The organism is Ruegeria sp. BHSB196 (assembly GCF_059613135.1).
In genome coordinates this window covers 1-57001 of record NZ_JBXWRY010000025.1, presented here as the reverse complement: position 1 = coordinate 57001, position 57001 = coordinate 1, and the positions used below count along the sequence as shown (strand labels likewise).

Genomic DNA, 57001 nt, shown 5'->3' with positions numbered 1-57001 from the left:
TTCCCGCAACTGCCCCAGAAACACCGTCTGGCGCGCCAGCAACTCCTGCGTGACCGGAACGCGCGGGGTTGCGAACAACAGGTTCTCGGCCACCGGCAACGCGGGGTTGTAGGTGTCACGGTCAAAGATATACGCCTGTTGCTCCAGCCCGGCCTTCCTGACCGCCTCGCGCACCGATGGCCGCAAGGCGACAAGCTTTTCGGCCAGAACCGGATGGCTGCCGGGATCGAACACCTGATCGGCCCCGCGCCGGAACAGCGTGGCGCCAGACCCCATGCCCTCGATCAGTCGCAGCCACCAGTCGCGCAGCGCCTTGCGGTCCTCGAACCCGGCCAGGGCCGGGTCGAGCCACTCGGTTTGGAAGGGATCGGCGCTGTTGCCCGCCCTGAGGGTCTCGGCGAATTCCGGGGTGTCCGGCGCCGCACCCAGCGGCCGGAACCGCATCGGCATCATGACATTGTCGCCGAACGTGCCCTGGAACATGACCGGCCGCGAACTTGCATAGCCGATGCGCGCGGCGACATCCACCTGATGCACGCCTGACAGATCGCGGCCGCCGATCGTGACCTTGCCCGAACTCGGCAGCACCTCGCGGGTGAGCAGCTCGCTGAGCGCGCGCCGGTCTTCCTCGCTGGGCGCGGAGATGCCGATGACACCGCCGCCGGGCAAGGTGATGTCGAGGTCGTCCAGAACATGATTGCCGTCCGCGTCGCGAACCGAAACGTGATCCAGAACGATGTCGCCGGTCAGGCGCACCCGCTCCTCGGGCTCGCCTTCGAACAGCGCCTCGTCGATCATGCCGGGCGGCGCGAACCGCTCGACCACCACATCCCAGCGCACGGCCATGTCCTGGGTCTGGTTGTAATAGGCCAATAGCTCTTTCCACGGCGAACTCAGATCCTTGTACGCCGCCAGCGCCGCAACCAGCGCGCCCAGCGACACGCTGCCTTGCAGAACCAGGTAGCCGCCCACCGAATAGAACAGGAACGGTGTCAGCTGGGAGATGAAGTTGTTGAGGAACTTCATGAAGAATTTTTTCTGGTAGATCTGGAACCGGATGCCGAACAGACGCCCGAGCTGGTCCGAGATCATCGCCCGCCGATACCGCCACCCCGCATTGCCGCGCAGCGTCGAGGCGCCGGCCGCGCTTTCCCCGATCTGGGCGGCCAGAACGCGCACCTCCTGAATGCGCTTCTTGTTGAGCTGGTTGATCTGGCGCTGAAGCATCGGGATCAGCCACGCCTGCAGCGGGATAAGGGCGACGGCGGCCAGCCCGAACCACACGTTCTGCAGGAACAGGAAGGACAGGATGGTCAGCATCTGCCCCGCCTGCAGCACCGGCTGGCTGATGGCATCGCCCATCAGCCCCCCCATCGGCTCGCTTTCCGCCGTGACCATCGACACCAGTTCGCCCTGGCTGACGCGCTCGAAATAGGGTTGCGGGAACCGCAGGATGCTGCTGATGAGCTGATAGCGGAACCGGCGCAACATGCGTTCGCTCAACACGCCCTTCATCGTGTTGATGCGCATCTTCATCAGCCCGTGCGCCAGCACCGCCAGCAGAAAGGCCAAACAGAGGATCATCAGGAACGTGGTCTGGCCAACCGTGTATCCCCAGATTTCGACGGTTTCGCTGGCCGCGCCGATGGCGTCGTTGATGATCCGCTTGGGCAGTTCCAGCGTCAGATAGAGCAGCGGGAAAAGCGTCGAGGTCACGGCCAGCAGGATCAGCTGGTCGCGTTTCGAATACTTCCAGATGAAACGGAAAAGCGTGCGTTCGATGGGATCCGCCCCTGTTGACAATTCCTGCGACATCAAACTGCGAAGCGGTTATCGGCCGATCACGAATTCAGGCTATCGCATCCGAAGCTTTTGAAGCAAATGGATTCCCGGTCAAGGAATATGCGCCCCGACCCGGACAAGTTTGTTTGCGCGGCGCGGTTTATCATCCTAAGCTTGCATCCAGTTTGGATTTGGGAGGACAACCTTGCCTGCAACCTTTGGCACGGTGTTTTTGTTACTCTGCCTATTGCAGATCAAGCACATGTTTGCCGACTATTACCTGCAAACCCCCAAGATGCTGGAGGGGCGCGGCGAGTATTTCCATGTCGGGCGCGCCCAGCATGCCGGCGTGCACGTCATCGGCTCCGCCGCGATCTTTCTGCTCCTCGGGTCTCCCATTCCCTTCGTGATCGTGATGATGGCCCTAGAATGGGTCATCCATTTCAACATCGACTTCGGCAAGGCCTATTATTCCGACAAGAAGGCGCTCCGCCCCAATCAGGCCGCCTATTGGCGCGCGGCGGGTCTGGATCAGTGCCTGCACAACCTGACCTATGTCGCGATGACCTGGGCCTGGGTCGAATTCGCCCACTGACCGCAACCCGTTCAGAACACCACCGGTTCGTTGCGCTTGATCGTCCGCAACACCACGTTCGTCTGGGCGCTCGCCACCGCCGGCAGGCGGAACAGGAAGCCTTCCAGAAAGGTGTTGTAGGCGGACAGGTCCGCGCACAGGACGCGCAGGTGGTAATCCGCCTGCCCCGTCGTCGCATAGCATTCCTGCACCTCGCTGCTACGCTCGATCGCGCGGATGAACTCGACGATCTTGTCGGGGTCGTGGCGCGTCAGATGCACATGCACGATCGCCTCGAACCCCAGCCCCATCTCGGCCGGGTTGACGACCGCGCCATATCTTTCGATCACGCCGGCCTCTTCCAGGCTGCGCACCCGCCGCCACAGGGCCGAGGCCGACATGCCCACCGCCTCGGCCAGGTCGGCATTCGAGATTCGGCTGTCTTTCTGAAGCAGGGTCAGAATGCGGCGATCCCGGTCATCCAGTTGCATCGATTTGGAAATCCTTTTCCGTCAGCGTCACAATTTTGGCAAAACATACCACACACGACCCGGAAGGCGACACAATTTGGATCATATTTCCAGATTTGTCGGCCTAGGATACCAGAAAAGGCGCGCAACAGATCAGGACTCAGGACATGACCCGTCATTCCACGGATTTCCGAACCTATCAGCTCGAAGATCGCTATGCCCTCACAGAAGGCCGAGTCTTTCTCACCGGCACGCAGGCGCTGGCACGGATCCTGATGGATCAGGCCCGGCGCGACCGCGCCGCAGGCCTGAACACGGCGGGCTTCGTTTCGGGCTACCGGGGGTCGCCGTTGGGCGGCCTGGATCTGGAATTGTGGCGGGCGCGCGAGCGGTTGACCCGGGACCGGATCACCTTCATGCCCGCCGTCAACGAGGATCTGGGCGCGACGGCCGTCCTGGGCGCGCAGCAGGCCACCCTGGACCCGCATTGCGAGGTCGAAGGCGTGTTTTCCATGTGGTACGGCAAGGGGCCGGGCGTGGACCGGTCCGGCGATGCGTTGAAGCACGGCAATGCCTACGGCTCATCCCCGAAAGGCGGCGTTCTGGTGGTCGCGGGCGATGACCACGGCTGCGTCAGTTCCTCGATGCCGCACCAGTCCGACGTGGCCTTCATGGCGTGGTTCATGCCCACGCTGAACCCGGCGTCGGTCGAGGAATATCTGGAATACGGCGAATACGGCTTTGCGCTGTCGCGCTTCTCGGGCACCTGGGTCGGGTTCAAGGCGATCTCGGAAACCGTCGAAAGCGCCCGTTCGGTCGAGTTGAGCCCCGACCGGGAATTCAACCTGCCCGAGATCGAGCTTCCGCCCGGCGGGCTGCATGTGCGCGCCGCCGACCTGCCCTCGCCCGAGATCGAAACCCGCATCCGGCACAAGCTGCGGGCCGTGCGCGCCTTTGCCGAGGCCAACCCGATCGACCGCCGTATCTACGGCATCGACAAGGCCCGGTTCGGCTTCGTCACCACCGGCAAGGCGCATCTGGACCTGATGGAGGCGCTGCGCCTGCTGGGTCTGGACGAGGCCGCCTGCCGCCGGCTGGGCATCGACATCTACAAGGTCGGCATGGTCTGGCCGCTGGCCCGCCGCAACGCGCTGCGCTTCGTGAAGGGCAAGGCCGAGGTTCTGGTGGTCGAGGAAAAACGCGGCATCATCGAAAGCCAGTTCAAGGAATATTTCTACGACTGGCCGGGCGACAAGCCGCACAAGATGGTGGGCAAATACGACAGCCACGGCGAACCGCTGATCCCCTGGACAGGTGAGCTCAGCCCGCTGATGCTGGCCCCCATCGTCGCGGCGCGGCTCGACAAGTTCTTTCCCGAAGAGGGCCTGCCCGCCAAGGCGCGGGCGCTGACCGACCATCCGCCGCAGCTGATCAACGTGCCGGGCGCAACCCGCACGCCCTATTTCTGCTCCGGCTGCCCGCACAACACTTCCACCAAGGTGCCCGACGGCTCGACCGCGGCCAGCGGCATCGGCTGCCACGTGATGGCGTCCTGGATGGACCGGCAGACGGTCGGCTATGCCCAGATGGGCGGCGAGGGTGTGCCGCATGTGGTCGCCTCCAAATACAATGGCGGCAAGCACATCTTCCAGAATCTGGGCGAAGGGACGTGGTACCATTCCGGCTCTCTGGCGATCCGCCAGGCGGTCGCGGCCGGGACCAACATCACCTACAAGATCCTCTACAACGACGCCGTGGCGATGACCGGCGGCCAGCCGGTGGACGGCCCGATCAGCGTGTCCGGCATCGCCCAGACCTGCCGCGCCGAGGGGGTCGAGCGGATCGCCGTCGTCTCGGACGACATCTCGAAGTTCCACCACGCGGATTTCCCCTCGGAAACCACGTTCCACGACCGGGCGGAACTGGACACCCTGCAACGCGAGCTACGCGAGACGCCGGGCGTTACGGTTCTGATCTATGAACAGACCTGCGCCACGGAAAAACGCCGCCGCCGCAAGCGCGGCACGATGGAGGACCCCAAGCGGTTCGTCTGGATCAACGATCTGGTCTGCGAGGGCTGCGGCGACTGCTCGATCGAGTCCAACTGCCTGAGCGTCGAGCCGCGCGAAACTCCGCTGGGGCGCAAGCGCAAGATCAACCTCTCGACCTGCAACAAGGACTATTCCTGCCTCGGCGGCTTCTGCCCCAGCTTCGTCACCGTCGAGGGCGCCACGCGGCGCAAGCGCGCGGTCAAGCTGGAGCTGAATGCGCTCGAGGCCGACCTGCCCACCCCGGAAATGCCACCACTCACCGAGCCGTTCGACCTGCTCGTCACCGGGGTGGGCGGCACCGGCGTCGTCACCGTCGGCGCCCTGATCACCATGGCGGCGCATCTCGAAGGCAAGGGCGCGTCGGTGCTGGACTTCACGGGCTTCGCGCAGAAATTCGGCACCGTTCTCAGCTACATCCGGCTCGGCACCGCCCCCGAGGCGCTCAACCAGGTGCGCATCGACCAGGGCGCCGCGGATGCGGTCATCGGCTGCGACATCGTCGTCAGCTCGGCGCCCAAGGCGTCCGTCCACTACCACGAGGGCACGCAGGTGGTGCTGAACCGCGCCGAAATGCCGACCGGCGATCTGGTGCTGCGCCGGGACGCCCAGTTAAAGACCGACGCCCGCGAAGAGGCGATTGCCCGGACGGTCGGTGGAGACAACGTGACCGGTTTCGACGCCAATGCCGCCGCCGAGGCGCTGCTGGGCGACGCGGTCTTCGCCAATGTCATGATGCTGGGCTTTGCCTGGCAAAAGGGGCTGGTGCCGGTGTCGGACACCGCTCTGGGCCAGGCGATCCTGCTCAACGGCGTCGCGGTCGAAAAGAACCGGCTGGCCTTCGCCATCGGCCGCTGCATGGCGGTCGCGCCCGACCGGCTGCAGGGCTATGCCGACCCGCAGCCCGAGGCGGAAACGCTCGCGCAGATGATCGCGCGCCGCGCGGCCTTCCTGACCGACTATCAGGACGCGGCCTATGCCAAGCGGTATACCGACCGGATCGAGAGCTTCCGCGCCGCCCTGCCCGACGCGCCCGAAGACCTGATCCGCACCGCCGCGCGCAACCTGTTCAAGCTGATGGCCTACAAGGACGAGTACGAGGTGGCGCGGCTGATGACCGATCAACGCTTTGCCGATGAGCTTGCGGACAAGTTCGAGGGCGATTTCCGGGTCAAGTACCACATGGCGCCGCCCTTGCTGAGCCTGAAGCGGGATGCGCGGGGACGGCCCGCAAAACGAGCCTTCGGGCCATGGTTGCGCCCGGTTCTGGCCCGGCTTGCCCGGTTCAGATCGTTGCGCGGCTCGGCCTTCAATCCGTTCGGATATCACGCCGAGGCGCGGATGCACCGCGAAACGCTGGCCTGGTACGAGGCGCTGCTGGACCGGGCGCAACGCGAATTCTCCGCCAATCGTGCGGATCAATGGCACACCGCGTTGTCAGCGGCGGACGAAATCCGCGGCTATGGCCCGGTGCGGGAAGGTGCCGTGCGCGCGGCGCGGACGGCGGTGGAACAGGCCCTCGCCTAACCCAGGACCGAAAAGCTGCTCTCTTCGTTGATCGGCCGCTTGCGGGAATAGAACCCGACATCGATGGTGCGGCCGACATGGGGCAGGTCGAATTGCAGGGGCTGGGCGTCGTGATCCGCCCCGCCCTCGCAATACGCCACCAGCGCGGCCATCATCTTGCCGGCGATCGGCGCGTTCTTGTACTGGTTCCCGCTGGTCCCGCAGGCCATGTAGAATCCCGGCAGGCTGGACTTGTCATAGATCGGAATCCAGTCGGTCGAGGCATCGTACAGATCCACCACACCCCGCGTTCTGGACGGGATGCCCAGCGACGGCACCCGCTGGGCATAGCGCATCGCCTGCGTCGTCCACTGGTCGGTGAAGTCGCGGTTGTAATGGGTATCGTCCTCGCACCACTGATGCGGATCGCATTCCGGATCCTCCGAGCCGATCAGGATATGGTTGCCGTGTTCCGGCCGGCAGTAGCAGGCGATGTCGCTGTCCGAAACGATGGTGCCCTGGGTCTCGAAATCGAATCCTTCCGGCGCCGGGACATGCACCACCTCCTGCCGCAGGGGGCGGGTTTCGATGGTCATGTCCTCCAGCACCCCGGCCATGCGGTTGACGATGGACGATCCCGGCCCGGCCACGTTGATCACGACGGGCGCCCGGATCTCCTCGCCCGAGGCCAGCCGGACGCCGCCGGCCCGCCCGTTGTCGCGCAGGATCTCGACCACCTCCGCCCCGGTCCGCACCTCGGCCCCGTGCGCCCGCGCCGCCGCCATCAGGTTCTGGGCCGACAGCGCGGGGTCGGTGACGTAACCGGCCTTCGGCCAGAACACCGCGCCCTGCATCCGGCGGCCGTTCGGCTTGCCGAAATCCGGGTCGTCCATGCGCCGGGCCGGCGCGAAGCTGTCCAGCGAATAGATCGGCAGGCGCTCCTGTATCTGCTCCGCCGTCCATTCCTCGAACGGGCAACCCAGTTCGGCGCTGTATTTCATGTGCTTCTCGAGAAACCCGTTCGCTTCGGTCTTCATCACCAGACACCCGGTCTCGCGGAACTGCGCCAGGGTCTCGCCCTCGGGCAAGCCCAGATACGCCGCCCAGTCGCGCCAGTAGTGGTACCCCTCCCAGGCAAAGGCGGTGCCGTCGAAGGTCGAATAGTGCATTCGGATGATGGCACAGGATCCGGCGGTCGAGCCATGGCCCACCTGCGCATTGCGGTCCAGCGACAGGGTCTTCCATCCTGCCTTGGCCAGTTCGAAAGCGGTGGCCGCGCCGATCACGCCGGTTCCGATGATGATTGCGTCCGGGTTGCTCATGGCGAATCTCCCTCCCAGAATGTCCTGGCATAGGCCGAAAATTCCTCGATCTCTTCGGGCTGGCCCTCGACGCCCGTGAAGACCAGCAAGTAATGGGGCAGCAGCTTCAGGCGGAACGCCACCGGTTCGTTCAGCTGCGCCAGATCGTATCCGATCTGCATGTAATACAGTACGCGGGCGCGGGTGATCGCCTCGAACTCCTCATAGCCATAGCGCATGAACATGGCCTGAAGCGCCTCGAGCCTGCGCGCATCGGATTGGTCCAGCATCCGCCGCACCTTGCCCGACCGCCGCGCCCAGTCCCGCACCGCGAAATCCAGCGCGGTGTCGAACAGCCCCTGATTGACCACGCAGCGATGCACGTTGCAGACCGCCGCGGTAACGGTGGGCGCGGGCGTTTCCGCCTGCCGGATCAGCGCGGCGGTGTTGGTTGCCTGCCAGCGCGCCAAAAGCGCGTCCAGCAGATCCTGCCGGGATTTGAAATACCAGTAGAAGGACGAACGCGACACCGCCATGCGTTCGGCCAGGTTCATCACCTTGACCTGTTCCACCCCGTCGGAAACCAGCACGTCCATGGCCACGTTCAGCCAGTCGTCGCGGGTGACCTTGACATTGCCGACCAGCGGTTCGGCATCCGGGTCGTCCCGGTGGAGGATGGGCTTGGTGTTCATTCAGCTCTCCGGTGGCGCGCCGCCTTCCCGGGTGCGGCGCGCGATGAACTCCTGCAACGCGGCGATCCGGTTGGCATCGTGGGCGGGCGGCTCGAAATTCTCGACGATGCCCTGCCAGATCCCGGTCGCGCGACGGTTGGCATCGACCGAACCGCGCTCGGTCCAGGTGCCGAAGTTCGACCAGTCTCTGACCAGCGGTTCATAGAACTGGGTCTGGTACCGCTCCATCGTATGCGCCGCACCAAAGAAATGGCCCGAAGGCATCACTTCGCGCAGGGCGTCGAGCGCGATATCGGCATCCGTCGCGGGGGTACCCGCGCACAGCTCGGCCACCATCTGCAGGACTTCCAGATCGGTGACGATCTTTTCGAAGGACACGGTCAGCCCGCCCTCCAGCCAGCCGGCCGAATGGATGATCACCGTGGCCCCGGCCATCAGACAGCCCCACAGCGCGAACTGACTTTCATTGGCCGCCTGCGCGTCGTTGACATTGGCGGCGCTGCCGCCCGCGCAGCGCCAGGGCAGCCCGACCTTGCGGGCCAGTTGCCCCGCCACCAGTGAGGCGGTGAAATGTTCCGGCGTGCCAAAGGCGGGCGCGCCCGACTTCATGTCCACATTGCTGGTGAAGGTGCCATAGCAGACCGGCGCGCCGGATCTGGCCAGCTGGGCCAGGGTGATCGCCGCCAGCGCCTCGGCATGGCTGAGCGTCATCGCCCCGGCCACGGTGATCGGGGCCATCGCCCCCATCAGCGTGAACGGCGTCACGATCGACATCTGGCCGCCGCGGGCAAAATCGATCAACCCCTGCGCCATGGGCGTGTCGATCACACGCGGCGAGTTGGTGTTGATGATGGTATAGCACCAGGGCCGGGCCAGAAACGCCTCGTCCGACAACCCGCGAAAATCCCGGATCATCTCGAACCCGTCCATCACCTGCGGAGTGCCGCGGGAATAGATGAACGGCACCTTGTCGCTGAGCGTGAGCTCGGCCTCCGTCATCGCATAGTGGCGCAGGTGGATGGGTATGTCCTGCGCCTCGACCAGCGGAGGCACCATGTGCAACACGTCGAAGGACTGGGTGATCTTCACCATCTCGCGAAAATCCTCCAGCGTACCGGGCCGCCGGCCACGCACCAGATCGGTGGCGTGCGGCGCACCGGCGCCGGGCTGAAACACCAGCCGCCCGAGTTCCAGCGTGATGTCCTTTTCCGGCCTCGCCCCCTTGACGGAGAACGACCGTGGCGCGGTGGCCAGCGCCGCCTCGACGACATCACGGCCCAGATAGACCATCTCGTCCTCGACCCGCGCCCCACCCTGCCTATACAGATTGCGCGCCTCGGGTAGCAGAACCTTGATCCCGATCTCTTCCAGCACCGTGAGCGAGGCCCGATGCAGCGCCTCGATCCGATCCTCGGTAAAGGCGTTCATGGTCGGAAACGGGTTGCGCAGATTGTGATAATCCACCTGACGCTTCGGGGCTTCGGCCCCGGGGCCGCGCCCCCGTCGCCCGCGCCGTTCGGCCCGCGTCATGATCGCATCGCCCTTCCCTCGGGGTCGTAGGGCGACGGCGGGATCACCCGCGCCGGGCGCTCGACCCCGACGACGTGAACCGACAGCTCGGTTCCCACGTCGGACTGGTCCCGGTCCACCAGCGCCATGGCCAGAGACTTTTGGGTATGGTGCCCGTACCCGCCCGAGGTGACGAACCCGACCCGCGCGCCGTTCGACCAGATCGGCTCGAACCCGCTGGCATCCGCATCCTCCGCGTCGATTTCCAGCGTGACCTGAACCTGCGCCGGCCCGTTTCCGTCCCGTTCGGCCAGAGCGGCCGCTTTGCCGGTGAAGTCCTTGGACCAGTCGATCCAGCGGTCCATCCCGGTCATGCCGGGCGTATAGCCCTGCGTGAATTCCGCCGACCATATGCCGAAACTCTTTTCCAGCCGCGTGGACAGCATCGCGTTGAAGCCGCATTCGCGGATGCCCTGATCCGCGCCGGCCTCAAGCAACTGGCGGCGCAGCGCGACATGATCGCCATAGCGGCAATTGATCTCGAAGCCCTTCTCGCCGGTCACGGACATGCGGGCCACCCTTGCCCGCACCAGGCCGATGTCAAAATCGCCGCAGCCCATGAAGCCCAGCGCCGAGATGTCCTGTTCCGCCAGCTTCTCGACCACCGCCTGCGACTTGGGGCCGACCACGGCGAACCCGCACATTTCCTCGCCCAGATCGCGCACCGATACGCCGTCGATCATGTGTTGGTCGAACCACCGCAGGTGCCAGGCCCGCAGATAGTAGCTGCCCATGATCCACCAGGTGCCGTCGCCCCAGTTCAGAACCGTCAGATCGCCCTTGAGCTTGCCCGTTTCGCTCAGCATCGGGGCCAGTTTCGCCCGCCCCGGCACGGGCAGTTTCGAGGCCATGACGGTGTTCAGCCACGCCTCGGCGTTGGGACCGCGCACCTCGAACCGGGAAAACCCAGTGATGTCGAGCAACCCCACGCCTTCGCGGATCACCCGGCACTCCTCGGCCACGATGTCGAACGCGTTGGAGCGTTTCAGGGTCGGGTTTTCCTCGAACCCCTGCGGTGCGAAATACAGCGGCACCTCCAGATCCCAGCTCACGCCCCATTTGCACCCGGCCGCGGTCATGGCGTCATGGGCCGGCGCCATCTTCAGCGGACGGCCCGCCGGAAGCTGCTCATTCGGATAGGTCATCACGAAACGCCGGGAATAGAACTGGCCCGTGGTTTCGCGGATATAGCGTTTGTTCTCGGCGAATTTGCCATAGCGGGCGACATCCATGCCGTAGACATCCGCTTCGGGTTCGCCGTGGATCATCCATTCGGCCAGCGACTTGCCCACGCCGCCGCCCTGCAGGAATCCGGCCATCACCGCGCAGGCGGTCCAGTAGCCGCGCTTGCCCGGAACCGGCCCGACCAGCGGATTGCCGTCGGGCGAAAAGGTGAACGCGCCGTTGACCCAGGTCTTGATGCCGACGTCGTTGAGGCATGGGTACCGCTTGAATCCCAGCATCAGCTCGTTCTCGATGCGCCCCAGATCCTCCTGTTGCAGCTCGAACCCGTAGTCCCAGGGCGCCCCGTCCTCCATCCAGTGGTCGTGATCGATCTCGTAGATGCCGACCAGCATCCCCTTCTGGTCCTGCCGCATGTAGGTGAAGCCTTCCAGATCCACGGTCATCGGCAATTCGTGATCCAGCGCCGCGACTTCGGGGATCGCGTCGGTGATGAGGTAGTGGTGGTTCAGCGGGCTGACCGGCAGTTCGATCCCCGCCATCCGGCCCACCTGCTTGGCCCAGAGACCGGCGGCGTTGACCACGTGCTCGCAGGTGATCGTGCCCTTTTCGGTCACAACCCGCCAGCCGTCGGGCGTCTGGTTCAATTCCATCACGCGGTTGTTCTCGACCACGGTGGCGCCATATTTCCTGGCCGCCCCGGCATAGGCCTTAACCGTGCCGGTCGTATCGATATACCCTTCGCGATCGGCCCAGAGCCCGCCCAGAATTCCCTCGCCCGACATGACCGGGTTCAGCGCCACCGCCTCTTCGGGCGTGACCAGCCGGCAATCCTCGATCCCGATGGTCTGGAAGATGCGGTAGGCCGATTGCAGCCATTCCCACCGCTCGGGCGTGCCCGCCAGCGTCAGACCCCCGGTCATGTGCATGCCGACCGACTGCCCGCTTTCGCGTTCGATTTCCGTCAGCAGATCGATCGTATAGGCCTGCAGCGCCGCAATGTTCGGGTCCGCATTCAGGGCATGAAACCCGCCCGCCGCGTGCCATGACGAGCCGGCGGTCAGGATCTTGCGCTCGATCAGGCAAACGTCGGCCCAGCCGAACTTGGCCAGGTGATAGAGAACCGAGGCGCCCACGACGCCTCCTCCGATGACCACGACGCGATAATGCGACTGCATGCGCTCCTCCCCAGATCCGCTCGGGCGGAACCGTATGCGTACTGTTCATATCTGTCTAGACATTTCTGTACAGTCCGGGTCGCCAGCCATTGCCACTCAAAGTCCGTCCGCAGAGGTTTCAGAGTTTGGCGCTGGGCCTGCTCTGGACGTTCTCGAACCAGGTGCGCGTCGCGGTGTTCTCCTCGGGAATCCGCAGCTTCACCACACGGGCGAAATCCACGAACACAAAGGTCGATATGTCGGCCAGCGTGAAGTGATCGCAGGCGACAAAGGGGCTGTCCCGCAACCTGTCCTCCAGCAGCCCGAAGAACCGCCTGGCACGGTCCAGACCGCGCTCTGCCAGTTCCGGCAGCTGCGCATAGTTCACCGGGCCGGGAATGGCGCGGTCCACAAAGGCCGGATGGGCGTTGCGCAGGGCCTCGGCAATCGGCAGACCGCCCTGCTGCTCGACGATGGCGTTCCACATGAGCACAAGGCCCTTTTCGTCGGGGGTGCGCCCCATCAGCGGCGGCTCGGGAAACTGCGCCTCAAGGTAGGCCGCGATGCCGAGATTCTCGGTCAGAACGGTCCCCTCGTCCGTCACCAGCACGGGGACTGTCGCCCGCGCGTTCACGGCCTTGAACGCATCGCTCAATTGCTCGTTCTTCGCGATCGAGATGTCTCGGGTTTCGACCTGCACCCCCTTTTCGGCAATGAACATCCGGGCGCGGCGCGGATTGGGGGCCGTCGAGCAATCGTAGAAGATCATGGCACATACTCTCGTTGGTCGCCCGACGCACCCTAGGCGCGCGGTCCAGCGTTTTCCACACCAACGGAAAATGACCCTGCGGAACGCCCGGCCTTCACCGCGCGTCCAGGCCGCTAGTCCTCTCGCCGATAGACGAAGCAGCGCCCTTTGACCGCTCCGGCAGGAAGCGGCACCTCGGTCAGGCCGTCGAAATACATCCGGTCGCTGGACACCATCATGCCGCCGGGCGCCAGCAGCGGTTCGATCAACGGCGAGACGAAACGGGCAAACGCATCGTTCTTTTCCAGATTGTGCCCACCCAGATCGGCATGGATCAGACTGGCCACCGGCCCGAACCGCTCCAGCGAGGCCGGCAGGGTGTCGCGCACATCCCCGAGAATCAGCATCTCGTCGGGCGGCGTCGAGTCCGGATGCGAGGCGACCTTGCGCTCGAACACATAGACCGGCCGCGTGCCGATCCGCCGCCGCATGTGGTGATAGGTCCGGCCGTTTCCCAGGCCCAGTTCGAACACCGGCCCGGCCAGGTGGTCGGTTTCGGCAATGGCGAAATCGAGGCACGCGCGCTGCGAAACCATGCGGTCGATGAACACGTCCAGGCGGCTTTGGTCGTTGGGCACGTGCGGGCTCTCCTATGGGCAAATCTCGGCCGGATTTCGCCCGGCACGGCCCCTGATGCCAAATCTTCAAGAATTTGTGTAGTCATTGGGGACGGTTTTCACCCTTTTCCCCTGCGTTCCGGACAAAGATCGGGTTTGACTAGTCAGGGAAGGGCGGGCGAAACTGCAGCAAAAATCAGGGAGTTCCAGAAGTTCATGCGGACACGCGGCCAATCGGGCGGAAACACCGAATGACCCCATTGTTGTCGGTCAGCGATCTGAGTATCGGATTTGGTACGGCCGACCCGGTCGTTCAAGGGGTGAATTTCGACGTGATGCCCGGCCAGACCCTGGCGCTGGTCGGCGAATCCGGGTCCGGCAAGACCATCACCTGCCGCGCGGTCCTTCGGATCCTCCCGCGCACGGCGCAGTTGCGGACCGGCGCGATCACCCTGAACGGCGACAGCGGCCCGGTCGTGCTCTCGGAACTCAGCGAGCGCCGGATGCGGGACATCCGCGGCGACCGGATCTCGATGATCTTCCAGGAACCGATGCGGTCGCTGTCGCCGCTGCACAAGATCGGCAACCAGGTCTCCGAGGTGCTGTGGCTGCACCGGGGCGCTTCGGAGCGTCAGGCCAGGCGCACCGTTCTGGAACAGTTCGACCGCGTCGGCTTTCCCGATCCCGAGCGGGCCTACGACTCCTACCCGTTCGAATTGTCGGGCGGCATGCGCCAGCGGGCGATGATCGCGATGGCGATGGTGTCCAAACCCGATCTGCTGATCGCCGACGAGCCGACCACGGCGCTGGACGTGACGACGCAGGCGCAGGTGCTGGGACTGATCAAGGAGTTGCAGCAGGAAATCGGCATGGCCCTGATCCTCGTCACCCACGATCTGGGCGTGGTGGCGAACATGGCCGAACAGGTCGTGGTGATGCACAAGGGTCGGGTGATGGAATCCGGCCCCGCCGAACTGATCCTGCGCGAACCCGCCCATCCCTATACCCAGCAGCTTTTCAACGCGGCCCCTGAAATTCCGGATCAGGAGGCGGTCGGCCTGCCCATGCCGCACGAGGATCTGATCCTTGAAATGAAGGAGATTTCAAAGACCTACTCGATGCGGTCCGGCAAGGGGTGGAAGTCCGACAAGTTCATCTATGCCTGCCGCGGCGTCGATCTGAAACTGGCGCGCGGCAAGACACTCGCGATCGTCGGCGAAAGCGGCTCGGGCAAGACCACCGCCGCCCGGATCGCCTTGGGCGCGGAACTGCCCGACCCGGGCGGCGAGGTTCTGTTCCGGCCCATGCCGGGGGCCGAGCCGATCACCGTCCACAAGATGACCCGCGCCGAGCGCACCGCGTTCCAGCGGCAGGCGCAGATGGTGTTCCAGGATCCCTACAGCTCGCTCAGCCCACGGATGCGGATCCAGGACGCGATGACTGAGCCGCTGGAAATCCACGGCATCGGCACCCCGGCCGAGCAGCGCGACAAAGCCGCCGAGGCGCTGCAGCGCGTCGGGCTGAACGCCGACATGCTCAAACGCTACCCGCACGCGTTTTCCGGCGGCCAGCGCCAGCGCCTGTCGGTGGCGCGCGCGCTGATGCTGGACCCTTCGTTCATCGTCTGCGACGAACCGACCTCGGCACTGGATGTCTCGGTCCAGGAACAGATCCTGACCCTGCTGGAAGACCTGCAGGACAGCCTGAACCTGTCCTATCTGTTCATCTCCCACGACCTCGCGGTGGTGGCGCGGATCGCCGACGAGGTGGCCGTGATGCGTCAGGGCCTGGTGGTCGAGCAGGCGCCGCCGGAAACCCTGTTCTACAACCCCCGACACCCCTACACCAAGGCTTTGATCGCCGCCCAGCCGGAACCCGACATCAATCGCCCGATCGACCTGAAACTCGTTGCGCTCGGGGCGGGTTCGCCCGACAGTTGGGAGGAAGCCTTTCGTTTCTCGAACTCCGTGATACCTTCATTGGTGGAGTTGGAGCCCGGCCACAAGGTACGTTGCCATGTTTAGAACCACACGCAGAACCCTGATCCTCGGCATTTCGCTGGCATTCGCCGCCACCGGCGCCTTCGCCACGCAATCCCTGCCGCCCTTGCAGGAAAGCACGTTCTGGAAGCAGGAAGTCGATTTGGGCCACCTGCCACCGGTGGCCGAGCGCATCCCCGAAGAGCCGCTGATCGTCGATCTAGAGGCCAAGGGCCGCGCATTCGGCGAACAGGGCGGCACGCTGCGGACGATGATCACCCGCTCCAAGGACATCCGGCAGATGGTGGTCTACGGCTACGCGCGCCTGGTGGGGTATGACGAGAATTACGAACTCGTGCCCGACCTGCTCGCCGCGTTCGAGAACGAGGACAACAAGAAATTCACTCTGCGCCTGCGCAAGGGGCACAAATGGTCCGACGGGACGCCGTTCACCTCCGACGACTTCCGATACTGGTGGGAGGACGTGGCCAACAACGACCTGCTCAGCCCGTCCGGGCCGCCGGACTTTCTGCGCGTCAACGGCAAGCTGCCGACGGTGAGCTTTCCCGACGAAACCACCGTGATCTTCGAATGGGACGACCCCAACCCCAATTTCCTGCAAAGCCTGGCGCAGGCGCGGCCGCCCTTCATCTACCGGCCGTCGCATTTCCTGAAGCAGTATCACGCCGATTATGCCGATGAGGCGGACCTCGCCGCCGCGGTCGATGATGCGCGGGTCAAGAGCTGGGCGGCGCTGCACAACAAGCTCGACAACATGTACAAGTACGACAACCACGAACTGCCGACGCTGCAGCCGTGGCTGAACGCCAGCTCGGGCAAGAAGATCCGCCACAATTTCGTCCGCAACCCCTATTACCACCGCATCGACTCGAAAGGCGTCCAACTGCCCTATATCGATGTGGTCGAGATGGAGATCGTGGCCCCCGGCCTCGTCGCCGCCAAGTCGAATGCCGGCGAGTCCGACCTGCAGGGGCGCGGGCTGGATTTCCGCGATGCCTCGATCCTCAAGAAAGGCGAGGCCGAAGGCAACTACAAGACCTATCTCTGGGATACCGGCGTCGCGTCGCAGATCGCCATCTACCCCAACCTGAACGTGGCCGACGATGTCTGGCGCGACATCCTGCGCGATGTGCGCGTGCGCCGGGCGCTGTCGCTGGGCATCGACCGGAACACCATCAACCAGGCGCTCTATTTCAAGCTCGGCAAACCGGGCGCCATGTCGGTCCTGCCGGCCTCGCCGTTCTACGACGAAAAGAACCTCAAGGCGTGGGCCGAGTTCGATCCGGAGCAGGCCAACAAACTGCTGGACGAGGCCGGGCTGGACAAGCGCGGCAAGGATGGCATCCGCCTGTTGCCCGATGGGCGTCCGATGGAATTCGTGATCGAAACCGCCGGCGAACGGCAGGAAGTGGAAAACGCCCTGCAGATCGTCACCGACAACTGGCGCGACATCGGCGTCAAGCTGATCATGCGTCCGCTGGACCGCGACATCCTGCGCAACCGGGTGTTTTCCGGCAACGCGATGGCCTCGGTCTGGTTCGGATGGGACAACGGCATTCCGCAGGTCTACACCTCGCCCGCCTATCTGGCGCCGACGGATCAGGTCTTTCTCGCCTGGCCGAGATGGGGGCAGCATTACCAGACCGGCGGCGATGCCGGCGAGGAACCGGACCTGCCCGAGGCACAGCGCCTGATGGAACTGGCCCATATCTGGGAAACCGCCACCACCGACGAACAGCGCGCCGCCGCCTGGAAGGAGATGCTCGAAATCCACGCCGATCAGGTCTATGGCATCGGCATCCTCGCCGGCGCCCCGCAGCCGATCGTCGTTTCGAACCGCCTGCGCAACGTCCCGGAAAAGGGCATGTGGGCGTGGGAACCGGGCGCGCATTTCGGCGTGCACCGCATGGACGAGTTCTTTCTCGTCGAGTGAATAGGGGCTGCTGAATGCTGTTGCTGCGTTACGCAGTCTACCGGTTCTTCACAATGCTGCTGACGCTGCTCGTGGTGTCCGTTCTGATCTTCGTGATCATCAACCTTCCGCCCGGAGACTACCTGAGCAACCAGATCGCCGAACTGCAGGCGTCGGGCCAGAGCGCCGGAGTGGCCAAGGCCGAGTTTCTGCGCAAGGAATACGCGCTCGACCGGCCCTTGTGGGAACAGTACATGATCTGGATGGGCTTCATGCCCGGCCCGCACGGCTTTTCCGGCCTGATCCAGGGCAATTACGGCTGGTCCTTCGAATTCGACCGCCCGGTTTCGGAAATCGTCGGCGAAAGCCTGTGGCTGACGGTGGTGGTCAACCTCGCCGCGGTCCTGTTCGTCTATGCCGTGGCCCTGCCGCTGGGCGTTCTGGCCGCCGCCCGGTCGCGCACCTGGGTGGACTATACCTCGGCCTTCATCGGCTATCTCGGGCTCGCCACGCCGAACTTCCTGCTCGCCCTCATTCTCTTCTACTACGGCCACAGGTATTTCGACCTGCCCATCGGCGGCCTGATGGACCCGAGCTTCGAGGGCCTGCCGATGAGCTGGGAAAAGATGAAGTCGATCCTGATTCACCTGATCGTGCCGACCTTCGTCATCGGCACGTCAGGCGCGTCGGCGATGATGCAGCGGCTGCGCGCCAACATGCTGGACGAATTGGGCAAGCCCTATGTGGAAACCGCCATCGCCAAGGGCATGTCGCCGTCGCGGATGCTGACCAAATACCCCCTGCGCGTCGCCTTCAACCCGTTCGTGGCCGATATCGGCAACCTGCTGCCCTCGATGGTCTCGGGTTCGGTCCTGGTGTCGGTGGTGCTGGGCCTGCAGACCATCGGGCCCACCCTGCTGACCGCGCTGAAGACGCAGGACCAGTTCCTTTCGGGTTTCGTGCTGATGTTCGTGGCCCTGCTGACCCTGATCGGCACCATGATTTCCGACATCCTGCTGGTCATGCTCGACCCGCGCATCCGGTACGAGGGGCGCGAGGCATGACCAAACTCCCCGACGGCCGCTATGTCGATGACGAACCCTATGACCCGCAGGTGTCGATCCAGCAGCTCGAACGCCGCGATCTGGACGCGCCCAACTGGGTACTGGTCTGGCGCAAGTTCAAGACCCACAAGCTGGGCCTGGTTTCGGGCATCTTCCTGCTGATCTCGTATCTGATGCTGCCCTTCGCCGGCTTCATCGCGCCCTACACGCCCAACGAACGCAACGGCGAGCACCTCTATGCCCCGCCGCAGGCCGTGCACTGGTTCCACGAGGGCGAGTTCATAGGCCCGTTCATCTATCCCATCGTGGCCGAGGCCGATCTCGAAACCTTCCAGTGGAAATTCGTGCCGGACCTGGAAAATCCCAGCCCGGTCCGGTTCTTCTGCAAGGGCGGGGAATACAAGCTCGCCGGTCTCATTCCGTCCGACACCCACCTGTTCTGCCCGCCCGAGGGCGCGACCCTGTTCCTGTGGGGGTCCGACCGGCTGGGCCGCGACGTGTTCAGCCGCATCCTCTATGGCGCGCAACTGTCGCTGACCGTGGGCCTGATCGGCATTTCGGTCTCGTTCTTCCTGGGCATTCTGTTCGGGTCGATGGCCGGCTATTTCGGCGGCAAGACCGACTGGGTCATCAACCGCGTGATCGAAATCCTGCGCTCCCTGCCGGAACTGCCGCTGTGGCTGGCCCTGTCCGCGGCGGTGCCGTCGAACTGGGGGCCGGTGGCGGTCTTCTTCATCATCTCGGTCATCCTCGGCATCCTCGACTGGCCGGGCCTCGCCCGATCCGTGCGCGCCAAGTTCCTGTCGTTGCGGGAAGAGGAATACGTGCGCGCGGCGGAAATGATGGGTGCAAGCTCGGGCCGGGTCATCCGCAAGCACCTGCTGCCCAATTTCATGTCGCACCTGATCGCCTCCGCCACGTTGTCGATCCCGGCCATGATCCTGGGGGAAACCGCGCTCAGCTTTCTCGGCCTCGGCCTGCGGGCGCCGGCGGTCAGCTGGGGCGTGATGCTGAACGACGCGCAGAACCTCGCCTCGATCGAGATCTACCCCTGGACCGCGATCCCGATGCTGCCGATCATCGTGGTGGTGCTGGCCTTCAACTTCCTCGGCGACGGGCTGCGCGACAGTCTGGACCCCTACCAGCAATGAGCCCCATTTCCACACTTCCGGCGCCCGGCACGTACCGGGTCACCGGCGACGGCGCCCGGCCCAGCGCGTTTGCGGTGTCCGAACTGGCGACCGCCTCTTTCGCGGCCGTGGGTCAGGAGATGGCCCGGCTGATGGCCGCGCTGAACCTGACCGCCGAGTGGCCCCCGGTGACGGTGGACCATCGGCTTGCCTCGCTCTGGTACGGCTGGTCCTTCCGACCCCAGGGCTGGGACATGCCCGACCTCTGGGATCCGATCGCGGGCGACTACCCGACCGCGGACGGGTGGATCCGTCTGCACACCAACCTGCCCCACCATCGCGCCGCCGCGCTGCGGGTGCTGGGCACGCCGGGCGAACGGGCCGCGGTCGCCAGGGCGGTCGCGGACTGGCAGGCCGACGCGCTGGAGGGCGCGGTGGTGGGCGAAGGCGGAGTCGCCGCGGCCATGCGCAGCCGCGAGGACTGGCTGGCGCATCCGCAGGGCAAGGCGATCGCGTCGGAGCCGCTGATCGCCTGGCTCGCGCCAAGGCGGACGGCGCAGCGCGACCGCCCGGAGGCCTCGGCCGTACGCCCGCTGGCCGGGCTGCGCGTGCTCGACCTGACGCGGGTGCTGGCCGGGCCGGTCTCGACCCGCACGCTGGCCGGGTTCGGCGCTGACGTGCTGCGAATCGACCCGCCCGGATGGGACGAGCCCGGCGTCATTCCCGACATCTCGCTGGGCAAACGCTGCGCCTATCTGGACCTGAAGTCGCCGCCCGGCCTCGACCGCCTCAAGGACTTGCTGGCGCAGGCCGACGTGTTCGTGCACGGCTACCGCCCCGGCGCTCTGGACGCGCTCGGGCTCGGGCGCGACACCCGCGACCGGATCGCCCCCAACCGGATCGAAGTGACGCTCGACGCCTATGGCTGGCACGGCCCCTGGGCCAAACGGCGCGGCTTCGACAGCCTGGTGCAGATGAGCGCCGGAATCGCCGAGGCCGGGCGGATCTGGGCCGGGGCCGAGAACCCCACCCCCTTGCCGGTGCAGGCGCTGGACCACGCCACCGGCTATCTCATGGCCGCGGCGGTCCTTTCGGCGCTGGCCGAGGCGGCGGGCGGCAACCCTGTCACCGACGCGCATCTGTCGCTGGCGCGCACCGCCGACCTGCTTGCCAGCCTCCGCAAGACGGCAGCGGGCAACGAGATTGCGGCGCCGCAGGATGCCGACTTTTCCGACCGACCCGAAAACTCCGGCTGGGGGCCGGGACGGCGCCTGTCCCCGGCGCTCCGGATCGGCGCGGCCCACATGGCCTGGGATCGCCCCGCAACGGCGCTTGGCACCGGCAAGGCCGAGTGGCCTTGAGGCGCCCGCGCGGTCGCGGCTTCAGCGGTCGTCGTCGCCGGGACCGATATCGTCCAGATAGTCCTCGTCGATGGCGGCCTGCACCGCGCCGGTGACCGCCTCGCGCTGTTTCGGGGTCAGGTCTTCGGCGTTCTTCTCGTCCGCCAGCCGCACCGTGACCTCGCGATGCGCGAACTTGACGCCCTCGCGGGCGAACAGCTCGCGGATTTCCTGATAGACCTTCTTGCGCACCAGCCATTGATCGCCCGGCTTGGTCATGAACTTGACCCGGATGATCATCGCCGAATCCTGCATCTCGATCACGCCCTGCGACTTCAGCGGCTGGATGAAATTGTCGCCAATCACCGGATCGCTCAGCAACTCCTGTCCCAGCTTCTTGATCAGCTTGCGCACCTTTTCCACGTCCGTGTCATAGGTCACGCGCAGCGGCAGCTTCATGATCACCCAGTCGCGGGAATAGTTGGTCAGCACCTTGATCTCGCCGAACGGAATGGTGTTGAGCGCCCCGAGGTGATGCCGCAGCTGCATGGACCTGACCGAGATCTTCTCGACCGTGCCCTTCACGTCGCCGATGTCGATGTATTCGCCCTTGCGGAACGCATCGTCGATCAGAAAGAACGCGCCCGAGAAGATGTCGCGCACCAGCGTCTGCGCCCCGAAACCGACGGCCAGGCCGACGACGCCGGCACCGGCAAACAGCGGGCTGACATTGATGCCGATCTCCATCAACGCGATCAGCGCGATGGTGACGACCACCACAGCCAGGATGGCGCCCCGGAACAGCGGCAGCAGCGTGGCCAAACGGCTCTGGCCGCTCTCGCCGCCCTCGTCGCCAAGCTCCGCCTCGTCCCCGCCATCCTCGACCTCTTCCGCGATCTTGCTGTCGATCCAGATCCGGAAGAAATGATAGAGGATGTAGCCGATGAACAGGACGACCATCACGTCCAGCGCCCGGCCCACCGGCAGATCCGTGGTCCAGTGTTCCTCGGGCAGCCAGATCACGACAAGCGCGTAGATCCCGACGACAAAGGCAAGGATGCCCGAGACCCGCCGGGCGAGATCCTCATAGGTGGCCATGGCGTGGCGCGGCCGTTCGACGGCCTCCGCCTCTTCCGGCTCGTCCCTGTCGTCCTCGTCGGCCGATTCGGCGTTGATTTCCTCGATCTGCCGCGAGCGGTCGAAATACCGCTCAAGCAAGTAGTTCATCGCGCCATAGGCCACCACCACCGACATGAAAACGGCATAGGTGCCCGCCACCAGCGGGATCGAAACCGGCTGCTCCAGCACCAGATCCAGCGCCAGATCGAACCAGCTGAAAATGACGTACACGATCGCGAACGGCGCCCAGCCGAACGAGACGAACCGCAGCAGCCACGACACCTGATCGGGCGCCCGCCCGCCCCGGATCGCATTCGAGATCGCCCGCGCGTTGAACAGCACCATCAGGATGTTGCCGAGCGCGCCGACCAGCGTCAGGCAGCCATAGACCATGGCATAGACGTTGTAGTTCAGACCGAAATCCGCCACCCAGGTCGAAAACAGAACGGCGGAAATGTCATAGGTCGCCAGCACCGACGCCCAGATGTACAGCCGCTTGGCGTCGCGATCGGAAAACGGCGGCAGGCGGTACTGGCTGAGATAGGGCGACAGCACCATCCGCCACAGGTCCGACACCGTGCGGGCCAGGAAGAACGCGGTGAAGATGGCCGTCACGGTGAACTGCACCGAGATGTCCTCGGCCCGGCCGAACACCAGATAACCGACGATCAGCGCCATCACCATCGCGAACACCGTCGCCCCGACCCCCATCAGGAAGCGGAACACCAAAAAAGGCATCTTTTCCCGGTATCCGACCGGGTGTTCCTTGACCCGCGACATGACGAAGCGCCGGGCGATCCGCTTGCCGTAGATTTCGATCGACAACCAGCGCCCGATCAGCAGGAACAGCAGGTTCCAGAACAGGACTTTGACATAGGTGAAGATTTCGCCATCGGGGCTGGTTTCGCGCAGGATGTACTGAACCTCGAAGATCGAATACGGCAGCGCCTCGAGCCGCGATTCCAGCGAAGACCGGAACTCCGAGAACCGCTCCTGCGCCTTCATCAGCTGCGATCCACTGCCCATCGGATCGGCGCCGTCGGCATTCGCGGCTGCCGTTTCGGCCGCCGACGACACCACCTTGCCGTCGGTGTCGATCACGATGACGGTCGCGCCGGCTTCGGTCGCGGCCCGGATCGCGGCGGCAACATCGCCGTCGCCGGCGGATTGCGCGCTTTGCTCTTCTCCGCCCCCATATCCGGGCAGCAGCGAGGTCTGGGCCAGGGCCGCCGCGGTCAGGGCTATCCAGATGCCCCACATCGTCAGCACCAGCCGAAGGAGAAACTTTAGCCTCATCGGGATTTGGTCCAATTCTCAGTCTAAACGGCACGGTACAGGACAGGACCGCGGTCTTCAAACGCCCGTGCGGCCTTATCGCAGGATCGTGTCGTTGCGTGCACAGGAAAACCGGTATCTGACAATCGTGTTTTCAAACCGGCATCTTTGAAATATGAGCACTGATGAGTTATCCCAAAAGCGGAATGCATTGGGGGAAACGTGGCCGCGAACCGTGCTGCTTGGGTAGGGACCGGTCTGCAGCAGGGGTGCGAAAGTGTCGAAGGCCGCAGGAATGACGACTCCCGGCAGAGCAGTGCGGATGGCCATGCGATCCGCGTCAAAGGCAGGTATGCGGAGTAGCGGGGCCGTTGCCGGCCGGCGCGGCCCGGTTTCATCGACGGGATTCGGACGACGGTTGAGGGCATGAGCGACACGGGCCAGACATATTCGACCGGCCGTGCGCCGCGCATTCTGTTCTACAGCCACGACACCTTCGGTCTGGGCCATCTCAGGCGATCGCGGGCGCTGGCCTCGGCTCTTACCCAGGCCGACCCGACCGCCTCCGCCCTGATCCTCACCGGGTCGCCGGTGGCCGGGCGTTTCACCTTTCCGCGCCGGGTCGATCACGTGCGCCTGCCGGGCGTGACCAAACGGGCCGACGGCTCCTACGTGGCCCAGACCATCGGCATGGGCATCGACGAAGTGACCGAGCTCCGCTCCAGCCTGATCCGCACCGCGGTCGAACAATACCAGCCCGATGTGCTGGTCGTGGACAAGGAGCCGACCGGGTTCCGCGGCGAGTTGCTGCCGACGCTCGAAATGCTGCAGCGCAGGGGAACCGCCAGGCTGGTCCTGGGCCTGCGCGACGTTCTGGACGAACCCAAGGTTCTGGCGGCCGAATGGGACCGCAAGCACGCGGTCGAGGCGACCGAGCGGTTCTATGACGAAATCTGGGTCTATGGGCTGCGGTCGATCTACGACCCGACGGCCGGATTGCCGCTGAGCGCGCAGGCGCAGTCCAGGATGCATTGGACCGGCTATCTGCGCCGCGATCTCGGGCCGATCGGCCCGCCGCCGCCGCAACCCTACATCCTGATCACGCCCGGCGGCGGCGGCGACGGCAAGGCCCTGGTCAACCTGGTCCTCGCTGCCTACGAGCAGGATCCGACGCTGCAACCGCGCGCGATGCTGGTCTACGGCCCGTTCCTGTCGGGCGATCTCAGGGCCGAGTTCGAATCGCGCGTCGCCGCGCTGGGCGGCCGCGTGACCGCCGTCGGCTTCGAATCCCAGATCGAAACCCTGTTTGCCGGCGCGGCGGGCGTGGTCTGCATGGGCGGGTACAACACCTTCTGCGAAGTTCTCTCCTTCGACAAACGCGCGGTGATCGTGCCCCGCACGGTGCCCCGGCTGGAACAGTGGATTCGCGCCTCGCGTGCCGAAGATCTCGGTCTCGTGCGGATGCTGGACGAATACCGCGACGGTCTGACCGTCGATTCGATGATCGACGCCATCCGCGCCCTACCGGCCCAGCCGCTGCCGTCCCAGGCTTTCGGGCAGGGTCTGCTGGACGGGCTGGACTACGTCACCCATCGCGTCGGCGTTCTGCTGGGACAGACGAAGGAACGGGCGACCGGATGAACCGCCCCGCACCCAAGCTCGCGGTGCTGGTCAAGGGATGGCCGCGCCTGTCGGAAACGTTCATCGCTCAGGAACTCGTCGCCCTGGAACAGGCGGGCCACGGATTCGACATCTGGTCGCTGCGCCATCCCACCGATACCAAGCGCCATCCCCTGCATGACCGGCTTTCGGCCAGGGTCCACTACCTGCCCGAATATCTCTGCGACGAACCCAAACGCATCTGGCGCGCCCGCGACATCGCCCGGACGCTGCCGGGCTATGCACGGGCCTACGACATCTGGCGCGCGGATCTGCTGCGTGACCCGACCCACAACCGCATCCGGCGTTTCGGTCAGGCCTGCGTGCTGGCGGCGGAACTGCCCGCCGAAACCGCCGGGCTCTACGCGCATTTCCTGCACACCCCCTCTTCGGTCGCGCGCTATGCCGCCATCATGCGGGACTTGCCGTGGAGTTTTTCGGCGCATGCCAAGGATATCTGGACGTCGCCCGACTGGGAAAAGCGCGAAAAGCTGACCGGGCGCACCCATGGCGCGGTGTTCGGCGCCACCTGCACCGGAATCGGCGCCCGGCATCTGCGCGCCCTTGCCGACGATCCCGCCCGGATCGACCTGATCTATCACGGGCTCGACCTGACGCGGTTTCCGGCACCGCCCGACCGCGCGCCCCGCAAACCCGGCCAACCCCTTCGGATGCTGTCGGTCGGGCGGCTGGTGGAAAAGAAGGGGTTCGACCGGCTGATCGCGGCCTTCGCGCTGCTGCCCGACGACCTCGACTGGCACTGGACGCATATCGGCGGCGGCGACCTGCGCGAAGACCTGCAAGGCCGGGCCGAAAACCTGGGCCTGACCGGGCGGATCACGTGGCGCGGCCCCTGCGACCAGCCCGAAGTGGTCGCGGCCATGCGCCGCGCCGACCTGTTCGTCCTGCCCAGTCGGATCGCCGCGGACGGCGACCGCGACGGCCTGCCGAACGTGCTGATGGAAGCCGCCTCGCAACTGCTCCCGATCCTGTCCACGCCGGTCTCGGCAATCCCCGAATTCATCGACAACGGCACGACCGGCACCCTCACCGAGGATACGCCCGAGGCGCTGGCGGCCGCCATGTCCGCGCTCGCCGCCGACCCGTGCCGCGCCGCCGGGATGGCCCGGGCCGCGCGCGAACGCCTGATCTCCGATTTCCGGATGGAACCGGGCATCGCCCGGCTGTCGGACCGCCTGACCGCACTCTGCGGGGGCCGGCGGCCATGACCCGCGTCGCCTTCTACGCCCCGATGAAATCGCCCAACAGCCCGGTGCCGTCGGGCGACCGGGAAATGGCGCGCAACCTGATGGCCGCCATCAAGGCCGGCGGATCACAGGTCGAGCTGGTCTCCGAGTTGCGGATCTACGACAAGCGCGGTGACGCCCGGATGCAGCGCGAACTTCGGCAGGCCGCCGAAACCGAAGTGCTGCGGCTGGTCCAGACCCTGCCCGCGGATTTCGCCCTCTGGGTCACCTATCACAACTACTACAAGGCGCCCGACCTGGTGGGCCCCGAGGTCTGCCGCCGCCGCGGCATCCCTTACGTCCAACTGGAAAGCACCCGCGCCACCAGCCGCCTGACCGGCCCCTGGGCGGATTTCGCGCGCGCCGCGCATGACGCCTGCGATGCGGCGCGGATCATCTTCTATCACACCGCCAACGATCTGATCACGCTGGAACGCGAACGGTTCGGGGATCAGGCGCTGGTGCATCTGGCGCCGTTCCTGCCTTTGGCCGGGCTGCCGGCGGCGTCCGATTGCACCGGGCCGATGCTCGCCGCCGGAATGATGCGGGACGGCGACAAGCTGCGGTCCTACCGGATCATCGCCGAAACGCTGGCCCTGCTCGACGGCGACTGGTCGCTGCATATCGCGGGCGACGGCCCTGCGCGGCAGGATGTCGAACGGCTGATGGCCCCGTTCGGCACCCGGGTCCGGTTTCTGGGCCAACTGGACAAGGACGCCCTGCGCGAGGCTTACGCGGCCGCTTCGCTGTTGTTCTGGCCCGGGGTGAACGAAGCGTTCGGCATGGTCTACCTGGAAGCCCAGGCGGCGGGCCTGCCCGTCGTCGCCCAGGATCGGCCGGGGGTGCGGGATGTGCTGGCTCCGGGGGCCTATCCGGCGGTCCGGGACGGCCCGGCCGCCCTGGCCCAGGCCCTCGCCGCCCTGCGCGCCGATGCCGGGCTGCGCCGCAGACTCGGCGGCAGGGCGCGCGAGCACGTCCGCGACCGGCACCTGATCGCCTCGGCCAGCCAGACCTTCTGGCAGGCGGTCGCGCCCATGCTCGAGGGCGCGTCATGACCCGCCTCGCGCTCCTGCGTCACGGCCATACCGACTGGAACCGCGCCGGGCGCATCCAGGGCCGCAGCGACATCCCGCTGGACCGGGAGGCGCGCGCGACCGTCGCCCGATACCGCCTGCCCGACGATTGGGCCGAGGCCGAGCTGTGGTCCAGCCCCCTGCTGCGCGCGGCTGAGACCGCCAGCCTCGTGGCCGGGCGCGCGCCGCGCCATGCGCCCGAACTGATCGAGATGAACTGGGGCGACTGGGAAGGTCAGCGCGGCGTTGACCTGATCGCCGACCCGACAAGCGGCTACCGGCACATCGAGGACTGGGGCTGGGATTTCCGGCCACCCGGCGGCGAAAGCCCCGCCGACGTCAAGACCCGGCTGCACCCGTGGATGGCCCGGCTGGATCGCGATGCGGTGGCCGTCTGCCATATCGGCATCATGCGCGTCATCCTGGCCCTGGCCTGGGGCTGGGATTTCCGGGGCCCCGCCCCGTTCCGGATCAAGCGGAACAGGCTCTACGTCATTGACCTGTCCACCATGCGGCCCGACCCGGACCCGGTGCGCCTGATCCAGAGGGACGCCGCGCCATGAAGGTGATGATCGTCGTCACGCATCTTCTCGGCACCGGGCATCTCAGCCGCGCGATCACGCTCGGCCAGGCGTTTCGCGCGGCCGGGCACGCGGTCGCGCTGGTGTCGGGCGGCATGCCCGCGCCGCAACTGGACGCCACCGGCCTGACGCTTCTGCCGCTGCCGCCGCTGCGTTCGGACGGTACCGATTTCAGCCGCCTCCTGACCGAACGCGGCGAGACGGCGACCCCGGCCTATCTGGCCAACCGGATCTCGGCCCTGGAAACCGCGCTCCTGCAGGTCGAACCGGACGTTCTGATCACCGAGCTTTACCCCTTTGGCCGCCGTTCGTTGACGGAAGAGTTCCAGGCCCTGCTGCGCGCCGCGCGGCACCTGGAACCGCGCCCGGTCGTGCTCAGCTCGGTCCGCGACATCCTGGCCCCGCCCTCGAAACCCTCCAAGGCCGCGCGGACCGATGAGGTCATAGCCCGCGCCTATGACGGCGTGCTGGTGCATTCCGATCCGAAAACCACGCGGCTCGAAGCCAGCTGGCCGGTCTCCGACGCCCTGTCCGCCCGTCTGCATTACACCGGCTACGTCGCGCCGCCCCCGGCCGCGCCGCATCCCGACGCGCTGGGAACCGGCGAGATCCTCGTCAGCGCCGGCGGCGGTTCGGTGGGCCAGCCGATCTTTCGCGCGGCCATCGAGGCCGCCCGAAAGATCACCAACCGGCGCTGGCGCCTGTTGGTAGGCGGGCGTGACGCCCCGGCGCGCATTTCCGAACTCGAGTCTCTGGTTGGCGATGCCCCCGTGGTGATCGAACCCACCCGCCCGGATTTCCGCCAGATGCTGCGCCACGCCGCGGCCTCGGTCAGCATGTGCGGCTACAACACCGCGCTCGACATCCTGCAATGCGGTGTCCCGGCGGTTCTCGTGCCCTTCGATGACGGCAAGGAGGTCGAGCAGACCCTGCGCGCGCAGAGCCTGTCGCGCCTGCCGGCAATTTCCGTGGTGGCCAGCGCCGACCTGTCCGGCGATACCCTGATCCCCGCCCTTGACCGGGTCATGCAATCCGGCCCGCGCACCGGTCTGGACCTTGCGTTCGACGGCGCGGCACGGTCGGTCGCGATTGCCGAAAACCTGGCGAGGGCGCGGCGATGAGGGTGGACTGGTCTCCGCTGGAGCGCGAACTGGCGCGGTGGGACAAGGCGGGGCTTTCGCTGCCGCTCTGGTGGCGCGATGACGACGCCATCGAACCGACCGCCCGGTTGGACCGGCTTTCGGACCTCTCCGAGCGGTTCGCCCTGCCGGTGCATCTGGCCATCATCCCCGAGCCGGCGAAGGAGTCCCTGTCGGACTACGTGTCGGACCGGCCGCATCTGATCCCGGTCGTCCATGGCTGGGCGCACCGCAACCATGCCCCGCCGCAGGAGAAGAAAGCCGAGTTCCGCCTGCACCGACCGATGCCGGACATCTCAGGCGACCTGCGGGCAGGGCTGCAGCGCCTGCATGCGCTCTTCGGACCGGCGCTGCGCCCGGTCTTCGTGCCACCGTGGAACCGCATCGCCCCCGAGGTGGTCGCGGAACTGCCCGCATCAGGCTACCGCGTGCTGTCCACCGCCACCCCCCGCAAGACCCGCTTTGCCGCACCGGGGCTCGAACAGGTCAACACCCATCTCGACCCGATCGACTGGCGCGGCGCCCGCGGGCTCCTCGATCCGGAGCAGCTGGTCGCCCGGACCACCCGCCTGCTGCAGGACCGGCGGAGCGGCCGCGCGGACAATGCCGAACCCTTCGGCCTGTTGACCCATCACCTCGTCCATGATGAAGACGTCTGGAGCTTCGTCGCCGACCTGATCCGGCGCCTGCGATCCGGGCCGACGACCCTCTGGACCGCCGACACCGGCCCAACCGCCACGGAGACCAAATGAGCCGACTGGATTCCATGCTGCGCCGCCTGACCGCCCAGCGCGACGGGCTGAACTGGGCCGCCGATCAGGTCGCGGGGCTCGACGGCGACGTTCTGGACATGGGCCTCGGCAACGGCCGCACCTACGACCACCTGCGCGAAGTGCTGCCGCAGCGCCGGATCTGGGTGATGGACCGGGTGCTGCAATGCCACCCGTCCTGCATCCCCCCGGCCGAGGATTTCCTGCAGGGCGAGGCCGAGGACATGCTGCACCGGCTTGCCGAGAACGGCCGCAGCATCGCACTGGCGCATTACGATTTCGGCATGGGCATCAAGGCCGACGACGTGGCCGAGGCCGCCCGCCTCAGCCCGCTGATCGCCAGGGTCATGGTGCCGGGCGGCCTGCTGATCTCGGGCCAGCCGCTGGTCGGGTTCCGGCAGATCACCGGCCCGGACACCATCGCCCCCGAACGCTATCTGTTCTATCGGGCGTGATTCGGCAGGGGGCAAGGTCATGCGCTTCAATCGTTACGCGGTGTACCATGTCCCGCCCCCGCACGAGCCCTGGGCCGAATTCTGCACCGCCTGGCTGGGCTGGGACTTGCAGACGGGGGCCGAGGTGGCGCAGCCGCCGATTGCCGGGCTCGACCTTGCCGCGATCACCGAAACGCCGCGCCGCTACGGGCTGCACGCCACGCTCAAGGCGCCGTTCCGGCTGGCGCCGGGCCAGAGCGTCGAGGGCCTCAACGCAGCCATCGCCCGGCTGGCATCCTCGGTGCCGCCCGCGCGCGCGCCGGGGCTGGCCCTCGCGCGGATGGGCCGGTTTCTGGCCCTGTGCCCGGTCGGAGCCCCCGACGCAATCAACGCGCTCGCCGCGACCTGCGTGCGCGACCTGGACGCCTACCGCGCCCCGATGCCGGATGCCGCCCGCGCCCGACGCCGCCACGACAGGCTCAGCCCGACCCAGGCCGCGAATCTCGACACTTGGGGATACCCCTTCGTGTTCGACGACTTCCGGTACCACATCACCCTGACCGGCAAGCTCGACCCGGACACCAGGGCACGCGCCGAGGCGGCGTTGCGACGGCACCTCGCGCCGCTCCTGCCCGCGCCCTTCGCCCTGCGCCAGATCGCGCTGGTCGGCGAGGCGGAGGACGGACGCTTTCACCTGCTCGAACGCCACGACCTGACCGGATGACCAGGGCTCTGGCTCAGGGCCGCCCCACCCGCAGCAGAATTGCCCCCGCAAGGGTGAGCGCGGTGGACAGCACCTTTTTCAGATCGAGCCGCTCGTTCAGAACCCCCACGCCCAGAAGCAGCGCAAAGACGATGGAGGTCTCGCGCAGCGCCGTGACCAGCGCGATCGGCGCCTGGGTAAAGGCCCAGACCACCAGCACATAGGCGGCGAAGGACAGCGCACCGCCGACCAGACCCAGCCGCCAGACCGCCAGCGCCCGCCGCAGAAGACCCGGCCGCGCGACACGGGCGACCAGGCAAAGCGCCGCCGCGTTGACCACGGTGAGCGCGCCGAAAAACCCCAGCGCGGTGCCGGCGATGCGCGCGCCCTGCCCGTCCACGATGGAATAGGCGGCGATGAACACACCAGTCACCAGCGCCAGGCCCGCCGCCGGCAGGCTGAACAGCCCGTCCTGTTTCCGCACCAGCGCGATCGAGGCGATGCCGACCGAGATCATGAGCATGGCCGTCAGCTCGATCCGGTCGAAGGTGACGCCGAAAAACACCGCGGAGCCGAGCGCGACCAGCAGGGGCGAGGCGCCGCGGGCAATCGGATAGACCTGCGTCAGATCGCCGATCTTGTAGGCGCGCACCAGAAACAGCTGATAGCCCAGATGCAGCGCCACGCCACCGGCAAGATAGGGCCAGCACGCCCAGTCGATCCGCGGCGCGAACGGCAGGGCGACCAGCCCGGCCGCGCCCTGTCCCAGAACCACCGCCGCCATGCCCGCCGACTTGTCCGCGCCGCCCTTGACCAGCGCGTTCCAGGTCGCGTGCAGGGCCGCCGCCAGAAGAACGACCAGAAAGACCGTCCCGCTCATGGCGCGCCGGTTCCCGCGCGGGCGTATCGTTCCAGCCGCTCGGCCAGCGTTCCGGTATGCAATTCGAACAGGTGATTGTCCGGACCGTAGAAATACAGCGACCGCCCCTCGCCCTCGACGCGCGGGCGCGGCGGCCGCATCTCCAGGCCCAGCGCCTCCACCCGTCTGCGGCATTCGTCGAACTCGGCCTCGGATATCCTGAACGCGACGTGGTTGTAGCTCCGCGCGGGCAGCGGGTCGCCCTTCATGATCGCGACCCAGACATCGCCGATCAGAAAGAACCGCTCCTCCGACAGCGAAAACTGCGCCGCGCCGCTGCGATAGACGCAGCGCGCCGCGAACACGGTTTCCAGGATCGTCTGCATCCGGTCGAGATCGGACACCACGAAGGTGATATGGGACAGCCCGTCGCTCATGCCGTGGCCAGCATCGCCGCAATCGCGGCCCGTGTACAGGCGCCCTGTGCGGGTGGCGCGCGGGATCGCACCCGGCCACCCCGCTGGCGCATCATTCGGCGCGACACCCTACCCTTCGGCCCGCAACCCGGCTATATGGCGCAGCAACGCTTACCATTCACGAGGCTGCCATGAGCTTTGACCGCAGAATCAGGATCGCCCCGTCGATCCTGTCGGCCGATTTCGCCAATTTCGGACAGGAGATTCAGGCCATCGAGGCGCAGGGCGCCGACTGGGTCCATGTGGACGTGATGGACGGGCATTTCGTGCCGAACCTCACCTTCGGCCCGCCGGCGGTCAAGGCGTTCCGCCCGCATGTGACGACGGTGATGGACGTGCACCTGATGATCGCGCCGGTCGATCCCTATATCGACGCCTTCGCCGACGCCGGCGCCGACATCCTGACCGCCCATGTCGAGGCGGGGCCGCATATCCACCGCACCCTTCAGGCCATCCGCGGCGCGGGGATGAAGGCGGGCGTCGCCCTGAATCCAGGCACCCCGGCCGAGGCGGTCGAGCACCTGCTGGACCTGACCGATCTGGTCTGCGTGATGACCGTCAACCCCGGCTTCGGCGGTCAGAAATTCATCGACATGACCCCCAAGATCCGCCGCCTGCGCGACATGATCGGGGACCGCCCGGTGCATATCGAGATCGACGGCGGCGTCGATCCGAACACCGCTTCTCTGGTCGCCCGCGCCGGCGCCGACGTGCTGGTGGCCGGCTCCGCCGTGTTCAAGGGCGGGTCGGTGCGCAATCCGGGCGTCTATGGCGACAACATCCGCGAGATCCGCAACGCCGCCGCGGGCGTCTGGGCCTGACGCACCGGCCGACCGGCGCGCTCCCGCCCGTCGTCGGCGCCGCTGGCGCGGCACCTCCTCCCGTTGGGCCGGGCACCGCGCGTCCGCGCGGTGCTAGGCCAAGCGATCCGCAAAGTGATCCAGCAACCTGTGTTTCAGGATCTTGCCGGTCGGCGCGGCCGGCAATTCGGTCGCCACGACGATCTGCGCCGGGCGCTTGTAGCCCGCCAGACGCCCGGCGGCATGGGCGTGCAATTCCTCCGCCGCGGGCTCGTCCCCCGGCGCCACCTGCACAAAGGCCACCACCTTTTCGTCGCCCTCCACCATGCGTCCGACCACCGCCGCCTGGATGACCTTGGGATGGTCGTTCAGCGCCGCCTCCACTTCGGGCGGATAGACATTGAACCCGCCGTGGATGATCAGCTCCTTGCACCGGCCCACGATATGCAGATGCCCCCGGTCGTCGAAGTGCCCCAGATCACCGGTGCGCAGCCAGCCACCCCGCAGCGCCGCCGCCGTGTCGTCCGGATTGCGGAAATAACCCTTCATCACATGCGGCCCGCGCGTCAGCACCTCGCCGACGCCGGCGCCGCCGCCAGCCACGTCCTGATCGATCCGGACCTCCACGCCCGGCAGAGGCGGGCCCACCGAAACATCCGGATCGCCCGGCGCGCAGGTCGAGGCGCAGACCCCCGCCGTGCTTTCCGTCAACCCATAGCCGTTCTGGATGGCGACCCCGTAGAACGCCTCGGCCTTGCGCTTCCACGCCGGGTCCAGCGGCGCCGCACCCGACGAGACATAGCGCAGCGTGTCGGTCGGCAGGCGCTCGTACCCCTGTTCCCTGGTGTATTGCATCAGCAGCGCGTGCATCTGCGGCACCCCGGAAAACAGCGTGACGCCGGAATTCAGCGCCGCATAGGTCCGCGCCGCCGAAAACCGCGCCTCAAGCCGGACCGGCGCGCCGATCCAGGTCGCCGCCGTCACCACCGAGGCCAGGCCAAATACATGGGTGATGGGCAACACGCCATAGATCACGTCCGCCTCGGTCATGCCCCGCAGCTCGGCCGAGGTGCGCCCGGCGAACAGCACGTTCTCATGGGTCAGCATCACCCCCTTGGGCGTGCCGGTGGTGCCGGTGGTAAAGAGCATCACGGCCACGTCCGACAGTGCCGGATCCGGATCGCTTGGCCAGGGCGTCGCCAGGTGCATCTGTCCGAACGCCCCCTCCACCGCACGCGCGCCCGCCGCCGCGGCATGGCGCGCGGCATCCGGTGATGCCGCGGAGGTATAGAGCGCGGCCGCGGGCCGGGCATGATCCGCGATGCGCCGCAACTCCGCCTCGGTCAGGCGGGCATTGACGGGAATGGCGCAGGCCCCGATCCGCGAACAGGCGAACAGCGACGCCACCGCCGCGCAGCAGTTCTCGGCCAGGATCAGCACCCGGTCGCCAGCCCGCAGGCCGGACTCCTCCAGCAGACCCGCCATCGCCCCAACCGCATCGTCCAACTGCCGATAGGTCCAGCGCGCGCCCCCGGCCTCCGAAAACGCCGGCGCATCGGGACGCCGGGCGATCTGCGCGCCGGGATAGTCGTGCCACTTCACCCTGTTTCCCCCTCCTGTTTCAGCCGCCCGGCCCGGGCGCGCCTCACCTGACCAGCCTGTGCCGCTTGAACACGCCCGTTGCCGTCGCGATCAGCGTTCCGTCCTCATGCCGCAATTCGCCGTTCACATGCACCAGCTTGCGCCCCCCGCCCGCAGGCCGCCCCGTGGCCGTGACCCGCCCCCGGTCCACGGCGGCCACGTAACTGGTGCTGAGCGAGACGGTCAGCACCATCGGATGCGCGGCGCGGTCGAACCAGGCCGAGGCGGTGTTGCCGCAGGCCACGTCCAGCAGCATGGCGATGATGCCGCCATGCAGAACCTCCTGACTGTTCAGATGCTCCGGGCGAATGTCCAGATGGCAGCGGGCCTGCCCCTCGGGGTCGGTCAGGTCGATCTCGAACCCCACCGCCCTCTGGCAGCCCGACGGCTTCAGGTTCGGCCGCCCGCCGTCAGGCCGCGCCGAGGGCAATGAACCGCTCCAGATGATGGTCCGCGTCCCCGAACCGGTGATCGGCCATGACGATCCGCTTGGCGATATGGGCCAGTTCGTATTCCTGGGTCATCGCGATGCCGCCATGCATCTGGATCGTCTCTTCCGCGACCAGCCGGCCCACCCGTGCGATGAGGTTGCGCGCGGCGGCGATCTGACGGTCGCGATCCGGAGCCTCCAGATGCCCCGCCGCATTGATCACCGCCGACCGCGCCTGTTCCAGCTCGATCAGCATGTCCGCAAACCGGTGCTGCAGCGCCTGGAACGTGCCGATCGGGCGGCCGAACTGCTTGCGCGTCAGCAGGTATTGCCGGGTCAGTTCGACCGCGGTTTCCATCGCGCCCAGCGTTTCCGCCGCCAGCGCGACATTGGCGGCGGCGATGGCGTCCAGCAGGGCCTGCAGCCCCTGCCCCGGCGCGCCCATCCGGGCGCTGTCCGGCAGGCGCACCTCGTCCAGCACCACCTCGGCGGCGCGGCCGCCGGCCAGCATCGGATAGCCCCGCAGGGTCAGCCCGCGGGTGCCTGCGGGCACCAGAAACAGCGAGATTCCCTCCAGATCGAACGGCCCGCCGCTCTCGCGGGCGGACACGATCAGGTATCCGGCGGCCTCGGCATTGACGACCACCGCCTTGCGGCCGGACAGCACGATCTCGCCGCCGTCAGCCCGCGCCGTGGTCTCCACCCGGCTCAGGTCATAGCGGCTCGCCGGCTCGCCATGCGCCAGCGCCAGATGCAGCTGGCCGCCGATCGCCTGCTCCAACAGGGCGCGCTGTTCCGGCGTGCCCTGCGCCGCCAGCAGCCGCCCGCCCAGAACCGCGGTGTCGAGGAACGGCTCGACCACGCCCGCACGGCCCAGTTCCTCGAACACCGTGGCGATGTCGAACCCGGCCCCGCCGAACCCGCCCTCGGCCTCGGAAAACACCGCGCCGATCACGCCCAGCTCGGCCAGTTCGGCCCAGATTTCGCCGCTCATCCCGGTATCGCCGTCCAGAATGCGGTTGCGTTCCGCCGTGGTATAGCGGTCTGCCAGATACCGGCGCAGCGTGTCCTGCAGCATCTGGCGTTCTTCGGTCAGGTTGAAATCCATCTCAGCCCCCCATCTTCACCTTGGCGATGATTCCGCGCTGGATCTCGTTCGACCCGCCAAAGATCGACAGTTTGCGGTTGTTGAAATACTGCGCTGCCACCGGCCCGGCATAGTCCGGCCCGATCGGGTCATTGTCGCCTTCCACCCCCTCCGAGGCAAAGGGCATCGCATAGGGGCCGACGGCGCGGCGGGCCAGGTCGTTGATCTCCTGCCGGATGATCGTGCCCTTGACCTTCAGCATCGAGCTTTCCACCCCAGGCGCCTGCCCGGCCGCCGCCTGGCTGACGATGCGCATGTTGGTCGTGGCCATCGCCATCAGGTCGATCTCGACCTGCGCCAGCCGCGCCGCGAAATGCGGGTTCTCGATCAGCGGCCGGCCATTTGCGCATTCGACCCGCGCGATCCGCTTGACCGCGTCCAGACCGGCGCGGCTGAACCCCACGCCCGCGATGTTGGTGCGCTCATGGGTCAGCAGATACTTGGCATAGGTCCAGCCCTTGTTCTCCTCGCCCACCAGGTTTTCCACCGGCACCCGCACGTCGTCAAAGAACACCTCGTTCACTTCCGGCGTTCCATCCAGCAGGATGATGGGCCGCACCTCGATCCCCGGCGTGTTCATGTCGATCAGCAGGAACGAAATCCCCTCCTGCTGCTTGGCCTCCGGATCGGTCCGCACCAGGCAGAAGATCCAGTTGGCATATTGCCCCAACGTGGTCCAGGTCTTCTGGCCGTTGACCACGTAGTGGTCGCCGTCGCGCACCGCGCGGGTCTTGAGCGAGGCCAGATCCGACCCCGCCCCCGGCTCGGAATAGCCCTGGCACCACCAATGCTCGCCGTTCAGGATGCGCGGCAGGAAATAGTCCTGCTGCGCCTTCGAGCCGAACTTCTGCAGAACCGGTCCCAGCATCGACAGGCCGAACGGCACGATGCGCGGCGCACGGGCCATGGCGCATTCTTCCTCGAAGATGTGGCGCTGCACAGCGTTCCACTCCGCCCCGCCGAATTCCCTGGGCCAGTTGAAGTTCAGCCACCCCTTTTCGTTGAGGGTCGCGTGCCACCACTCATGCCCCTCCTTGCCAAGGCTCTGCCCGGCGCGCACCTTGTCCGAGATTTCGCTCGGCAGCTTTTCGGCCAGAAAGGCGCGCACCTCGTCGCGAAACGCGATTTCGTCGTCGGTGTAATTCAGATCCATCCCTGCTCTCCTCCCCGGAACTGCGGCCTGGCCCTTGCGGGTCCGGCGCCCTGCGCCGGACGGCGACCGGCCCGCCCTCGACGGGCGGGCCGGTCGCTCCCTGCGGTCAATAGATCTCGAACAGCCCGGCCGCGCCCATGCCGCCGCCGATGCACATCGTCACCACACCCAGCCTGGCGCCCCGCCGCCTGCCCTCGCGCAGCAGGTGGCCGACCATGCGCGCGCCGGTCATGCCGAACGGATGGCCGATGGCGATCGAGCCGCCGTTGACGTTGCAGATCTCGTCCTCGATCCCCAGCCGGTTGCGGCAGTACAGCGCCTGGCTGGCAAAGGCTTCGTTCAATTCCCACAGGTCGATGTCATCCACCTTGAGCCCGTGCCGTTCCAGCAGCCGCGGCACCGCAAAGACCGGGCCGATCCCCATCTCGTCCGGCTCGCAGCCGGCAACGCAGAAGCCCTTGAAGGCGCCCATCGGGTCCAGCCCGCGCTTCTCGGCCTTGGCGCTGTCCATCAGAACCACCGCCGCCGCGCCGTCCGACAGCTGGCTGGCGTTGCCGGCAGTGATATAGTTGCCCGCGCCGCGCACCGGCTCCAGCCCGGCCAGACCTTCCAGCGTGGTGTTCGGGCGGTTGCATTCGTCGCGATCCACCGTCACCTCGCGCTGCGACACCGCGCCGGTCTCCTTGTCCTTGACCGCCATCGTGGCCTGCATCGGCACGATCTCGTCGTCGAACTTGCCCGATTGCTGCGCCGCCGCGATCCGCTGCTGCGACCGCAGGCCATAGGCGTCCTGCTCCTCGCGGGTGACGCCATAGCGTTCCGCCACGATGTCGGCGGTTTCGATCATGGTCATGTAGATCGCCGGCTTGTGTTCCTGAATCCAGGATTCTGGCGACGGGCGCGTATGCGGCTGCACCATCGAGATGCTTTCGACTCCGCCCGCGACCATCGGCCCCGAACCGCCCTCGGTGATCGCCTGCGCCGCCAGCGCCACGGTCTGCAGCCCCGAGGAACAGAACCGGTTCACCGTCATCCCCGAGGCGGTCACGGGCAACCCGGCGCGGATCGCGATCTGGCGGCCGATATTGCCTCCGGTCTCGCCTTCGGGGAAACCGCATCCGATGATGCAATCCTCGATCTCGGACCCGTCCAGACCGGCGCGCTCCACCGCCGCGCTCACGGCGTGACCGCCCATGGTGGCGCCGTGGGTCTGGTTGAACGAGCCCCGGAACGACTTGGCAAGCCCGGTACGGGCGGCGGATACGATGACGGCTTGTTTCATCACGAGGCTTCCTTGTTCAGATCGTCGAATGTGCGGCCCTCGGCCACCAGTTGCTCCAGAAGGGGGGCGGGCTGCCAGAAATAGTCGTCTTCCTTGGCCCATTCCTTGATGTCCGCCAGAAGCTCTGGCAGACCCTCCAGATCGGCCCATTTCAGCGGCCCGCCGCGATAGCGCGGAAAGCCGTAGCCGTAAAGCAGGGTGACATCCACATCCAGCGGCCGGCGCGCGATCCCCTCGCCCACCACCCTGGCCGCCTCGTTGACCATCGCGGCCATGTAGCGGCGCACGATTTCCCCGTCCGAGAAGTCCCGCGGCGTGATCCCCTGTTCGGCGCGTTCCGCCTCGATCAGAGGCATCACGTCGGGGTTGGGCACGCCGCCGCGCTTGCCGGCCTCGTAGACATAATATCCCTTGCCCGTCTTCTGCCCGAAATGCCCCGCCTCGCACAGCTTGTCGGCATAGGTGCTGTCGCGGGCGCGCGGGTCCAGCCCCTCGGCCCGCTTGCGCTTGCGCACCGCCCAGCCGATATCCAGCCCCGCCAGGTCGGCCACCGCGAACGGCCCCATGGCAAACCCGAAATCGGTCAGCGCCTTGTCGATCTGATAGGGGCTGGCGCCGTCGAGGATCATGTGATCGGCGCAGGTCCGGTAGGTGCTGAGAATCCGGTTGCCGATGAACCCGTCGCAGACACCTGCGCGGACGCAGACCTTTTTCAGCCGGTGGCCCAGCGCGAATCCGGTCGCCACCACCTCGGGCGCGGTCTTGTCGGCCACCACCACTTCCAGCAGCTTCATCACATGGGCCGGCGAAAAGAAATGCAGCCCGATCACGTCCTCGGGCCGCGTGGTGGCGGCCGCGATTTCGTTGATGTCGAGATACGAGGTGTTCGAGGCGAGCACCGCGCCGGGCTTGCACACCGCGTCAAGCTGGCCAAAGACCTGTTTCTTGACCTCCATATCCTCGAACACCGCCTCGATCACCAGATCGACGGTGCTCAGCGCGCCGTATCCGGTCGCCAGCGTCAGTTCGCTGTCCAGAATCTCGTCATGCCGCGCCTGGCTGATCTTGCCGCGCTTGAGCGCGCCAGCCAGGTTGCCCGCGATCCGTTCCTTGGCGGCATGGGCCGCCTCGGGCGACATCTCCAGCATCACCACCGGCAGGCCCGACAACAGCGCCGCCGTGGCGATACCCGCACCCATCGTGCCGCCGCCGATCACCCCGATCTGGTGCAGCATCCGCGGCTCGACACCCTTGAGTTCCGGCAGCTTGCCAACGGCGCGTTCGGCGAAAAACGCATGGATCAGCCCCTTGCGCTGATCCGTCGCCATCAGCTCCATGAACAGCTCCCGCTCGCGCTGCATCCCGGCCTCGAAACTGTCGGCCTCGCACGCCGCCTGCACCGCGCGCACCGCCGTGGCGGGCGACAGCTGCCCGCGCCCCTTCTGCAGCACCTGCGCATGAACCGCGTCGAAATCCACCGGCTTCGGGGCGGGCATGTCGCTGACCGGCCGACGCGCGGCACCCGACTCCAGCAATTCGCGGACATAGGCCAGCCCGACCTCGCGCGGCTCGCCCTCGGCCACCTTGTCTACCACGCCCAGCTTCAGCGCCTCGTCGGCGCGCACATGCCGGCCGCTGGTGATCATGTCGAGCGCCGCCTCGACACCGGCCACGCGCGGCAGGCGCTGGGTGCCGCCCGCGCCGGGCAGAATACCCAGATGCACTTCGGGCAGGCCGACCCGGGCCGAGGGCACCGCGACCCGGTAGTGGGTGGCCAGCGCCACCTCCAGCCCGCCGCCCAGCGCGGTGCCGTGAATGGCGGACACCACCAGCAGCGGCGAGGCTTCGATCCGCGCGCACAGCTCCGGCAGCCACGGATCCTGCGGCGGCTTGCCGAACTCGCGGATGTCGGCCCCGGCGAAATAGGTCCGGCCCTTGCCATAGATCAGCACCGCCTTGGCGCCCTCGGCCTCGGCCCGTTCGATCCCGGCCTGCAATCCCCGGCGCACATCCACGCCCAGCGCGTTCACCGGCGGATTGTTGGCGGCCAATACTGCGATATCCCCGTCACGTTCGTATTCCACGGCCTCAGACATTCGGCCCATCCTCCCTTGCCTGACCCGCACCTGCGAGTCGCCCGTACTTGCTGCGCCGACCTTAGACGCCCCGCGCCCGATCGGATGCGGAACCTTGCGTCACCCGCGCGGCATCCTTCAACCCATGTTCCGCATTGCGAAACGACGTTTTGCCAATGAAACTGCCGTGCATCACGCCCCGGATCAAGCCGATTCCGGCCAGCCGACGCAGCGTTGCCAGCCCGCCCCGCGATCATACTGCGAGACCGCCGCGCATTTCCACTGGCGCGGTCCGCACACAGGCGGCATAGACTCCATGGCACCCAGGACGAGACCGGCCATGCATCTTGCAATCCTGATGACCAACACCGACGAAAGCGCCTTTGCCCAGGCGCACCCGAAGGACGGCGAGACCTTCGGGCGGCTGATCCACATCGCCCGCCCGCACTGGACGGTCGAGGTGTACTCGGTCAAGGACGGTGTGTTTCCCGCCGACATCACCCGGTTTGACGGGGCGCTCATCACCGGCAGCCCGGCCTCGGTCCGCAGCGGCGCCGATTGGGTCGCCCGCCTGTTCGACCTGATCCGGGACATGGCCGAACGGCGCCAGCCGGTGTTCGGCGCCTGTTTCGGGCATCAGGCCATCGCCGCGGCGCTCGGCGGCGACGTGGACTGGAACCCGGACGGATGGGTTTTCGGCGTCACCCGCAACCAGGTTCTGGAACGGCCCGGCTGGGCGCGGGATCTGCCCGACGTGATCCGGCTTTACGGCTGTCACAGCGAACAGGTGACGCGCCTGCCCGACGGGGCCGTGAACCTCACCCGCTCCGACGCCTGCGAAACCTCGGGATTCGCGATCGGCACTCACGTCTATACCACCCAGCAACACCCCGAGATGGACAAGGCGTTCGTGGTCGCCCTCGCGGACGAGATGCGCCCCCAGATCGGCGACGCGCTGCGCCGGGCGGCGCTCGACTCGCTGCGCGAACCGGCCGATCAGGCGGCCTATGCCGAAAGCCTCGCGCGGTTCTTCGAACAGGCCCGAAAACTCAAGCGGTTGCCATAAGACGCACCCGTTGATTTCGGAAAATCTGTGCTAGGCTCGGACCGAGGCAGGCTCATCGGACCGATCGCGGCAGTCCAGAACCACAACAGGGAGCAACAGAGATGTGCGATATTTGTGTGATGAATGCCGTAAAGGACCGGATGCTGTCGCGGCGGTCCTTCTTCAAGGCCGGGGCAGCGATGGCCGCCGGCACCGCGCTGGGCGCCGCCGCGGCGCCGCCGGCGCTGGCGCAGGGCCACGGCGAAGTGGTGGACATGACGCATGTGTACGACGCCGATTTCCCGACCTATTTCGGTGAGCCCGGGATCGAGGCGACCCAGGCCTTCAACTTTCAGGACAACGGGTTCAACCTGTTCACCCTCGCCCTGAACGAACATACCGGAACCCATATCGACGCGCCGCTGCACTTTTCCGCCGACGGCCAGTCGATCGACGAGATCCCGGTCTCGAATCTGGTCTGCCCGCTCTGCGTGGTGGATATCGCGGCCCGCGCCGCCGATGACCCGGACGCCCAGGTGACGCCTGACGACCTCAAGGCCTGGATCGACGCCAATGGCCCGATTCCCGACGGCGCCTGCGTGGCCATGCATTCGGGATGGGCCGGCAAGGCGGCCACCGACGGATTCCGCAACGCCGATGGCGAAGGCAAGATGCACTTCCCCGGCTTCCACCTCGAAGCCGCGCAGATGCTGATGGACGAGACCGGCGCCGTGGCCCTGGCCGTGGACACGCTGTCGCTCGATCACGGACCGTCCGGGGATTTCGCGGTGCATTACGCCTGGCTGCCGACCAACCGCTACGGCATCGAAAACCTCGCCAATCTCGACAAGGTGCCCGCCGCCGGCGCGACGCTGGTCGTGGGCGCCCCCGCGCATCGCGGCGGCTCGGGCGGCCCGGCGCGCATCCTGGCCCTGGTCTGAGCCATGGCGACCGTCCGGCTTTTGTCCGACGAGGAGGCCAGCGCCGAGGCGCTGGCCGTCTTCGACGACATCCGCGCCACCCGCGGCACCGACTACGTCAACAACTTCTGGCGCGCGCTGGCCCACGATCCCGCCCTTTTGCGCGCGACCTGGGACCGGCTGAAATCGGTGATGGCCGCAGGGGCGCTGGACCCGCTGGTCAAGGAGATGATCTATATCGCGGTGTCCACCGCCAACGGATGCGAATACTGCGTGCATTCGCATTCCGCCGCCGCCCGCGCCAAGGGCATGACCGATGCGATGCATGGCGAATTGCTGGCCGTCATCGGCATGGCCAGCCAGACCAACGCGCTGGTCACGGCCCTGCAGGTGCCGGTGGATGCCGCCTTCGACGCGGACCGGGACTGAGCGGGCGAACCGGCATTTCCGCCGCAGATTTGCACCGGGCGCACGGCGGCTATGCCGCCGGCGCTCTGGTCAGTCCGCCGGGCGCGGAATATCTCGGCGTCAAACCCGATTTGACCCGAGAGATCCGACATGACGCACTCCACCACAGGCCGTTCGACACTCCTCACCCTCTGCGCCGCGCTGGCCGACATCTTCACCGGCATCTTCGACGCCCTGGCCCGCATCGGCGAGGCCAATTCCAAGGTGCGCCAGATCCGGGCGCTGTCCGCCATGAGCGACGCCGAACTCAAGGCCCGCGGCATCGACCGCGAAGACATCATCCGCCTGGTGATGGCCGACGTCATCTGACGGCGGGCGCCTCCGCTGGCGTCAGTCCGCGGCGACGGCCTCCGCCGCCCTGGCATAGGCCGCCGCGCACAGCTCGAAATCCGCCTCGGTCAGGGCCAGCGAAGGATAGGTCTTGCCGGCGGCCTTGAACATGCCGTTCTGCATCAGCACCGCGTTGAATTTCGCGGCCCTTTGGGTGTCCGAGCCGAACACGTCGCGATAATCGCGGACCTCGCCCGTGGTGAAGACGATCTCGAACAGGGTCGGATCGCCGACGATCCGGTGGGCGATGCCCTGCCCGTCCAGCGCCGCCTTGGCCATCGCCATCAGCCGCCGGCCATTGTCGCGCAGCGCCTCGTACTGCCCCGCGCGCCGCAGAACCTCCATGGTCTTCAGCCCCGCCACCGCCGCCACCGGGTTGCCCGACAGCGTTCCCAGCTGCATCAGCCATTTCCCGGCCCCCACCGCGGCCTTGTCGAAATGCGCCATGATCTCGGCCCGCCCGGCAATGGCGGCCAGCGGGAACCCGCCGCCGATGATCTTGCCCAAAGTGGCGATATCCGGCACCACGCCGTAAAGCTCCTGCGCCCCGCCATAGGCAAACCGGAACCCGGTGACGACCTCATCGAAGATCAGCACGATGCCATACTTGTCGGCCTCGTCCCGCAGCAGTTGCAGGAACCCCGGCTCGGGCGGGATGATCCGCTGCAGCGGTTCGACGATGATCGCCGCCACGTCCTTGCCGTGCTCGGCCAGCAGCGACCGGATATAGTCCGGGTCGTTGAACGGCGCGATCAGCATCTCGGCCCGCACGCTTTCCGGGATACCGGCGCTGTCCGGCACCGCCTGCGGAAAATTTACCATCCTGGACGGCGCCAGGCTCATCTGCGCCTCGGCGCACATGCCGTGATAGCCGCCCTCGAACTTCACGATCCGGTCGCGCCCGGTAAAGGCGCGCGCCAGCCGGATCGCGTACATGTCCGCCTCGCCCCCGGACGAGACATAGCGCACCTGTTCGGCGCAGGCGACGGCGGAACAGATCTCCTCGGCCAGTTCCACGGCGCGGGCGTTGTTGGCGAAAAAGGTCATCCCCCTGGGCAGCTGCTCCAGCACCGCCTCCATCACTTCCGGGTGCCCGTGCCCCAGCAGCATCGGCCCCGAGCCGATCAGCAGATCGACGTATTCCTTGCCGTCCTCGTCCCAGACCCGGCTGCCCCGGCCCTCGCGGATGAACATCGACGGATCGAAATTGCCGAAGCCGCCGCCGGGCAGCACCGCCCTGGCGCGTTCGATCCAATCGGCCTGGCTAAGTGTCGTGAGCATGGTGGCCTCCTAGTCCAAGATCAAATCCGGCGCGCCCAGACCGTCGCGGTCCGGCGCCACGCCCAAACCGGCCCCGTCGGGCGGCGCGATGCGGCCAGCCTTGCGCACCGGACCCTCCGGCGCAAGCCGGGGCGCGACATATCCTGACAGATCGCAGACATTCATCAGCCGCGCCGGATCGGTCGCCGCGCCCAGATGCAGCAATGCCGCCGTGGTGATGTCCGATCCCCAGGTGTCCTCGACACACATCCTGGCCCCCAGATGCAGGCACAGATCGCGGGCGCGCCGCGCGGCGGACAGGCCGCCGAATTTCGACAGCTTGACCGCCACCGCATCCATGCAGCCCTGCGCGTGCCCGGCCAGCAGGCTGGCCGTGTCATGGGCGCTCTCGTCCAGCTTCATGGGCAAGCCCGTGGCCGCCCGCACCCGCGCGCAATCCTCGATGCTGGCGCAGGGCTGCTCCAGCATCACGTCCAGATCTGCCACCGCCCGGCCCACCCGCGTCGCGTCCAGCGAGGTCGCGCCGCAATTCCAGTCGCCATAGACCAGCGGCCCGTCGCCCACCGCCTCGCGCACCATGGTCAGGCGGGCCACGTCGGCCTGCCAGTCACCATCCGCGCCCAGCTTGACCTGGAATTGCGTGATGCCCTGGTTCTGCGCCTCGACCGCGATGCGCGCCATCTCGTCGGGCGCGACGCAGGTGATCGAATGATAGAGCGGCATGGTCTCGGCCCGCCGCCCGCCCAGCAGCGCATGCAGCGGCAGGCCCGCCACCTTCCCGGTCAGATCCCACAGCGCGATGTCGATGGCGGATTTCGCATAGACATGCCCCTGCAGATGCCGGTCGAGCCGCGCCATCAGCGCCTCGGGGCCGACCGGGTCGGCACCCAGCAGCACCGGCGCCATCTCCTGCACCGCCGGGGCGACGCCGCGCGCATAGGCCGGCAGGTAATGCGGGATCGGGCAGACCTCGCCCCAGCCGGTGCGCCCGTCATCGGTGTCCAGCGCCAGCACCACCGTTTCCACCGTGTCGCAGGTCTTGCCGTCGGCCATGTAATAGGCCTGGTGGCTGGTCAGCGGCAGGTGCCACAGCGAAATGCGCACGATCCGGGTCATTGATACACCGCCACCGGGTCGCCCAGCGCCGCCTCGTCCGGGGCCACGCCCAGCCCCGGCGTTTCGGGCAGGTGCAGGTGGCCGTCTACGTTCCGGGGGCCGCGGCCTCCGGCGATATCCAGCGTCAGCATGTCCTGACAGGCCCAGACGCCCAGCCGGTTGTGATCGGGGATGGTGGCGGCCAGGTGCAGCGCCTCGGCATCGGCCAGCACCGAGCCGCCGGTCGCCATCACGTACATGTCGATGCCATGCGCCAGCGCGATGTCGCGCATCCGCGCGGCCTTGGTCAACCCGCCGACGCGGTTCAGCTTGATGCCGAACACCTCGGCCAGACCTTCCCGCGCGATGCGGGCGGCATCCTGCAACGTGACCAGGCTTTCATCGATGCTGACCGGGGCGGCGTGCAGCGCCCGGATCGCCGCGATGTCGCCCAGCGTCTCGCCCGGCTGCTCGAACATCACCCCAAGATCCTCGGTCGCCTTCATCACCCGCAGCGCCTGCTGCCGGGTCCAGGCGCGGTTCACGTCATAGAGGATGCGCTCGCCTTTTGGCCGGTGCGCCTCGACATCGCGGATGCGCTCGATGTCGCGCTCGGCGTCGCCGCCCACCTTGACCGAATGCACGTGATAGCCGCGCGCGCGATAGCGGTCCATGACCTCGCGGGTCTCCGTCACCGTCTTGGCCCCGACCGACGAGGCGATGGGCGCGGGCGTGCGCGAGCCGCCGCCCATCAGGTCGGCGATCGGCAGCCCCGCCGCCTGCCCGGCGATGTCCCAGCAGGCCATGTCAATGGGCGATTTGGCATAGAGATGGCCGGGCAAGGCCAGATCCATCGCCCGCTCGACCTCCAGCACCTTGCGCGGATCGAGCCCCAGCACGAAGCGCGCCATGGTTTCGATCCCGGCGCGGATGCCCGGCCCGTGCGCCGGCACATAGGTATGGCCCCAGGGCGTGCCCTCGCCCCATCCGGTCAGCCCCTCGTCGGTCTCCAGCTTGACGAAGGTGGCGTCCAGCACCTCGAATTTCAGCCGTCCGCCGGACAGCCAATAGGGATGCTCCAGCGGCAGATCGACGTGATGGACCGAGATCCGGGTGATCTTCATGGCGTGAACTCCGCGACGGGCGCGCCAAGGCTCTCGAAGTCGGGCGTGACGCCCAGGCCCGGTGTGTCGGAGGCATGGAGCCTGCCCTCCCGCGCCTGCGGCCCGCCGATGCCGGTGGACCGGGTGTTGTAGTTCATCAGGTCGGTGGTGTTGTGCAGGTATTCGGGCGGGGTCGTGGCGGCGAAATGCGCCAGCGCGGCGCTGGCGATCTCGCCGCCCCAGGTGTCCTCGGCCACCACCGGAATGCGGTTCTCGACCAGATAGTCGCGCACCCGCCGCGCCTTGCTGAGCCCGCCGAGATTGGAGATCTTCAGGCACACCAGCTCGGCCGCGCGATCCGCCACGATCCGCTGCGCCATGTGCATGCCGGTGACACATTCATCCAGCTTCATCGGCAGGTCGATGCGGGCGCGGACCTGCAGGCATTCCTCGTAGCTCCGGCAGGGCTGCTCGAAGATGTAGTCCAGATCCCGCGTCGCCCGCGCCACCCGCAGCGCGTCATCCACCCGCCAGCCCTGATTGGCGTCGGCCATCGCCTTTTCGCCGGGTTCCAGCAGCGGCACGGTGGCGCGGATGCGCTCGATATCCGCCGCCCAGTCGCCGCCCACCTTGATCTGGAACTGCCGGTAGCCCTGCGCCCGGTACCGCTCCAGCTCGGCCACCGTTTCCGCCGTGCCCTTCTGCGGCGCCACCCGGTACATCGGCGCGCCCTCGGTCAGCTTTCCGCCCCAGACCGCGTGCAGCGGCGCATCCAGCGATTGCGCCAGCAAGTCCCAGCAGGCGGCGTCGAACGGCGCCTTGGCGTAGCCATGCCCCTGCACCAGATGGTCCATCAGCCGCTCGATGCCCGCGACGTTGCGCGGATCCCGCCCCAGCAGATGCGGCGCCACCAGCCGCGCCAGCGCCGGCACCCCCTCGGAATGGGCGATCATGTAGTTCTCGCCGCAGGGCGTGAACTCGCCGCAGCCCCGCAGTCCCGCATCCGTGTCGATCACCACCACCGAGGCGGTGGCGGTTTCGATCGCGTTGCCCGCGCCCCAGGCATAGGCCCCGCCGACATAGGGCAGCCCGGTCTGATAGACGCGGATGCGGGTGATCTTCATGCAGCATCCATCCTGGGCAGATCGGCCATGCCTTCACCGCGCCACAGCACGAAGGTCAGGATCGGCCGGTCGGCCGTGATCATCGCATGGCTCTGCCAGCTGGCATGGGCGCGGGTCTGGCCGGGACCGACGAAGGCCGCGTCGCCATCCACCTTGAACAGCGCGCCGCCCGCGAGCGTCAGATACAGTTCCTCGGCCTGATGGCTGTGCCAGTCATAGGTCAGCCCCGCGCCCCAGTACCCGACATAGCCGCGCAGCCGGCCGGACCGGAAATGCCCGGTCGGGCCGAACAGCTCGTAATAACCGTAGCGGTTGCGGAAATCGGCCCCGACCTCCGCTTCGGTATAGGTGCGTTTCCAGCTGGCCAGATGCGCCGTCGCCCGGACCGCGTCGATCAGGGCCTGGGTTGCGGCGGTGCCGGGCAGGTCGAAGCCGGCCACCAGATCGGTGGCGGGGATCGGCCGCGGCTGCAGGCCCGAGGGCGTCAGGTCGTCGGGCCAGGGGGCAAAGCCCGACAGGTCGGGATGCGCCAGATGCAGCTGCCGCGCAGCGTCGAGAACGTCGTCAAGGGTCACGGGATCACCACGATGTTGCCGGTATGGGTCTTGTCGATGAAGGCCTGCTGCGCCGCGCGCAGCTCGCGCAGCGGATAGGTCGCGGCCAGAACGGGCGTCAGTCTTCCCTGCTCGATGTAGCGCACGACGTTTTCGAACACTTCGGGCGGCACCACCGTCGAGCCGGTGAAGGTCAGGTCGCGCAGATAGAACGTCCGCAGGTCGAATTCGACGATCGGCCCGGCGATGGCGCCGGAACAGGTATAGCGCCCGCCGCGGTCCAGGATGTCGATCAGTTTCGGCCAGTAGCCGCCGCCGACCACATCGGCGACCACGGTGATCCGCTCGCCGCCCAGCGCCGCGCGCAGATCGTCGGGCGCGCGCGGCAGGATGCGGTCGGGGCCGAGCCTTGCCACCTCCGGGTGCTTGGCCTCGGACGCCATGGCGATGACCCGCGCGCCGCGCAGCCTGGCCAGCTGCACCAGCGCGCCGCCCACGCCGCCGGAGGCGCCGGGCACCAGAACCGTGTCTCCCGGTCCGACACCGGCCCGCATCAGCATCCCCTCGGCGGTGGTGTAGGAGCAGGAGAAGGTCGCCAGTTCCGCATCCGACAGCGCCGACGCGACCGGCAGCACGTTGCGCGCGTCCACCTTGGTGTATTCGGCGAAACCGCCATCGCATTCCGAGCCGAAATACCCCGTCTTGTCCTTGTTGTCCGGATCGTCCCAGTCGCGCAGCCAGCCGTTGACCATCACCCGCCGGCCGATCAGCGCCCCATCCACGGCCTCGCCCGCCGCCACCACGGTGCCGACCGCGTCGGCCCCCTGGATGCGCGGAAAGCTCAGCGGCCGGCCGCCCCAGGTCGGATCGCTTTCGGCCACGGTGTCATAGGCGCCGCCGGTCGTCGCCTGGTTCACCGTCTTGGAATACCAGCCCGAGCGGGTGTTCACGTCGGTGTTGTTGAGCCCGCAAGCGCCGACGCGGATCAGCACGTCCCCCGGGCCGGGCCGCGGCGTCGGCCAGTCTTCGTGCCATGCGTATCTGTCGAGGCCGCCATGGCCGGTCAGCACCATGGCCTGCATGGTCTCGGGTATGGTCATCTCTGCGCTCCCGTCGCGGGCAGAGGGGGGCGCTGCCCCCCGCCTGCGGCTCCCCCCGGAGTATTTCCGGCAAGATGAAATGGCTGGGTCATTCGGCGGGCTCTCGGATCGCGTCGGTGCGCGGCCGGATGCTGTCCGGATCATGGGCGGGTTCGCCGAGGATGCGGCCGGCGCGGGGGCGCCCGGCGATGATGACCTCGACCCGCGTACCCGGCACGTTGGCCTCGGGCCGGATGTAGGCGAAGGCGAGGATCTTGCCGACGGTGTGGCCATAGGCGACCGAGGCGGTGGAGCCGATCACCTTGCCGTCCCGCAGCACCGCCTCGCCGCCATGGCCGTCATTCACGCCGTCCGGTTCGATCTCCAGATAGGCGCAGATCCACGGCAGGTCGGTGTTCAGGGTCTTGTCCCTGCCCAGACAGTCCTTGTCGGTGCGGGCAAAGCGCAGCACGTCGGCCTCGGCCAGGGTGACTTCGTTGGTGAGTTCCCCCGCGCCCTTGAACGCCTTTTCCATCCGCAGCGCGTTCATCGCGAAGGAGCCATAGGCGGCGATGCCATGCGGCTCTCCGGCCGCCCAGAGCGCGTCATGGACCGCCAGCGCGCTGGCGCGGGGCATGTGCAGTTCCCACCCCAATTCACCGGCATAGGACATGCGGAAGGCCCAGAGCCGGTGCCCGGCGACCTCGATCTGCTGCGCGGTCAGCCATCTGAACCCGGCATTGCTCAGGTCGGCATCGGTGCAGGCGGCCAGAACGTCGCGGGCGCGGGGGCCATTCAGGCTGAGCGCGGCCCAGTCGTCCGACCGAAGGATGATATCGACGTCTTCGCCGCCGCGGTGCTGGGTCAGGTGATCCAGCAGGCGCTGTTCGAAGAAGGCCGCGCAGACCAGGTAGTAGCGGCCCTCGCCCAGCTTCACGACCGTGGTTTCCAGCTCGATCCGCCCGCGGCGGTTCAGCATGTGGGTCAGCGCGATGCCGCCCACCCTTTGCGGCAAACGGTTGGCGACCAGCCGGTCCAGCAGCGACTCGGCATCCGGGCCGGCCACCTCGACCTTGGTGAAGGCCGAAATGTCCATGATCCCGACCCGTTCGCGAACGGCCCTGCATTCGGCGGCGACCATGTCGTGCACCACGTTGCGCCGGAAGGAATAGTGATCGCGCTGTTCGACGCCATCCCGGGCGAACCACCGCGGGCGTTCATGGCCATAGACCTCTTCGAACACGGCCCCCTTGGCTTTCAGCCGGTCGTACAGCGGCGACGGTTTGATCGGCCGGCCGGCAAGGCGGTTGAAATGCGGAAACGGGATTTCGTGGCGCAGCTTGTAGTCCTCATGCGCCTTGATGACCTGCCACTCCTTGGTGGCATAAGGCCCGAACCGGCGCGGATCGTAGTCGCGCATCGAGATGTCCGCCGCCCCGTGCACCATCCAGCGCGCCAGTTCGCGCGTCAGGCCCGGCCCCCAGCCGATGCCGATCTGCGTGCCGCAGCAGCACCAGTAGTTGCGCACCCCCGGCGCCGGGCCGATCAGCGGATTGCCGTCCGGCGGGTGCGAGATCGCCCCGTGCACCTCGCGCTGGATGCCCAGATCGGCAAAGACCGGCATCCGGTTCAGGCTCTCTTCGAGCCACGGCATGACCCGGTCGTAATCGGCGTCGAACAGCCAGTTTTCATAGTCCCACGGGCAATGGTCATGCCAGACCGAGTTCGAATTCTCTTTCTCGTAGATCCCGATCAGCCCGCGTTTCTGCTCCATGCGGATATAGCCCGAGACCTTGCGGTCATCGCGGATCACCGGGAGCTCGCGGTCGAGATCCTGAAACTCGGGCACCGGCTCGGTCACGAAATAGTGGTGGGTCATCGAGGTCATCGGCAGTTGCAGGCCCGACCATTCCCCCATCTGCCGGGCATAGGTGCCCCCCGCATTCACGACGTGTTCGCAGCGGATCGTGCCCCGTTCGGTCTCGACCACCCATTCGCCGTTGTCAGCCTGCGTGATGTTGGTGGCCCGGCACCGGCGGATGATCCGCGCGCCCAGCTGACGGGCGCCGGCCGCCAGGGCCATGGTCACGTTGGTGGGGTCCACATGCCCGTCATCCGGCGTGTGCAGCGCGCCCAGTACCCCGTCGAGGTTGTAGAACGGATGCAGCGCGGCCACCCGGTCCGGCCCCACCAGCTCGATGTTGAAGCCCAGGCTGCGGCCCACCGACAGGGTGTGGCGCAGCCAGTCCATCTCGTCCTCGGTATAGGCCAGCCGGAACGAGCCGCAGCCATGCCACGTCACCGCCTGCCCGGTCTCGGCCTCGAGCGCACCGGAATAGAGCCCGATGTTGTAGTCCACGCATTTGCCCAGGCCGAAGGAACTGGTCGAATGGGTGATCTGCCCCGCCGCATGCCAGGTGCTGCCGCTGGTCAGCTCGGCCTTTTCCAGCAGGACCACATCGGTCCAGCCCTCATGCGCCAGGTGATAGGCGAGACCGACGCCCATGACACCCCCGCCCACGATCACCACGCGGGCCTGTGACGGCAGATTGCCCTGGGACATGATTTTTCCTTTCCCCGAGTCGCGTTTCTGCTCGACAGGCTAATTCCACATTTGTACCATCGTCAATCATGAATGACACAAATGTATCATCCACCGTCCTGGACCGGCTGACCGAGGAATGGGACGCCCTGACGCCCGAGGCGCAGAAGGCGGCGCGCTACGTGCTGGAGAACCCGGCCGAGGTCGGGGTGTCCACCGTGCGCGAGATCGCCGAGGCCGCCAATGTCAAACCCAACACCTTCGTGCGCATGGCCCGGCAGGTGGGCTTTGACGGCTACGAGGATTTCCGCGCCCCCTTCCGCGACGCGATCCGCCGCGGCGCGGTTTCGTTCCCCGACCGCGCCCGCTGGCTGCAGGACATCGGCAAATCCGGCGAGATGGGCGGCCTCTACGCCGATATGGTCGGCGCCGCGATCCGCAACATCGAAGAGACCTTCGCCGGCATCAGCGCCGAACGCCTGCATGCGGCCGCCCAAGCGATCTGGACCTCGCGGCAGGTCTTCACGCTGGGCGTCGGCGTCAACAACTCGAACGCGCGCAACTTCACCTATCTGGCCTCGACGGGGATGAAGCAGTTCCATGCCATCCCCCGCCCCGGCTCCACCCCGATCGACGATCTGGCCTGGGCCGACGGTCAGGACGTGCTGATCGCGATGACCTGCAAGCCCTACCGGACCGAGGTGATCGAGGCGGTCAAGCTCGCCCGCGAACAGGGGCTGACGGTCATCGGCATCTCGGACAGCCCGGCCAGCCCGGTGATCCTGAACGCCCATCACGGCTTTGTCGTCGCCGTCGACACGCCGCAGTTCTTCCCCTCGTCCGTCTCGACCATCGCGCTGCTGGAAACCTTGCTGTCCTTCGTGATCGCGGTCTCCAGCGACGAGATCGTGGAACGGGTCGAGCGGTTTCACCAACGCAGACACCAGCTTGGCCTCTATGCGGAGGAACCCGAATGAACGCACCGCTGACCCACGCGCTGGACGCGCGCTATTACACCGACCCGGCGATCTTCGAGACCGAGATGAGGGGGCTTCTGTCCCGCACCTGGCAATTCGCGGGCCATGTGGCGCAGGTGCGCGAGACCGGCGACTACTTCGCCTTCGAGATCGCGGGCGAAAACCTGTTCTGCATCCGCGGGCGCGATGGCGAAATCCGCACCTTCTACAACGTCTGCCAGCACCGCGCGCATGAGATGGTCACAGGCGCCGGCAACACCCGCGTCGTCGTCTGCCCCTATCACGCCTGGACCTACGAGCTTTCCGGCGAACTCCGCGCCGGACCCAACATCAAATCGGTTCCCGGCTTCGACCGCAGCGCGATTTGCCTGACCCCGGTGCGGACCGAAGTGTTCAACGGCTTCATCTTCGTCAATCTCGACGACGACGCCGCCCCGATGGACGACTGGTATCCCGGCGTGCGCGAGGAAATCCGGACCTACGTTCCGCAGATCGACGCGCTGGAACCGCTGGAATGGGTCGAGGTGCCGGAAGACTGCAACTGGAAGGTCAGCATCGAGAACTACTCGGAATGCTACCACTGCCCCACCAACCACCCAACCTTTGCCGAGGGCGTGGTCAAGCCCGAAACCTACGACATCCAGCCCGACGCCGGCGGCGGCTACGTCCTGCGCCACACGACCGAATGCCAGAGCCTCGACAAGATGACCTATGCCATCGACCTGTCGGTGCCCCATGCGGGCGAATACCGGTCGTGGTTCCTGTGGCCGATGTTTTCGTTCCAATGCTATCCGGGCAACGTGCTCAACACCTATCACTGGCGCGCACGCGACGTGGACCACTGCACCGTCTGGCGCGGCTGGTACACCGAAGGCGGCTCGGAAAGCGCGGTGATCCGGCAACTGGCGGTGCAGGACCGCGAAACCACGGTCGAAGAGGACATCCGGCTGGTGGAATCGGTCCATCGCGGCATGAAGTCCCGCGGCTACCGGCCCGGCCCGCTGGTTCTCGATCCTCGCTGCGGCGTGATGTCGGAACACTCCATCGCCAAGCTGCAGCAATGGATGCGGGAGGCGGTGGATGGCTGACCTGACCGGCCAATGCATGTGCGGCGCGGTGCGCTGGTCCTCGACCGGCAAAGTGACGCGCCGCCTGGCCTGTCATTGCACCGACTGCCAAAGGGCCACGTCTTCGCCCTTCACCGCCTTTGTCGGCCTGCCGCCGGAAACGGTCCGGTGGTCGGGCGAGATCAACCACTACGAAAGCTCGCCCGGCAGCCATCGCGGATTCTGCCCCACATGCGGAACGCGCCTCTATTTCCGGTCCGACAAATGGCCGGGAGAGATCCACATTCACGCGGCGACGTTGACCGACGCCTCCGGCTACACCCCCGACGCCCATGTCGTCATGGCCAACGCCGCTGCCTGGCTGCATCTGGCCGATGACATCCCCAAACACCAGGGTTTTCAGGCCGAGCCCGCCGATCAGGAGCAGAACCCATGCTGATGCCCGGCGAATGGCGCCCCGAACACAAGCTGTTTCCCTATCAGGTGGGCTTCACTTCGCCACCCTTCGACTTTGACGCCGCGCCCTCGGACTTCCTGCGCATGTGCCCCGACACCGTCGGCGTGCATGGCTGGATGCTGCACGTGCCCGACTACGTGCACGGGCTGGATCAGCGGAAACGGAATTTCGGGATGCTGGAAGACTTCGTGCACTGCATGTCCCGCAACGGCGCCGATGTCTGCGGCCAGGTCGGCTCGAACTGGGTCCATGCCAGCGGGCTGGGAGTCGAGGGCGTCCGGCGGCATTGCGAGGATCTCTCGGACAAATACGGCATCCGGTTTCACATGGCCGGTTACGCGATGGTCGAAGCCCTGCGCGCGATGAATGTCGAGAAGGTCGCACTCAACGCCGCCTATCACTGGCCGGAATGGTGGCAGGGCACGGTCGGCTTTCTGCGCGAGGCCGGGTTCGACGTGGTCTGGGCCGGCAACTTCCACGATCAGGGCTGGTTCGACAGCCAGGAGGCTGTGAACGATTGCCGCTGGGTCTTCGACGGCGATCTGGCCCTCAGGAGTTTCGAGTATGTCGCCGACAAGGCCCCGCAGGCCGAAGCGATCCTGATCAACGGCATGTGCAATTTCCGCACCGGCCCGAACGGGTTGCCGCAACGGCCGTTGCATCTGGCCACCGATCTGGAAGCGCGCCTGGGCAAGCCGGTCATCGGACACGACATCGCGCTCTACTGGCGCATCTTCAAGTCGCTCGGGCTGGCGCCGGTGACGCCGCAGGGGCGGCTGCTGGAGACGCTGAGGGGCTGAAAAACTCCGTACAAATCGGACAGTGGGCATTTGGGAGGGTGTACAAAATGCACAAGATCGTGGCGCTCTGGGCCATTCCGCGCTCGACCTCGACCGCCTTCGAATGGATGATGCGCCAGCGCGGCGACCTCGACTGCCTGCACGAACCCTTCGGCGAAGCCTGGTATCAGGGCGAAGAACCGCTATGGCACCGCTTCCGGCCCGGCGACAAGACGACACCGGGTCTGACCCTCGAGTCCGTGTGGGCCGACCTGCAGCAGCGCGCCCGTCGCGGACCGGTTTTCATCAAGGATTTTCCTCATTATATCAATCACATGTGGGATACCGAATTCCTGTCGCACTTCACCCATGCCTTCCTGATCCGCGACCCGGCCAAGACCATCACCTCGATGTACAGGCAATGGCCGGACTTCGCCGAAGGCGAGGTCGGCTTTCCCGAACAGCGGGCGTTGTTCGATCTGCTGACGGCGCTCAACGGCACCCCGCCGCCCGTGATCGACAGCGACGACCTGCTGGAAGAACCCGTTGTCATGACACGAAAATTCTGCGATTCCGTCGGCCTACCCTTCATCGAAGAGGCGCTGACTTGGGAGGCCGGCGGCGACCCCTCGGCCCACAGCTGGTGGGACGGCGGCTCGTTCCATGCCAACCTCGCCAACTCCACCGGACTGACCCCGCAACCGCGACGGCACATCGCGATCCAAGACGCCCCGGACCGCGTCAGACAGGTCTTCCGCCGGATGAAACCGCATTATGACCACCTGTACAAGCATCGGATAAGATGCTGATGTTAAATGTCTATTTTTGTTCCTACTGCAATCCGTCGATCCGGTGCAACGGGACGGCAGACTTGGCGTCGTGAGGGAGTCACCCGATGGCATCCGATGCTAAACAGCATGACGGTCAAAGATGACCTCTTGCCCGACGCGGAGTCTTCATACCAACTGGCAGGCGAGGCAACTTGGAGACCGATCATGGCAGACATGTTTGACGAAGACCTTTTCCTGAAAGGGCTGGAACAGCGCAAGGCGACTCAGGGCGCGGAGTATGTGGAAAAGAACCTGGCCGCCGCCGATGACTTCACCCGCCCGTTTCAGGAGGCCATGACTGCCTGGTGCTGGGGTTTTGGCTGGGGCGACGAGGTGATCGACGCCAAGACCCGCTCGATGATGAACCTGGCGATGATCGGTGCGCTGGGGAAGAT

50 protein-coding genes (1 of these 50 cut by a window edge) are annotated in these 57001 nt (G+C 66.8%); 26 read left to right on the top strand and 24 right to left on the bottom strand.

Going from position 1 to position 57001, the window contains the following annotated elements; translation table 11 throughout:
- Window positions 1-1815: the 5' portion of an ABC transporter transmembrane domain-containing protein gene (locus tag AC2FNJ_RS13385; protein WP_496764889.1), read on the bottom strand. 1227 nt of this gene lie to the left of the window's left edge; the window shows 1815 of its 3042 coding nt (coding positions 1-1815); the start codon lies at window positions 1813-1815; its stop codon lies off the left edge, out of view.
- A 172-nt stretch (window positions 1816-1987) separates the two neighbouring features.
- Here AC2FNJ_RS13385 and AC2FNJ_RS13380 point away from each other — a divergent pair, with 172 nt between their 5' ends.
- Entirely contained in the window at window positions 1988-2377 is a 390-nt protein-coding gene (locus AC2FNJ_RS13380; RefSeq protein ID WP_496764887.1) for a DUF3307 domain-containing protein, read from the top strand.
- An 11-nt stretch (window positions 2378-2388) separates the two neighbouring features.
- Here the strand turns inward: AC2FNJ_RS13380 and AC2FNJ_RS13375 are convergent, their stop codons facing one another.
- A complete protein-coding gene (locus AC2FNJ_RS13375; RefSeq protein ID WP_496764886.1) occupies window positions 2389-2847 on the bottom strand; it encodes an Lrp/AsnC family transcriptional regulator in 459 nt (152 codons plus the stop codon).
- A gap of 146 nt (window positions 2848-2993) precedes the next feature.
- On the opposite strand from AC2FNJ_RS13375, the gene AC2FNJ_RS13370 reads away from it, so the two are divergent.
- On the top strand, window positions 2994-6401 hold the full coding sequence (locus AC2FNJ_RS13370) for an indolepyruvate ferredoxin oxidoreductase family protein (protein WP_496764884.1): 3408 nt from the start codon (window positions 2994-2996) through the stop codon (window positions 6399-6401).
- Here the strand turns inward: AC2FNJ_RS13370 and AC2FNJ_RS13365 are convergent.
- The 6 genes from AC2FNJ_RS13365 to AC2FNJ_RS13340 all read right to left on the bottom strand — a co-directional run bounded on the left by AC2FNJ_RS13365 (window position 6398) and on the right by AC2FNJ_RS13340 (window position 13667).
- Window positions 6398-7702 carry an NAD(P)/FAD-dependent oxidoreductase gene (locus AC2FNJ_RS13365; RefSeq protein WP_496764882.1) on the bottom strand — a complete coding sequence of 435 codons (1305 nt, stop codon included), beginning with the start codon at window positions 7700-7702 and terminating at the stop codon, window positions 6398-6400. The genes AC2FNJ_RS13370 and AC2FNJ_RS13365 overlap by 4 nt on opposite strands.
- The gene (locus AC2FNJ_RS13360; RefSeq protein WP_496764881.1) at window positions 7699-8373 is read right to left on the bottom strand and encodes a TetR/AcrR family transcriptional regulator; all 675 of its coding nucleotides are present in this window, start codon (window positions 8371-8373) and stop codon (window positions 7699-7701) included. Before AC2FNJ_RS13360 ends, AC2FNJ_RS13365 begins: the two co-directional genes overlap by 4 nt.
- Complete coding sequence (locus tag AC2FNJ_RS13355) at window positions 8374-9903, bottom strand: trimethylamine methyltransferase family protein (protein WP_496764879.1); 1530 nt, start codon at window positions 9901-9903, stop codon at window positions 8374-8376.
- Window positions 9900-12302: a GcvT family protein gene (locus AC2FNJ_RS13350; protein WP_496764878.1), complete on the bottom strand. Its 2403-nt coding sequence runs from the start codon at window positions 12300-12302 to the stop codon at window positions 9900-9902. The genes AC2FNJ_RS13355 and AC2FNJ_RS13350 overlap by 4 nt, the downstream gene beginning before the upstream one ends.
- Before the next feature lie 118 nt (window positions 12303-12420).
- Window positions 12421-13050: a glutathione S-transferase gene (locus AC2FNJ_RS13345; protein WP_496764876.1), complete on the bottom strand. Its 630-nt coding sequence runs from the start codon at window positions 13048-13050 to the stop codon at window positions 12421-12423.
- A gap of 113 nt (window positions 13051-13163) precedes the next feature.
- The gene (locus AC2FNJ_RS13340; protein WP_496764875.1) at window positions 13164-13667 is read right to left on the bottom strand and encodes a class I SAM-dependent methyltransferase; all 504 of its coding nucleotides are present in this window, start codon (window positions 13665-13667) and stop codon (window positions 13164-13166) included.
- A gap of 230 nt (window positions 13668-13897) precedes the next feature.
- On the opposite strand from AC2FNJ_RS13340, the gene AC2FNJ_RS13335 reads away from it, so the two are divergent.
- From AC2FNJ_RS13335 to AC2FNJ_RS13315, 5 genes are read left to right on the top strand one after another with little or no spacing between them, the layout of a single operon-like run.
- On the top strand, window positions 13898-15670 hold the full coding sequence (locus AC2FNJ_RS13335) for an ABC transporter ATP-binding protein (protein WP_496764874.1): 1773 nt from the start codon (window positions 13898-13900) through the stop codon (window positions 15668-15670).
- Window positions 15663-17579 carry an ABC transporter substrate-binding protein gene (locus AC2FNJ_RS13330; RefSeq protein ID WP_496764872.1) on the top strand — a complete coding sequence of 639 codons (1917 nt, stop codon included), beginning with the start codon at window positions 15663-15665 and terminating at the stop codon, window positions 17577-17579. The genes AC2FNJ_RS13335 and AC2FNJ_RS13330 overlap by 8 nt, the downstream gene beginning before the upstream one ends.
- 14 nt (window positions 17580-17593) lie before the next feature.
- Window positions 17594-18622, top strand: a complete 1029-nt coding sequence (locus tag AC2FNJ_RS13325) for an ABC transporter permease (RefSeq protein WP_496764870.1) — start codon at window positions 17594-17596, stop codon at window positions 18620-18622.
- Complete coding sequence (locus tag AC2FNJ_RS13320) at window positions 18619-19773, top strand: ABC transporter permease (protein ID WP_496764869.1); 1155 nt, start codon at window positions 18619-18621, stop codon at window positions 19771-19773. The genes AC2FNJ_RS13325 and AC2FNJ_RS13320 overlap by 4 nt, the downstream gene beginning before the upstream one ends.
- Window positions 19770-21113, top strand: a complete 1344-nt coding sequence (locus tag AC2FNJ_RS13315) for a CoA transferase (protein WP_496764867.1) — start codon at window positions 19770-19772, stop codon at window positions 21111-21113. The genes AC2FNJ_RS13320 and AC2FNJ_RS13315 overlap by 4 nt, the downstream gene beginning before the upstream one ends.
- Before the next feature lie 21 nt (window positions 21114-21134).
- Here AC2FNJ_RS13315 and AC2FNJ_RS13310 read toward each other — a convergent pair whose 3' ends face one another.
- Window positions 21135-23507 (bottom strand): mechanosensitive ion channel domain-containing protein, encoded by a 2373-nt coding sequence (locus tag AC2FNJ_RS13310; RefSeq protein ID WP_496764866.1) that lies wholly within the window; start codon window positions 23505-23507, stop codon window positions 21135-21137.
- A 405-nt stretch (window positions 23508-23912) separates the two neighbouring features.
- Between AC2FNJ_RS13310 and AC2FNJ_RS13305 the strand changes: the two genes are divergently transcribed.
- Genes AC2FNJ_RS13305 through AC2FNJ_RS13270 form a run of 8 tightly spaced genes read left to right on the top strand, consistent with a single transcriptional unit; the run spans window position 23913 to window position 31113 of the window.
- Window positions 23913-25127, top strand: coding sequence for a glycosyltransferase family protein (locus AC2FNJ_RS13305; RefSeq protein WP_496764864.1), 1215 nt, complete (start codon window positions 23913-23915; stop codon window positions 25125-25127).
- Window positions 25124-26374 (top strand): glycosyltransferase, encoded by a 1251-nt coding sequence (locus AC2FNJ_RS13300; protein ID WP_496764862.1) that lies wholly within the window; start codon window positions 25124-25126, stop codon window positions 26372-26374. The genes AC2FNJ_RS13305 and AC2FNJ_RS13300 overlap by 4 nt, the downstream gene beginning before the upstream one ends.
- The gene (locus AC2FNJ_RS13295; RefSeq protein WP_496764861.1) at window positions 26371-27447 is read left to right on the top strand and encodes a glycosyltransferase; all 1077 of its coding nucleotides are present in this window, start codon (window positions 26371-26373) and stop codon (window positions 27445-27447) included. The genes AC2FNJ_RS13300 and AC2FNJ_RS13295 overlap by 4 nt, the downstream gene beginning before the upstream one ends.
- The gene (locus tag AC2FNJ_RS13290; RefSeq protein WP_496764859.1) at window positions 27444-28028 is read left to right on the top strand and encodes a histidine phosphatase family protein; all 585 of its coding nucleotides are present in this window, start codon (window positions 27444-27446) and stop codon (window positions 28026-28028) included. Before AC2FNJ_RS13295 ends, AC2FNJ_RS13290 begins: the two co-directional genes overlap by 4 nt.
- The gene (locus tag AC2FNJ_RS13285) at window positions 28025-29167 is read left to right on the top strand and encodes a glycosyltransferase family protein (RefSeq protein ID WP_496764858.1); all 1143 of its coding nucleotides are present in this window, start codon (window positions 28025-28027) and stop codon (window positions 29165-29167) included. Before AC2FNJ_RS13290 ends, AC2FNJ_RS13285 begins: the two co-directional genes overlap by 4 nt.
- On the top strand, window positions 29164-29937 hold the full coding sequence (locus AC2FNJ_RS13280) for a polysaccharide deacetylase family protein (RefSeq protein ID WP_496764857.1): 774 nt from the start codon (window positions 29164-29166) through the stop codon (window positions 29935-29937). The genes AC2FNJ_RS13285 and AC2FNJ_RS13280 overlap by 4 nt, the downstream gene beginning before the upstream one ends.
- Window positions 29934-30410 (top strand): class I SAM-dependent methyltransferase, encoded by a 477-nt coding sequence (locus tag AC2FNJ_RS13275; RefSeq protein ID WP_496764855.1) that lies wholly within the window; start codon window positions 29934-29936, stop codon window positions 30408-30410. Before AC2FNJ_RS13280 ends, AC2FNJ_RS13275 begins: the two co-directional genes overlap by 4 nt.
- Window positions 30411-30429: 19 nt before the next feature.
- Window positions 30430-31113, top strand: a complete 684-nt coding sequence (locus tag AC2FNJ_RS13270; RefSeq protein ID WP_496764854.1) for a DUF1045 domain-containing protein — start codon at window positions 30430-30432, stop codon at window positions 31111-31113.
- Window positions 31114-31126: 13 nt separating this feature from the next.
- Here AC2FNJ_RS13270 and AC2FNJ_RS13265 read toward each other — a convergent pair whose 3' ends face one another.
- Together AC2FNJ_RS13265 and fosX are read right to left on the bottom strand one after the other, a co-directional pair.
- Window positions 31127-31972, bottom strand: coding sequence for an EamA family transporter (locus AC2FNJ_RS13265; RefSeq protein WP_496764852.1), 846 nt, complete (start codon window positions 31970-31972; stop codon window positions 31127-31129).
- A complete protein-coding gene (gene fosX / locus AC2FNJ_RS13260) occupies window positions 31969-32388 on the bottom strand; it encodes a FosX/FosE/FosI family fosfomycin resistance hydrolase (protein WP_496764851.1) in 420 nt (139 codons plus the stop codon). Before fosX ends, AC2FNJ_RS13265 begins: the two co-directional genes overlap by 4 nt.
- 170 nt (window positions 32389-32558) lie before the next feature.
- Between fosX and rpe the strand changes: the two genes are divergently transcribed.
- Window positions 32559-33248: a ribulose-phosphate 3-epimerase gene (rpe, locus tag AC2FNJ_RS13255; protein ID WP_496764849.1), complete on the top strand. Its 690-nt coding sequence runs from the start codon at window positions 32559-32561 to the stop codon at window positions 33246-33248.
- A 93-nt stretch (window positions 33249-33341) separates the two neighbouring features.
- Here the strand turns inward: rpe and AC2FNJ_RS13250 are convergent, their stop codons facing one another.
- From AC2FNJ_RS13250 to AC2FNJ_RS13225, 6 genes are all read right to left on the bottom strand, one after another.
- On the bottom strand, window positions 33342-34829 hold the full coding sequence (locus AC2FNJ_RS13250; RefSeq protein ID WP_496764847.1) for a class I adenylate-forming enzyme family protein: 1488 nt from the start codon (window positions 34827-34829) through the stop codon (window positions 33342-33344).
- A 43-nt stretch (window positions 34830-34872) separates the two neighbouring features.
- Window positions 34873-35298 carry a PaaI family thioesterase gene (locus tag AC2FNJ_RS13245; protein WP_496764845.1) on the bottom strand — a complete coding sequence of 142 codons (426 nt, stop codon included), beginning with the start codon at window positions 35296-35298 and terminating at the stop codon, window positions 34873-34875.
- Window positions 35279-36406, bottom strand: coding sequence for an acyl-CoA dehydrogenase family protein (locus AC2FNJ_RS13240; RefSeq protein WP_496764843.1), 1128 nt, complete (start codon window positions 36404-36406; stop codon window positions 35279-35281). The genes AC2FNJ_RS13245 and AC2FNJ_RS13240 overlap by 20 nt, the downstream gene beginning before the upstream one ends.
- Window position 36407: 1 nt before the next feature.
- Window positions 36408-37598: an acyl-CoA dehydrogenase family protein gene (locus AC2FNJ_RS13235; RefSeq protein ID WP_496764841.1), complete on the bottom strand. Its 1191-nt coding sequence runs from the start codon at window positions 37596-37598 to the stop codon at window positions 36408-36410.
- Window positions 37599-37704: 106 nt separating this feature from the next.
- Window positions 37705-38880 (bottom strand): acetyl-CoA C-acyltransferase, encoded by a 1176-nt coding sequence (locus tag AC2FNJ_RS13230; RefSeq protein ID WP_496764839.1) that lies wholly within the window; start codon window positions 38878-38880, stop codon window positions 37705-37707.
- Window positions 38880-40976 carry a 3-hydroxyacyl-CoA dehydrogenase NAD-binding domain-containing protein gene (locus AC2FNJ_RS13225; protein ID WP_496764837.1) on the bottom strand — a complete coding sequence of 699 codons (2097 nt, stop codon included), beginning with the start codon at window positions 40974-40976 and terminating at the stop codon, window positions 38880-38882. Before AC2FNJ_RS13225 ends, AC2FNJ_RS13230 begins: the two co-directional genes overlap by 1 nt.
- 319 nt (window positions 40977-41295) lie before the next feature.
- Between AC2FNJ_RS13225 and AC2FNJ_RS13220 the strand changes: the two genes are divergently transcribed.
- The 4 genes from AC2FNJ_RS13220 to AC2FNJ_RS13205 all read left to right on the top strand — a co-directional run bounded on the left by AC2FNJ_RS13220 (window position 41296) and on the right by AC2FNJ_RS13205 (window position 43697).
- The gene (locus tag AC2FNJ_RS13220) at window positions 41296-42021 is read left to right on the top strand and encodes a type 1 glutamine amidotransferase (protein ID WP_496764835.1); all 726 of its coding nucleotides are present in this window, start codon (window positions 41296-41298) and stop codon (window positions 42019-42021) included.
- 101 nt (window positions 42022-42122) lie between these two features.
- Window positions 42123-42941 carry a cyclase family protein gene (locus AC2FNJ_RS13215; protein ID WP_496764833.1) on the top strand — a complete coding sequence of 273 codons (819 nt, stop codon included), beginning with the start codon at window positions 42123-42125 and terminating at the stop codon, window positions 42939-42941.
- A gap of 3 nt (window positions 42942-42944) precedes the next feature.
- Window positions 42945-43349, top strand: coding sequence for a carboxymuconolactone decarboxylase family protein (locus tag AC2FNJ_RS13210; protein WP_496764831.1), 405 nt, complete (start codon window positions 42945-42947; stop codon window positions 43347-43349).
- Between the two features lie 129 nt (window positions 43350-43478).
- A complete protein-coding gene (locus AC2FNJ_RS13205; RefSeq protein ID WP_496764829.1) occupies window positions 43479-43697 on the top strand; it encodes a DUF1127 domain-containing protein in 219 nt (72 codons plus the stop codon).
- 21 nt (window positions 43698-43718) lie between these two features.
- Here AC2FNJ_RS13205 and AC2FNJ_RS13200 read toward each other — a convergent pair whose 3' ends face one another.
- The 7 genes from AC2FNJ_RS13200 to AC2FNJ_RS13170 all read right to left on the bottom strand — a co-directional run bounded on the left by AC2FNJ_RS13200 (window position 43719) and on the right by AC2FNJ_RS13170 (window position 52517).
- Complete coding sequence (locus AC2FNJ_RS13200; protein WP_496764827.1) at window positions 43719-44999, bottom strand: aspartate aminotransferase family protein; 1281 nt, start codon at window positions 44997-44999, stop codon at window positions 43719-43721.
- A gap of 9 nt (window positions 45000-45008) precedes the next feature.
- A complete protein-coding gene (locus AC2FNJ_RS13195) occupies window positions 45009-46115 on the bottom strand; it encodes a mandelate racemase/muconate lactonizing enzyme family protein (protein ID WP_496764825.1) in 1107 nt (368 codons plus the stop codon).
- Entirely contained in the window at window positions 46112-47218 is a 1107-nt protein-coding gene (locus AC2FNJ_RS13190; protein WP_496764823.1) for a mandelate racemase/muconate lactonizing enzyme family protein, read from the bottom strand. Before AC2FNJ_RS13190 ends, AC2FNJ_RS13195 begins: the two co-directional genes overlap by 4 nt.
- Window positions 47215-48321: a mandelate racemase/muconate lactonizing enzyme family protein gene (locus AC2FNJ_RS13185; RefSeq protein WP_496764821.1), complete on the bottom strand. Its 1107-nt coding sequence runs from the start codon at window positions 48319-48321 to the stop codon at window positions 47215-47217. The genes AC2FNJ_RS13190 and AC2FNJ_RS13185 overlap by 4 nt, the downstream gene beginning before the upstream one ends.
- A complete protein-coding gene (locus tag AC2FNJ_RS13180) occupies window positions 48318-48896 on the bottom strand; it encodes a dimethylsulfonioproprionate lyase family protein (RefSeq protein WP_496764819.1) in 579 nt (192 codons plus the stop codon). Before AC2FNJ_RS13180 ends, AC2FNJ_RS13185 begins: the two co-directional genes overlap by 4 nt.
- Complete coding sequence (locus AC2FNJ_RS13175) at window positions 48893-49975, bottom strand: alcohol dehydrogenase family protein (RefSeq protein WP_496764818.1); 1083 nt, start codon at window positions 49973-49975, stop codon at window positions 48893-48895. Before AC2FNJ_RS13175 ends, AC2FNJ_RS13180 begins: the two co-directional genes overlap by 4 nt.
- Window positions 49976-50063: 88 nt before the next feature.
- Complete coding sequence (locus AC2FNJ_RS13170; RefSeq protein WP_496764817.1) at window positions 50064-52517, bottom strand: FAD-dependent oxidoreductase; 2454 nt, start codon at window positions 52515-52517, stop codon at window positions 50064-50066.
- A 68-nt stretch (window positions 52518-52585) separates the two neighbouring features.
- On the opposite strand from AC2FNJ_RS13170, the gene AC2FNJ_RS13165 reads away from it, so the two are divergent.
- The 6 genes from AC2FNJ_RS13165 to AC2FNJ_RS13140 form a co-directional block, all read left to right on the top strand.
- Entirely contained in the window at window positions 52586-53473 is an 888-nt protein-coding gene (locus tag AC2FNJ_RS13165) for a MurR/RpiR family transcriptional regulator (RefSeq protein ID WP_496764816.1), read from the top strand.
- On the top strand, window positions 53470-54561 hold the full coding sequence (locus tag AC2FNJ_RS13160; protein WP_496764814.1) for an aromatic ring-hydroxylating oxygenase subunit alpha: 1092 nt from the start codon (window positions 53470-53472) through the stop codon (window positions 54559-54561). Before AC2FNJ_RS13165 ends, AC2FNJ_RS13160 begins: the two co-directional genes overlap by 4 nt.
- A complete protein-coding gene (locus AC2FNJ_RS13155) occupies window positions 54554-54979 on the top strand; it encodes a GFA family protein (RefSeq protein ID WP_496764813.1) in 426 nt (141 codons plus the stop codon). The genes AC2FNJ_RS13160 and AC2FNJ_RS13155 overlap by 8 nt, the downstream gene beginning before the upstream one ends.
- Window positions 54973-55797: an aspartate racemase/maleate isomerase family protein gene (locus tag AC2FNJ_RS13150; RefSeq protein ID WP_496764811.1), complete on the top strand. Its 825-nt coding sequence runs from the start codon at window positions 54973-54975 to the stop codon at window positions 55795-55797. Before AC2FNJ_RS13155 ends, AC2FNJ_RS13150 begins: the two co-directional genes overlap by 7 nt.
- Before the next feature lie 47 nt (window positions 55798-55844).
- Window positions 55845-56585, top strand: coding sequence for a sulfotransferase-like domain-containing protein (locus tag AC2FNJ_RS13145; RefSeq protein ID WP_496764809.1), 741 nt, complete (start codon window positions 55845-55847; stop codon window positions 56583-56585).
- Between the two features lie 186 nt (window positions 56586-56771).
- Window positions 56772-57001 (top strand): carboxymuconolactone decarboxylase family protein (locus AC2FNJ_RS13140; protein WP_496764807.1); only part of this gene is annotated, 230 nt, incomplete at its 3' end.

Bases quoted from the DNA above. Each gene is read 5' to 3' on its own strand.
- AC2FNJ_RS13375 (WP_496764886.1), bottom strand. From the start codon at position 2,847: ATGCAACTGGATGACCGGGATCGCCGCATTCTGACCCTGCTTCAGAAA.
- AC2FNJ_RS13370 (WP_496764884.1), top strand. From the start codon at position 2,994: ATGACCCGTCATTCCACGGATTTCCGAACCTATCAGCTCGAAGATCGC.
- AC2FNJ_RS13365 (WP_496764882.1), bottom strand. From the start codon at position 7,702: ATGAGCAACCCGGACGCAATCATCATCGGAACCGGCGTGATCGGCGCG.
- AC2FNJ_RS13360 (WP_496764881.1), bottom strand. From the start codon at position 8,373: ATGAACACCAAGCCCATCCTCCACCGGGACGACCCGGATGCCGAACCG.
- AC2FNJ_RS13355 (WP_496764879.1), bottom strand. From the start codon at position 9,903: ATGACGCGGGCCGAACGGCGCGGGCGACGGGGGCGCGGCCCCGGGGCC.
- AC2FNJ_RS13350 (WP_496764878.1), bottom strand. From the start codon at position 12,302: ATGCAGTCGCATTATCGCGTCGTGGTCATCGGAGGAGGCGTCGTGGGC.
- AC2FNJ_RS13345 (WP_496764876.1), bottom strand. From the start codon at position 13,050: ATGATCTTCTACGATTGCTCGACGGCCCCCAATCCGCGCCGCGCCCGG.
- AC2FNJ_RS13335 (WP_496764874.1), top strand. From the start codon at position 13,898: ATGACCCCATTGTTGTCGGTCAGCGATCTGAGTATCGGATTTGGTACG.
- AC2FNJ_RS13330 (WP_496764872.1), top strand. From the start codon at position 15,663: ATGTTTAGAACCACACGCAGAACCCTGATCCTCGGCATTTCGCTGGCA.
- AC2FNJ_RS13325 (WP_496764870.1), top strand. From the start codon at position 17,594: ATGCTGTTGCTGCGTTACGCAGTCTACCGGTTCTTCACAATGCTGCTG.
- AC2FNJ_RS13320 (WP_496764869.1), top strand. From the start codon at position 18,619: ATGACCAAACTCCCCGACGGCCGCTATGTCGATGACGAACCCTATGAC.
- AC2FNJ_RS13315 (WP_496764867.1), top strand. From the start codon at position 19,770: ATGAGCCCCATTTCCACACTTCCGGCGCCCGGCACGTACCGGGTCACC.
- AC2FNJ_RS13310 (WP_496764866.1), bottom strand. From the start codon at position 23,507: ATGAGGCTAAAGTTTCTCCTTCGGCTGGTGCTGACGATGTGGGGCATC.
- AC2FNJ_RS13305 (WP_496764864.1), top strand. From the start codon at position 23,913: ATGAGCGACACGGGCCAGACATATTCGACCGGCCGTGCGCCGCGCATT.
- AC2FNJ_RS13300 (WP_496764862.1), top strand. From the start codon at position 25,124: ATGAACCGCCCCGCACCCAAGCTCGCGGTGCTGGTCAAGGGATGGCCG.
- AC2FNJ_RS13295 (WP_496764861.1), top strand. From the start codon at position 26,371: ATGACCCGCGTCGCCTTCTACGCCCCGATGAAATCGCCCAACAGCCCG.
- AC2FNJ_RS13290 (WP_496764859.1), top strand. From the start codon at position 27,444: ATGACCCGCCTCGCGCTCCTGCGTCACGGCCATACCGACTGGAACCGC.
- AC2FNJ_RS13285 (WP_496764858.1), top strand. From the start codon at position 28,025: ATGAAGGTGATGATCGTCGTCACGCATCTTCTCGGCACCGGGCATCTC.
- AC2FNJ_RS13280 (WP_496764857.1), top strand. From the start codon at position 29,164: ATGAGGGTGGACTGGTCTCCGCTGGAGCGCGAACTGGCGCGGTGGGAC.
- AC2FNJ_RS13275 (WP_496764855.1), top strand. From the start codon at position 29,934: ATGAGCCGACTGGATTCCATGCTGCGCCGCCTGACCGCCCAGCGCGAC.
- AC2FNJ_RS13270 (WP_496764854.1), top strand. From the start codon at position 30,430: ATGCGCTTCAATCGTTACGCGGTGTACCATGTCCCGCCCCCGCACGAG.
- AC2FNJ_RS13265 (WP_496764852.1), bottom strand. From the start codon at position 31,972: ATGAGCGGGACGGTCTTTCTGGTCGTTCTTCTGGCGGCGGCCCTGCAC.
- fosX (WP_496764851.1), bottom strand. From the start codon at position 32,388: ATGAGCGACGGGCTGTCCCATATCACCTTCGTGGTGTCCGATCTCGAC.
- rpe (WP_496764849.1), top strand. From the start codon at position 32,559: ATGAGCTTTGACCGCAGAATCAGGATCGCCCCGTCGATCCTGTCGGCC.
- AC2FNJ_RS13240 (WP_496764843.1), bottom strand. From the start codon at position 36,406: ATGGATTTCAACCTGACCGAAGAACGCCAGATGCTGCAGGACACGCTG.
- AC2FNJ_RS13235 (WP_496764841.1), bottom strand. From the start codon at position 37,598: ATGGATCTGAATTACACCGACGACGAAATCGCGTTTCGCGACGAGGTG.
- AC2FNJ_RS13230 (WP_496764839.1), bottom strand. From the start codon at position 38,880: ATGAAACAAGCCGTCATCGTATCCGCCGCCCGTACCGGGCTTGCCAAG.
- AC2FNJ_RS13225 (WP_496764837.1), bottom strand. From the start codon at position 40,976: ATGTCTGAGGCCGTGGAATACGAACGTGACGGGGATATCGCAGTATTG.
- AC2FNJ_RS13220 (WP_496764835.1), top strand. From the start codon at position 41,296: ATGCATCTTGCAATCCTGATGACCAACACCGACGAAAGCGCCTTTGCC.
- AC2FNJ_RS13215 (WP_496764833.1), top strand. From the start codon at position 42,123: ATGTGCGATATTTGTGTGATGAATGCCGTAAAGGACCGGATGCTGTCG.
- AC2FNJ_RS13210 (WP_496764831.1), top strand. From the start codon at position 42,945: ATGGCGACCGTCCGGCTTTTGTCCGACGAGGAGGCCAGCGCCGAGGCG.
- AC2FNJ_RS13205 (WP_496764829.1), top strand. From the start codon at position 43,479: ATGACGCACTCCACCACAGGCCGTTCGACACTCCTCACCCTCTGCGCC.
- AC2FNJ_RS13200 (WP_496764827.1), bottom strand. From the start codon at position 44,999: ATGCTCACGACACTTAGCCAGGCCGATTGGATCGAACGCGCCAGGGCG.
- AC2FNJ_RS13195 (WP_496764825.1), bottom strand. From the start codon at position 46,115: ATGACCCGGATCGTGCGCATTTCGCTGTGGCACCTGCCGCTGACCAGC.
- AC2FNJ_RS13190 (WP_496764823.1), bottom strand. From the start codon at position 47,218: ATGAAGATCACCCGGATCTCGGTCCATCACGTCGATCTGCCGCTGGAG.
- AC2FNJ_RS13185 (WP_496764821.1), bottom strand. From the start codon at position 48,321: ATGAAGATCACCCGCATCCGCGTCTATCAGACCGGGCTGCCCTATGTC.
- AC2FNJ_RS13175 (WP_496764818.1), bottom strand. From the start codon at position 49,975: ATGACCATACCCGAGACCATGCAGGCCATGGTGCTGACCGGCCATGGC.
- AC2FNJ_RS13170 (WP_496764817.1), bottom strand. From the start codon at position 52,517: ATGTCCCAGGGCAATCTGCCGTCACAGGCCCGCGTGGTGATCGTGGGC.
- AC2FNJ_RS13165 (WP_496764816.1), top strand. From the start codon at position 52,586: ATGAATGACACAAATGTATCATCCACCGTCCTGGACCGGCTGACCGAG.
- AC2FNJ_RS13160 (WP_496764814.1), top strand. From the start codon at position 53,470: ATGAACGCACCGCTGACCCACGCGCTGGACGCGCGCTATTACACCGAC.
- AC2FNJ_RS13155 (WP_496764813.1), top strand. From the start codon at position 54,554: ATGGCTGACCTGACCGGCCAATGCATGTGCGGCGCGGTGCGCTGGTCC.
- AC2FNJ_RS13150 (WP_496764811.1), top strand. From the start codon at position 54,973: ATGCTGATGCCCGGCGAATGGCGCCCCGAACACAAGCTGTTTCCCTAT.
- AC2FNJ_RS13145 (WP_496764809.1), top strand. From the start codon at position 55,845: ATGCACAAGATCGTGGCGCTCTGGGCCATTCCGCGCTCGACCTCGACC.